Origin of the sequence: Oerskovia paurometabola (assembly GCF_016907365.1) — a bacterium.
Lineage (GTDB): Bacteria > Actinomycetota > Actinomycetes > Actinomycetales > Cellulomonadaceae > Oerskovia > Oerskovia paurometabola.
Genome location: NZ_JAFBBV010000001.1, coordinates 1 through 57,671, shown reverse-complemented (window position 1 = coordinate 57,671; position 57,671 = coordinate 1). Strand labels below are relative to the sequence as shown.

42 protein-coding genes and 8 rRNA genes (1 of these 50 running past the window's edge) are annotated in these 57,671 nt (G+C 69.2%); 30 read left to right on the top strand and 20 right to left on the bottom strand.

Annotated features, from left to right (window positions below; all coding sequences use genetic code 11):
* From JOD48_RS00250 to JOD48_RS00235, 4 genes are all read left to right on the top strand, one after another.
* Window positions 1-566, top strand: partial view of a glycoside hydrolase family 1 protein gene (locus JOD48_RS00250; RefSeq protein WP_191791137.1) — the 3' portion only. 610 nt of this gene lie to the left of the window's left edge; the window shows 566 of its 1,176 coding nt (coding positions 611-1,176); its start codon lies off the left edge, out of view; its stop codon occupies window positions 564-566.
* Between the two features lie 112 nt (window positions 567-678).
* Complete coding sequence (locus tag JOD48_RS00245; protein ID WP_204806615.1) at window positions 679-3,003, top strand: glycoside hydrolase family 3 N-terminal domain-containing protein; 2,325 nt, start codon at window positions 679-681, stop codon at window positions 3,001-3,003.
* A gap of 153 nt (window positions 3,004-3,156) precedes the next feature.
* Window positions 3,157-3,408 carry a helix-turn-helix domain-containing protein gene (locus JOD48_RS00240; RefSeq protein ID WP_191791135.1) on the top strand — a complete coding sequence of 84 codons (252 nt, stop codon included), beginning with the start codon at window positions 3,157-3,159 and terminating at the stop codon, window positions 3,406-3,408.
* Window positions 3,409-3,542: 134 nt separating this feature from the next.
* On the top strand, window positions 3,543-3,914 hold the full coding sequence (locus tag JOD48_RS00235) for a cupin domain-containing protein (protein ID WP_204806613.1): 372 nt from the start codon (window positions 3,543-3,545) through the stop codon (window positions 3,912-3,914).
* Window positions 3,915-3,932: 18 nt separating this feature from the next.
* Here JOD48_RS00235 and JOD48_RS00230 read toward each other — a convergent pair whose 3' ends face one another.
* From JOD48_RS00230 to JOD48_RS00215, 4 genes are all read right to left on the bottom strand, one after another.
* Complete coding sequence (locus tag JOD48_RS00230) at window positions 3,933-4,088, bottom strand: hypothetical protein (RefSeq protein ID WP_168210015.1); 156 nt, start codon at window positions 4,086-4,088, stop codon at window positions 3,933-3,935.
* Window positions 4,089-4,279: 191 nt separating this feature from the next.
* Window positions 4,280-5,449, bottom strand: a complete 1,170-nt coding sequence (locus JOD48_RS00225; RefSeq protein WP_204806610.1) for an NAD(P)/FAD-dependent oxidoreductase — start codon at window positions 5,447-5,449, stop codon at window positions 4,280-4,282.
* The gene (locus JOD48_RS00220) at window positions 5,446-5,994 is read right to left on the bottom strand and encodes an isoprenylcysteine carboxyl methyltransferase family protein (protein WP_191791132.1); all 549 of its coding nucleotides are present in this window, start codon (window positions 5,992-5,994) and stop codon (window positions 5,446-5,448) included. The genes JOD48_RS00225 and JOD48_RS00220 overlap by 4 nt, the downstream gene beginning before the upstream one ends.
* Window positions 5,994-7,136, bottom strand: coding sequence for a type III polyketide synthase (locus JOD48_RS00215; RefSeq protein WP_204806607.1), 1,143 nt, complete (start codon window positions 7,134-7,136; stop codon window positions 5,994-5,996). Before JOD48_RS00215 ends, JOD48_RS00220 begins: the two co-directional genes overlap by 1 nt.
* Window positions 7,137-7,185: 49 nt before the next feature.
* Here JOD48_RS00215 and JOD48_RS00210 point away from each other — a divergent pair, with 49 nt between their 5' ends.
* On the top strand, window positions 7,186-8,094 hold the full coding sequence (locus JOD48_RS00210; protein ID WP_204806605.1) for a UbiA family prenyltransferase: 909 nt from the start codon (window positions 7,186-7,188) through the stop codon (window positions 8,092-8,094).
* A gap of 29 nt (window positions 8,095-8,123) precedes the next feature.
* On the opposite strand, the gene JOD48_RS00205 is transcribed toward JOD48_RS00210, so the two are convergent.
* From JOD48_RS00205 to JOD48_RS00195, 3 genes are all read right to left on the bottom strand, one after another.
* Window positions 8,124-9,095: an FUSC family protein gene (locus tag JOD48_RS00205; protein ID WP_204806602.1), complete on the bottom strand. Its 972-nt coding sequence runs from the start codon at window positions 9,093-9,095 to the stop codon at window positions 8,124-8,126.
* A gap of 47 nt (window positions 9,096-9,142) precedes the next feature.
* Window positions 9,143-10,330 carry an RDD family protein gene (locus JOD48_RS00200; protein ID WP_204806600.1) on the bottom strand — a complete coding sequence of 396 codons (1,188 nt, stop codon included), beginning with the start codon at window positions 10,328-10,330 and terminating at the stop codon, window positions 9,143-9,145.
* Between the two features lie 73 nt (window positions 10,331-10,403).
* Complete coding sequence (locus JOD48_RS00195) at window positions 10,404-10,886, bottom strand: MarR family winged helix-turn-helix transcriptional regulator (protein WP_191791127.1); 483 nt, start codon at window positions 10,884-10,886, stop codon at window positions 10,404-10,406.
* A gap of 159 nt (window positions 10,887-11,045) precedes the next feature.
* Between JOD48_RS00195 and JOD48_RS00190 the strand changes: the two genes are divergently transcribed.
* A complete protein-coding gene (locus tag JOD48_RS00190; protein WP_204806598.1) occupies window positions 11,046-12,257 on the top strand; it encodes an MFS transporter in 1,212 nt (403 codons plus the stop codon).
* Window positions 12,258-12,283: 26 nt separating this feature from the next.
* Entirely contained in the window at window positions 12,284-13,123 is an 840-nt protein-coding gene (locus JOD48_RS00185) for an aldo/keto reductase (protein WP_204806596.1), read from the top strand.
* A gap of 95 nt (window positions 13,124-13,218) precedes the next feature.
* On the opposite strand, the gene JOD48_RS00180 is transcribed toward JOD48_RS00185, so the two are convergent.
* Window positions 13,219-13,614: a hypothetical protein gene (locus tag JOD48_RS00180; RefSeq protein ID WP_204806594.1), complete on the bottom strand. Its 396-nt coding sequence runs from the start codon at window positions 13,612-13,614 to the stop codon at window positions 13,219-13,221.
* Window positions 13,615-13,746: 132 nt separating this feature from the next.
* Window positions 13,747-15,087, bottom strand: coding sequence for an MFS transporter (locus JOD48_RS00175; RefSeq protein WP_204806592.1), 1,341 nt, complete (start codon window positions 15,085-15,087; stop codon window positions 13,747-13,749).
* A 66-nt stretch (window positions 15,088-15,153) separates the two neighbouring features.
* Between JOD48_RS00175 and JOD48_RS00170 the strand changes: the two genes are divergently transcribed.
* Window positions 15,154-15,543 carry a MerR family transcriptional regulator gene (locus JOD48_RS00170; RefSeq protein WP_191791122.1) on the top strand — a complete coding sequence of 130 codons (390 nt, stop codon included), beginning with the start codon at window positions 15,154-15,156 and terminating at the stop codon, window positions 15,541-15,543.
* Between the two features lie 55 nt (window positions 15,544-15,598).
* On the opposite strand, the gene JOD48_RS00165 is transcribed toward JOD48_RS00170, so the two are convergent.
* Window positions 15,599-16,936, bottom strand: coding sequence for an NAD(P)/FAD-dependent oxidoreductase (locus JOD48_RS00165; protein ID WP_204806590.1), 1,338 nt, complete (start codon window positions 16,934-16,936; stop codon window positions 15,599-15,601).
* A gap of 190 nt (window positions 16,937-17,126) precedes the next feature.
* Between JOD48_RS00165 and JOD48_RS00160 the strand changes: the two genes are divergently transcribed.
* Window positions 17,127-17,609, top strand: coding sequence for an Lrp/AsnC family transcriptional regulator (locus tag JOD48_RS00160; RefSeq protein ID WP_138827107.1), 483 nt, complete (start codon window positions 17,127-17,129; stop codon window positions 17,607-17,609).
* Here JOD48_RS00160 and JOD48_RS00155 read toward each other — a convergent pair.
* From JOD48_RS00155 to JOD48_RS00140, 4 genes are all read right to left on the bottom strand, one after another.
* A complete protein-coding gene (locus JOD48_RS00155) occupies window positions 17,594-18,205 on the bottom strand; it encodes a TetR/AcrR family transcriptional regulator (RefSeq protein ID WP_191791119.1) in 612 nt (203 codons plus the stop codon). The genes JOD48_RS00160 and JOD48_RS00155 overlap by 16 nt on opposite strands.
* A gap of 51 nt (window positions 18,206-18,256) precedes the next feature.
* Window positions 18,257-18,967 (bottom strand): ABC transporter ATP-binding protein, encoded by a 711-nt coding sequence (locus JOD48_RS00150; protein ID WP_204806588.1) that lies wholly within the window; start codon window positions 18,965-18,967, stop codon window positions 18,257-18,259.
* Window positions 18,964-20,103, bottom strand: coding sequence for an ABC transporter permease (locus JOD48_RS00145; RefSeq protein WP_204806585.1), 1,140 nt, complete (start codon window positions 20,101-20,103; stop codon window positions 18,964-18,966). Before JOD48_RS00145 ends, JOD48_RS00150 begins: the two co-directional genes overlap by 4 nt.
* 117 nt (window positions 20,104-20,220) lie before the next feature.
* Window positions 20,221-21,222 carry an NAD-dependent epimerase/dehydratase family protein gene (locus JOD48_RS00140; RefSeq protein WP_204806583.1) on the bottom strand — a complete coding sequence of 334 codons (1,002 nt, stop codon included), beginning with the start codon at window positions 21,220-21,222 and terminating at the stop codon, window positions 20,221-20,223.
* A gap of 158 nt (window positions 21,223-21,380) precedes the next feature.
* Here JOD48_RS00140 and JOD48_RS00135 point away from each other — a divergent pair, with 158 nt between their 5' ends.
* Window positions 21,381-22,568 carry an SLC13 family permease gene (locus JOD48_RS00135; protein ID WP_204806582.1) on the top strand — a complete coding sequence of 396 codons (1,188 nt, stop codon included), beginning with the start codon at window positions 21,381-21,383 and terminating at the stop codon, window positions 22,566-22,568.
* 15 nt (window positions 22,569-22,583) lie between these two features.
* Here the strand turns inward: JOD48_RS00135 and JOD48_RS00130 are convergent, their stop codons facing one another.
* Window positions 22,584-23,276: a hypothetical protein gene (locus tag JOD48_RS00130; RefSeq protein WP_204806580.1), complete on the bottom strand. Its 693-nt coding sequence runs from the start codon at window positions 23,274-23,276 to the stop codon at window positions 22,584-22,586.
* Window positions 23,277-23,403: 127 nt separating this feature from the next.
* On the opposite strand from JOD48_RS00130, the gene JOD48_RS00125 reads away from it, so the two are divergent.
* From JOD48_RS00125 to JOD48_RS00095, 7 genes are all read left to right on the top strand, one after another.
* Window positions 23,404-23,739 (top strand): YnfA family protein, encoded by a 336-nt coding sequence (locus tag JOD48_RS00125; RefSeq protein WP_191791113.1) that lies wholly within the window; start codon window positions 23,404-23,406, stop codon window positions 23,737-23,739.
* Between the two features lie 188 nt (window positions 23,740-23,927).
* Window positions 23,928-25,151, top strand: a complete 1,224-nt coding sequence (locus JOD48_RS00120) for an LLM class flavin-dependent oxidoreductase (protein ID WP_204806577.1) — start codon at window positions 23,928-23,930, stop codon at window positions 25,149-25,151.
* 169 nt (window positions 25,152-25,320) lie between these two features.
* On the top strand, window positions 25,321-25,944 hold the full coding sequence (locus JOD48_RS00115) for an FMN reductase (RefSeq protein ID WP_204806574.1): 624 nt from the start codon (window positions 25,321-25,323) through the stop codon (window positions 25,942-25,944).
* A 256-nt stretch (window positions 25,945-26,200) separates the two neighbouring features.
* A complete protein-coding gene (locus JOD48_RS00110; protein WP_204806572.1) occupies window positions 26,201-26,707 on the top strand; it encodes a DoxX family membrane protein in 507 nt (168 codons plus the stop codon).
* Window positions 26,708-26,848: 141 nt separating this feature from the next.
* Entirely contained in the window at window positions 26,849-28,183 is a 1,335-nt protein-coding gene (locus tag JOD48_RS00105) for an ion channel protein (RefSeq protein WP_191791109.1), read from the top strand.
* A gap of 165 nt (window positions 28,184-28,348) precedes the next feature.
* A complete protein-coding gene (gene thiD / locus JOD48_RS00100; protein WP_191791108.1) occupies window positions 28,349-29,149 on the top strand; it encodes a bifunctional hydroxymethylpyrimidine kinase/phosphomethylpyrimidine kinase in 801 nt (266 codons plus the stop codon).
* 95 nt (window positions 29,150-29,244) lie between these two features.
* Window positions 29,245-31,923 (top strand): phosphoenolpyruvate carboxylase, encoded by a 2,679-nt coding sequence (locus JOD48_RS00095; RefSeq protein WP_204806570.1) that lies wholly within the window; start codon window positions 29,245-29,247, stop codon window positions 31,921-31,923.
* Window positions 31,924-32,115: 192 nt separating this feature from the next.
* Here the strand turns inward: JOD48_RS00095 and JOD48_RS00090 are convergent, their stop codons facing one another.
* Window positions 32,116-32,898: a deoxyribonuclease IV gene (locus JOD48_RS00090; RefSeq protein ID WP_191791106.1), complete on the bottom strand. Its 783-nt coding sequence runs from the start codon at window positions 32,896-32,898 to the stop codon at window positions 32,116-32,118.
* Window positions 32,899-32,966: 68 nt separating this feature from the next.
* Between JOD48_RS00090 and JOD48_RS00085 the strand changes: the two genes are divergently transcribed.
* Both JOD48_RS00085 and JOD48_RS00080 read left to right on the top strand, forming a co-directional pair.
* Window positions 32,967-33,266 carry an MTH1187 family thiamine-binding protein gene (locus JOD48_RS00085; protein ID WP_191791105.1) on the top strand — a complete coding sequence of 100 codons (300 nt, stop codon included), beginning with the start codon at window positions 32,967-32,969 and terminating at the stop codon, window positions 33,264-33,266.
* Window positions 33,267-33,402: 136 nt separating this feature from the next.
* On the top strand, window positions 33,403-34,896 hold the full coding sequence (locus JOD48_RS00080; protein ID WP_191791104.1) for a restriction system modified-DNA reader domain-containing protein: 1,494 nt from the start codon (window positions 33,403-33,405) through the stop codon (window positions 34,894-34,896).
* Between the two features lie 76 nt (window positions 34,897-34,972).
* Here JOD48_RS00080 and JOD48_RS00075 read toward each other — a convergent pair whose 3' ends face one another.
* A complete protein-coding gene (locus JOD48_RS00075) occupies window positions 34,973-35,866 on the bottom strand; it encodes an ABC transporter permease (RefSeq protein WP_204806568.1) in 894 nt (297 codons plus the stop codon).
* Window positions 35,863-36,948, bottom strand: a complete 1,086-nt coding sequence (locus JOD48_RS00070; RefSeq protein WP_191791102.1) for an ATP-binding cassette domain-containing protein — start codon at window positions 36,946-36,948, stop codon at window positions 35,863-35,865. Before JOD48_RS00070 ends, JOD48_RS00075 begins: the two co-directional genes overlap by 4 nt.
* Before the next feature lie 84 nt (window positions 36,949-37,032).
* Between JOD48_RS00070 and JOD48_RS00065 the strand changes: the two genes are divergently transcribed.
* From JOD48_RS00065 to JOD48_RS00045, 5 genes are all read left to right on the top strand, one after another.
* Entirely contained in the window at window positions 37,033-38,100 is a 1,068-nt protein-coding gene (locus tag JOD48_RS00065; RefSeq protein WP_204806566.1) for a helix-turn-helix transcriptional regulator, read from the top strand.
* Between the two features lie 599 nt (window positions 38,101-38,699).
* Window positions 38,700-40,220, top strand: a 16S ribosomal RNA gene (locus tag JOD48_RS00060).
* 399 nt (window positions 40,221-40,619) lie between these two features.
* A 23S ribosomal RNA gene (locus JOD48_RS00055) occupies window positions 40,620-43,727 on the top strand.
* A gap of 91 nt (window positions 43,728-43,818) precedes the next feature.
* Window positions 43,819-43,935 (top strand): 5S ribosomal RNA (gene rrf, locus JOD48_RS00050).
* A 271-nt stretch (window positions 43,936-44,206) separates the two neighbouring features.
* Complete coding sequence (locus tag JOD48_RS00045) at window positions 44,207-45,025, top strand: TrmH family RNA methyltransferase (protein ID WP_204806564.1); 819 nt, start codon at window positions 44,207-44,209, stop codon at window positions 45,023-45,025.
* 642 nt (window positions 45,026-45,667) lie between these two features.
* Here JOD48_RS00045 and JOD48_RS00040 read toward each other — a convergent pair.
* Window positions 45,668-46,012 carry a putative quinol monooxygenase gene (locus JOD48_RS00040; RefSeq protein WP_204806562.1) on the bottom strand — a complete coding sequence of 115 codons (345 nt, stop codon included), beginning with the start codon at window positions 46,010-46,012 and terminating at the stop codon, window positions 45,668-45,670.
* A 612-nt stretch (window positions 46,013-46,624) separates the two neighbouring features.
* On the opposite strand from JOD48_RS00040, the gene JOD48_RS00035 reads away from it, so the two are divergent.
* The 4 genes from JOD48_RS00035 to JOD48_RS00020 all read left to right on the top strand — a co-directional run bounded on the left by JOD48_RS00035 (window position 46,625) and on the right by JOD48_RS00020 (window position 52,950).
* Window positions 46,625-48,145 (top strand): 16S ribosomal RNA (locus JOD48_RS00035).
* 399 nt (window positions 48,146-48,544) lie between these two features.
* Window positions 48,545-51,652, top strand: a 23S ribosomal RNA gene (locus JOD48_RS00030).
* 91 nt (window positions 51,653-51,743) lie between these two features.
* Window positions 51,744-51,860 (top strand): 5S ribosomal RNA (gene rrf, locus JOD48_RS00025).
* 271 nt (window positions 51,861-52,131) lie between these two features.
* Window positions 52,132-52,950 carry a TrmH family RNA methyltransferase gene (locus JOD48_RS00020; protein WP_204806564.1) on the top strand — a complete coding sequence of 273 codons (819 nt, stop codon included), beginning with the start codon at window positions 52,132-52,134 and terminating at the stop codon, window positions 52,948-52,950.
* Between the two features lie 642 nt (window positions 52,951-53,592).
* Here the strand turns inward: JOD48_RS00020 and JOD48_RS00015 are convergent.
* A complete protein-coding gene (locus tag JOD48_RS00015) occupies window positions 53,593-53,937 on the bottom strand; it encodes a putative quinol monooxygenase (RefSeq protein WP_204806562.1) in 345 nt (114 codons plus the stop codon).
* Window positions 53,938-54,549: 612 nt separating this feature from the next.
* Here JOD48_RS00015 and JOD48_RS00010 point away from each other — a divergent pair.
* Together JOD48_RS00010 and JOD48_RS00005 are read left to right on the top strand one after the other, a co-directional pair.
* Window positions 54,550-56,071: ribosomal RNA gene (locus JOD48_RS00010) — 16S ribosomal RNA — on the top strand.
* Between the two features lie 399 nt (window positions 56,072-56,470).
* A 23S ribosomal RNA gene (locus tag JOD48_RS00005) occupies window positions 56,471-57,671 on the top strand; the annotation flags it as partial.

Sequence of the window (57,671 nt, the reverse complement as noted above, 5' to 3'; positions counted from 1 at the left end):
ACGGCGTGAAGTCCGGCTGGACCGTCGCGACCCAGGCGTTCCAGGCCGAGCCCGGCTGCGAGGACGTCGCCCGCGAGTACGGCTACCAGCGCGACGACTGGTACCTCGAGGCAGCCAAGGGCGACGACTGGGTGGGCGTCCAGGCCTACACGCGCACCATCATCGGCCCCGACGGGCCGCGCCAGGTCCCCGAGGGTGTCGAGACCACGCTCACGGGCTGGGAGTTCTACCCCAAGGCCCTCGAGGAGGGCGTGCGTTCCGCGTGGGAGCTCACCGGCGGCGTGCCGGTGTTCGTGACCGAGAACGGCATGGCCACGGCAGACGACGCGCGCCGCATCGACTACACCGAGGGCGCGCTCGCGGGCCTGCACGCCGCGATCGCCGACGGCGTCCAGGTCGAGGGCTACCTGCACTGGAGCCTGCTCGACAACTACGAGTGGGCCTCCGGGTTCCGCCCCACGTTCGGGCTGATCGCGGTCGACCGCGAGACGTTCGTGCGCACGCCCAAGCCGTCCGCGTACTGGCTGGGCGAGGTCGCGAAGGCCAACGGGCTGACCGTCCGCTGACCACCCGACGTCCGACGCGCGCCACCCGCGCGTGAGCCGGCCGACCCCGCGCCCCCGACCCGCCCGCACCCCGGCGGGCGGGGGCGCGCCCGTCACCCCCACGAGGAGAACCATGAGCACCGGCACCACCCCCACCGCAGCGCAGCCCGCCTACCTCGACCCCTCGTTGCCCGCGGCCGAGCGCGTCGAGGACCTGCTGGGGCGGATGACCCTCGCGGAGAAGGTCGGCCAGATGCTCCAGCTCAACGCCATGGACGACCTCGACGAGATCGTCCGGGTGCGCCTGGCCGGCTCGATCCTGCACGCCTCCCCGGCGCGCGTGACCGAGGCGATCGAGCTCGCGCGCGGCACGCGCCTGGGCATCCCGCTCCTCGTGGCCGACGACGCGATCCACGGCCACGCGTTCTTCCCGGGCGCGACGGTGTTCCCGACCCAGCTCGGCATGGCCGCGACCTGGGACGCCGACCTGGTCGAGCAGGTCGGCCGCGTGACCGCGGTCGAGGCCTCGGCGACCGGGCTGCACTGGACGTTCTCCCCGGTGCTGTGCGCGACGCGCGACCTGCGCTGGGGGCGCGTGGGCGAGACGTTCGGAGAGGACCCGTTCCTCATCGGCGAGCTGGGGGCCGCGATCGTGCGCGGATACCAGGGTTCGGGCCTGTCGGACCCGACGGCGGTGCTCGCCACCGCGAAGCACTTCGCGGGGTACTCCGAGACCCAGGGCGGGCGCGACGCGAGCGAGGCCGACCTCAGCCCGCGCAAGCTGCGGTCCTGGTTCCTGCCGCCGTTCGAGCGTGTCGTCCGCGAGGGCTGCGCGACCGTGATGATCGGCTACCAGGCGATCGACGGCGTGCCCATCACCGCGAGCCGCTGGCTGCTCGACGGGGTGCTCAAGCAGGAGTGGGGCTTCACCGGGACGCTCGTGACGGACTGGGACAACGTGGGCCGCATGGTCTGGGAGCAGCACGTCAGCCCCGACCACGCGGCGGCCTCGGCCGTCGCGGTCGACGCGGGCAACGACGTCGTCATGGCGACCCCCGGGTTCCTCGAGGGCGCGCTCGAGGCCCTGGGCGACGGGCGGCTGCGCGAGGAGCAGATCGACGACGCGGTGCGTCGCATCCTCACGCTCAAGGTCGGGCTCGGCCTGTTCGAGGACCCCCGCGGACCCGACGACGCGCGGCTCGTGAGCGACGTCGGTTCGTCCGCGCACGCCGCCGTGAACCTGGAGGTCGCGCGGCGCTCGCTCGTGCTGCTCGAGAACGACGGGACCCTGCCGCTCGCGGGCGGCCTCGCCGTCGGGCCGGGTGCCGCTGCCCGCGCCCTGCCGACCGACCGCCCGTGGACGGTCGCGGTCGTCGGTCCGAACGCGGACGACCCGCACTCGCAGCTCGGCGACTGGGCCGGGGCCTCGGGCCAGGTGAGCTGGATCCGCGACGGGCACCCGCGCGAGCTCGTCGAGACCGTGCTCGACGGGATGCGCGCGGTCGTGCCGGCGGACTGGACCGTGACGCACGCGCGCGGAGCGGACGTCGAGGTGCTGGCCCCGGACCCGGACGGCGCGACGTTCCCCGACGGGCAGCCGCGCCCGCCGGTCCTGGTCTCCGCGCCCACGCGCCCCGAGCTGCTCGACCCGGCCGTGCGCGACGCCCGCGCGGCCGACGTCGTGGTCGCCGTGGTCGGCGACACCATCGCCCTCACGGGCGAGGGCTGCTCGACCGCGACGCTCGAGCTCCAGGGCGGTCAGGTCGAGCTCCTGGAACGCCTCGTCGAGACGGGCACGCCGGTCGTGGTCGTGCTCGTGGCGTCCAAGCCGCACGTCCTGCCCCCGGTCGTGCGCCGCGCCGCCGCGCTGGTCCATGCCGCGAACCCGGGCATGCGCGGCGGGCGGGCCGTGGCCGAGCTCCTGCTGGGCCTCGTCGAACCGACCGGGAGGCTCCCGCTGTCTTACGCGGCGCACGCGGGCCAGCAGCCCGTGTTCTACCACCAGGTGCGCGGCCAGCACGGCACGCGCTACGCCGACATGAGCCAGACCCCGCCCTACGTCTTCGGCGAGGGGCTCTCCTACACGACGGTCGGGTACGCGGACCTGGAGGTCGAGCCGGGCACGGGCGAGGACGGGACGTTCGGGCCCGACGACGTCGTGCGCGCGAGCGTGCGCGTCACCAACACGGGGGAGCGGCCCACGGTCGAGACCGTGCAGGTCTACGTCCACGACCGGGTCACGTCGGTCACGTGGGCCGACCGCGAGCTCAAGACGTTCCGTCGCGTGCCGCTCGCGCCGGGGGAGTCCGCGGTGGTGCGGGTCGAGGTGCCCGTCGCCGACTGCACGCTCGTCGACGCGGCCGGGAACCGGGTCGTCGAGCCCGGCGACTTCGAGCTGCTCGTGGGGCCGAGCTCGCGCCGGTCCGACCTGCTCGGGGCGGAGTTCCGGGTGGGCTGACCGCAGGGCCCTCCGCGGTGCCCGGCGACTCGGCCAGAGGCCACCCGGGAACTCGCGTCATGGATCCGTTTCCATCCGGTCTCATCTACAGGAGCCAAGAACAGACCGGATCACAAACGTGGGCGACGTGCGGCGGCCACTGACGGAGGAACCATGTCCATCACGGAGCGAACGTCCGCGGAGTCACCCCCACCCGACGAGGTGCAGGAGGAGGTCGTGCTCTCCCGCCGTGAGCTCGTGGTCCTCACGCACCTCACCGAGGACATGACCCTGGAGCAGCTCGCGGCGATCCTGTTCGTCACGCGGAACACGGTCAAGTCCCAGCTGCGCAGCATCTACCGCAAGGTCGGCGTCTCGAACCGGGCCGACATCCTGCGCTGGGCGCGGGACCGCGGCATCTCCTAGGCCGGACCCCGGGCCAGACGCCGGCGCGCCCTCGGGCGTGCGGACGCGCACCCGAGGTGCGCGCCGGACAGGTGGTGGGATGCTCGAGGGACGGGCCGGTCGACGACGACGGGCCACGAGGTTCCGAGGCGAGCATGGGACAGGAACAGCAGGAGCCGGACGACCCGACGGTCACGGATCCCGACCACTACCGCGTGGTCTTCGAGAACGAACGGGTCCGGGTGCTGGAGTACGAGGACCAGCCGGGCACGCGCACGCACCCGCACCATCATCCCGACAGCGTGATGTACACGCTGAGCGGCTTCGAACGGCGCATCTCGTCGGGCGACCGGGTCATGGAGGTCGTGCTGGGGCCGGGGGAGACGCGCTGGCTGCCGGACCAGGTGCACGTCGGGGAGAACACCGGGACGACGCCCACGCACGCGATCTTCGTCGAGCTCAAGGAGACGGCCGCGGGCCTGCGGTCGGGCGAACGAGAAGAGGGTGGGCTCGGGGCCACTTCCTGACCCGTCGCCGCGGCGGTGTCAGTGGAACTCGTGACCCGCGTCGTCGGTGCCGACAGCCTCCATCGTGACGTCCTCGCCCGGGGCGGAGGGCAGTGCGACGAAGCGCATCTCGACCAGGACCACGTCCTGGCACTGCGGGCACAGGCGCTGTTCTTTCCATCGGCGGTGCGGCATCGCGATCCTCGGTTCTTGCGGGTAGAGCACGGCCGTCGCAAACGCCCCTGACCGGCCGACGGCCGGTCAGGGGCGTTGTCTCGCTGGGGTGGCGACGCGGGCAGGGGCTCGCGTCGCCGTCGCTGATCGTAGCCCCTGGCGACGGTCCGCGGATACGGGTCCGAGAAGTTCTCACGGCGCCGTCCAGCGGGTCAGCGAGCGAGCCGTTCCACGACCCTCCCGTAGAGCCAGGGGGCGTGCGCCGCGAGCGGCACGATCGCCCGGCGCGCGGGCGAGGTCGCCCACGCGACGAGGCCGGAGGTCAGCACGCGGTAGTCGCGCGTGACGCGCGACCAGTCGCGCTCGTAGGCGTCCGCGTCGTCCAGGTGCCCGACGGCGGCGCTCGCCTGCGCGAGCCCGACCCGCAGCCCTTCGCCCGTCAGGGCGTCCACGTACCCCGACGCGTCCCCGACGAGGCGCACCCGGCCGGTGCTGCGCCGTCGGGAGCGTTGGCGCAGGGGCCCCGCGCCGCGCACCGGGCCCAGCGGTTCGGCGTCCCGCAGGTGCTCGCGCAGCTCGTCGAAGCCCGCGAGGGCGTCGTCGAAGTGCGTCCCGGTGGGCCCCAGCATCGCGATCCCGACGACGTCCGGCGCCACGGGCGTCACGTACGCCTCGACGTGGTCGCCCCAGTGGACCTCGACCAGGTCCGTCCACGCGGGCACGCGGAAGTGGCGGCGCAGGCCGAAGCGGCGCCGCGGGTCCGGGCCGGGGCGTACGGGCGGTGCGGTGCCGCCGAGCTCGGTGGGGATGCGTGCGGCGTGCGGCGCCACGTCCACGCCCGGGTCCGCCGCGACGTCGGTGCCCTCGGCGCCGTGGCGGCTGCGTGCCAGGAGCGACTCGTGCGCTGGCGCGTCGGCCCCGATCTCGAGCCCGGCGAGGTGCCGCACGGTCGAGTGCAGCCCGTCGCAGCCGAGCAGCCAGCGGGCGCTGATCCCCGCGGCCGACACCTCGGCGTCGGTCTGGTCGATCCGCTCGACCCGGCCGGTCACGGTCGCGGCCCCGAGCGCGGCCGCGCGCTCGGCGAGCGCGGCGTGCAGCGTGGTCCGCCGCACGCCCCGGCCCTGCCCCGCCGTGAAGAGGTGGTCGGCGTGCCGGTGCGCGTCGCGGTAGCTGATGCCGCGAAGCACGTGGCCGTCAGGATCGACGTCGAGGGCCTGGAGCGCCCGCAGCGCGCCCGGCATGAGGCCCTCGCCGCACGCCTTGTCCACAGGACCTGTGCGCGGTTCGACCACGACGACGTCGTACCCCGCGAGCCGCGCCTCGATCGCGGCGGCCAGCCCGACCGGCCCGCCGCCCACGACCAGGACGTCGGTGTCGGTCACGTGCGGGGGAGCGCGTCGAGCGCGCGCTCCTCGGCCGGGAGCCGGAACCGCAGCAGCAGCACGGCGTTGAGGACAGTGAAGACGAGCGCGGTCGTCCAGCACGAGTGGACGAGCGGCAGGGCGAACCCCTCGACGACCACGGCGACGTAGTTGGGGTGCCGGAACCAGCGCTGACCGGGGTGCTGCGCGATCCAGCGGTAGGGACCGCGGTCGACCCACGGCAGCCCGGGGACCACGATCACGCGCGTGTTCCACCGGGGCCCGAGCGAGCTGATGCACCACCAGCGCAGCGCTTGGCTCGCGACCACGAGCACGAACGCGGGCCACCCGACCCACGGGATGAACGGCCGGTCCGCGACGTTGACCTCCACGACGCACGCGACGAGCAGGCCCGTGTGCAGGGCGACCATCGCGGGGAAGTGGCCTCGCCCGGTCTCGATGCCGCCGCGCTCGAACGACCACCTCGCGTTGCGCGCCGAGACCACGAGCTCGGCGAGCCGTTCGAGCGCGGTCGCCCCGACCACGACGTAGAAGAAGACGAGCATCAACCCTCCAGCGGCGACGCGGGCAGGCGCAGCAGCACGAGCTCGGCGCTCACGCCCGGGCCGAACGCCATGAGGACCCCGTGCTGCGGGCCCGTGGCGCGCGGCGTCGGGGGGCGCCGCGCGGGCGGGGTCTGCCCGCGTCCCGCGAGCGTGGCGGCGAGCACGTGCAGCACCGACGACGAGGACAGGTTCCCGACGGCGGCGAGCGACTCCCGGCTGAGCCGCAGGTCGGCCTCGTCGAGGCTCAGGGAGTCGCGCACGACGTCGAGGATGCGCGGCCCGCCCGCGTGCACGACCCACGTCCCGACGTCCTCGGTCACGAGGTCGTGCTCGGCGAGCAGCGACTTCACGTCGCCCGCGAGGTGCGCCGCGATGACCTCGGGCAGGCCCGCGGACAGCACGATCCCGAACCCGCTGTCGCGGATCGTCCAGCCGAGATGGTCGGCGGTCTCGGGGTACAGGCGGCTGCGCGTGTCGACGACCTCGACGCCGCGGGGGGCGCCGTCGGGCAGCCCTGGCGCGAGGCCCGCCGGGTGCGCGTCGCCGACCATCACGACCGCGGCCGCGCCGTCGCCGAACAGGCCCGTCGAGACGAGGTTCGCCATGGAGTCGTCGCCGTGCTGGAGCGTCAACGAGCACAGCTCGACCGAGACCAGCAGGGCCACGTCCTGCGGGTGCCCGGCCAGGTAGTCGTGCACGCGCGCGATGCCCGCGGCTCCCGCGACGCAGCCCAGCCCGAACGACGGCAGCCGCTTGACGTCGGTCCGCAGACCCAGGCGCGTCACGAGCTGTGCGTCGATCGAGGGCGCCGCGATCCCGGTCACCGAGGTGAAGAGCAGGAAGTCGACCTCCTCCGGCGCGACCCCCGCGGCATCGAGCGCGGTGCGGCACGCCTTTTCGGCGAGGTCCGTGCCGACGCGGATGAAGTGGTCGTTCGCGACCCCGAACGACGTGAGCCCGGCGTACTCGTCGAGGGCCAGGGCCGTGTGGCGGGTCCGCACCCCGCTCGCCTCGTGCAGCCGCCGGAGGACGGCGCGCTTGGCGGGCGACGGGGTCAGCAGGGGCCCGATCGTGTCCGTGATCTCGCTCTGGGGATGTGCGACGCCCGGCAGTGCCGGTCCGACCGCGAGCAACCGCGACATTCCCGCATCGTGTCACGGCGACGCGCAGGCCGCGCGTTGCTAGCGTCGGATGGTCGAGGACCTCCACGACGGCGGGGACGGCAGAGACGGCGGTGCGGTGACGAGGACGACGAGGGAGACGGCCCTGGCGACGGCGTGGGGGCTCGCTCTCGCGAGCCATGCGGGCCCCACGGTCGTGGTCACGGTTCTCGCGGGCTTCTTCGCGGCAGGCGTGGGCTCGGGCCCCGGCCCGACGGCGCTCGTCACGGCCGCGGTCCTCACCGGTCAGCTCTCGGTCGGGTGGTCCAACGACTGGCTCGACGCCCGGCGCGACGTCGCGGTGCAGCGCACCGACAAGCCCGTCGTCGCGGGCCTCGTCACGACCCGGCAGGTGCACGCCGCCGCGCTGGTCGCCGCAGGGCTGTGCGTGGTGCTGTCGCTCGCGACCGGGATCGTCGCAGGGCTGGTGCACCTCGTGGCCGTCGCGAGCGCGTGGTCCTACAACGCGTGGCTCAAGTCGACCGTGTGGTCCTGGGCGCCCTACGCGGTGTCGTTCGGTCTGCTCCCGCTGTTCGTCGTGCTCGCGGGCCCCGGCCGCGCCGCCGCCCCCTGGGCCATGACCGCGACCGCGCTGCTCGGCGTCGGGGCCCACGTCGCCAACACCCTGCCCGACCTCGAGGACGACCGCGCCACCGGCATCCGCGGGCTGCCGCACCGGCTCGGCCGGACGCGGGCGAGCGTGCTGGCCCCGACCGTGCTCGTCGCGGCCGTCGCGGTCGTGGTGCTGGGCCCGCCCGGGCCGCCGAGCGTCGCGGCCTGGGTGGGTGGGGCCGTCGCGGTGGCCCTCGCGGTGTCCGCGGGCGTGGTGGCCGTGCGGCGGACCGCGAGCCGGCTGCCCTTCGCGCTCAGCATGGCCGTCGCGGCGGTGTGCGCGGTGCTGCTGGTGCTGGCGGGACCGGACGTCGCGCTGCCGGGGTGAGCGGCGTCGTCGGGCCTCTGGGCGGCCGGTCAGGCCGGGGCGCGCGTGCGCGACGCGAGGAGGCGGTGACCCACCGCGAGCACCGCGACCGCGACCACCGCCGCGGCGACGGTGAACAGGGCGCGTTCGAGGTCGGCCACGAGCACCACGTCCTCGCCGCCCGACGTCTGCAGGATCACCGCCGGGGTCAGGAAGAGCGTGAAGACCCAGTACGGCTGCTTGAGGTACGCCCACCCCGCGGCCCCCGTCAGGACGAGCGCCACGAGCGACAGCACGGCCGGGGACCCGCTCAAGAGGTGCGCCACGACCCCCGCGAGCACCGCGCCGGCGACCGTGCCGCCGACCCTGGCCGCGGTCCGTGAGAGCGTCGCCGCGAAGTACGGCTGGACGACCACGAACAGCGTGAGCAGCAGCCACCACGCGTTGGGCGAGTCGACCCAGCCCATCGCGACGTAGGTCGCGACGCCCGCCAGGACCGCGAGCGCCAGGCCGAAGTAGGTCGCGGTCCGCTCGGGCACGGGGTGGGGGCCGGGCAGACGCATGCCACGCGTGAGGACTCCACCGATCAGCGCCGTCCACAGGCCGCCGAACGCGACCCACCCGGCCATGGCCGCGAGGGCGCCGAGCGACGTCGAGGGGCTCACGGTGCCCGAGGGGAGCGCGACGAGCGGGCCGCCGATGAGCGCGAACGCCGTCTGGGGTCCCACGAAACTGCCGATCCCGTGCCAGCCCCTGACCGCGGAGAAGCCCACGCACGCGCCCAGGACCGTCATGTAGACGGCCCCTGCGAGCGGCCAGTCGCTCAGCGAGACGCCGACCGCCATGCACAGGGCCGTGAGCGGCCCCGCGACGAGCGCGGCGCCCCGCCCCACGAGCAGGCCCACGCCCGCCGGGAGCATGCCGAGGTAGACGAGCGTGCCGTCGTGCTTCCATGGCGAGAGCATGAGCGCGACCATGGGCGCGACGAGCAGCAGGACCAGACCGACCTTGCGGGGGCTCATGGATCACACGCTAGGTCGGCCCGGGGGATTCGGCTCGGCGGGACGGCTCAGTACGGGAGGTCGGCGCCGCAGCTCGGGGTCGCGACGCCGTCGACGCGCATCTGGGCGGCCCAGGTCCACCCGGGTCCGCCGTCTCCGAGGGCGTCCGCGGGGAGCTCGATCACGCCGGGGCTCGTGGGATCGGCGCCGAGGCCGGTGTAGCCCGTGTCGAGCGGGGTCGCGTACAGCTGCTGGGCTCCGTCCGGGCCCGTGAGGACGGCCTCGAGCGAGACTGCCGCGCCCGCCGGGAGGTCGCCGTACCAGGTGAGCGTGACCTCCGACCCTGGGCTGCCGGCCGTGTAGGGGTGCGTCACCCCCAGGCGGCTGATCGTGCCGGACGCCGTCGTGCTGCTGAACGACGCCTCGCCGAGCCGGGCCGGGTCGGGGCGGTCCTCGTGCTCCCACGTCGTGCAGGCCACCGACACCGACCCTCCGCCGCTGGTCGTGGTGGGGCCGTAGGCGTACAGCAGCCCGGCCACGCACAGGACGGTCGCCGCCCCGGTGACGACTCTCGACCCCCTGCGGTCCTGTCGGACGAACGGCGCGAACGACGTGTGGGGCTCGGGCGCGACCGACCTCACGACGACCGTCGACAGCAGGCCGTCCGCGAACGTGCGGTGCTGCTCGTCCCACAGCGGGCGCAGGTATCCGACGAAGCACAGCGCGTCGAGGAGGTGCGCGAGCCAGCGCAGGACGGTGGTGAGGAAGCCGACCGGGCGGCCGGAGTCCCGGTCGACGACGACGATCCCCACGGCTCGCTTGCCGGGCGTCGCTCCCGTGTACGCCTGGAGCAAGGTCATCGCGAGCACCGCGCCGATCATCCACGCGCTCTCGGACCAGGTCACGCCCTCGAACGGGCTGCCCGTGCTGCCGTTGTTGTCCAGACCGGGGAGCGCGCTCGGCGCGACCCCCGGGCCGACGACCACGAACATGAGCCCGGCCAGGATCGAGTTGTCGAGCAGGAACGCCCCGACGCGACGCAACCAGCTCGCGTACGGGCCGAAGAGCGGGGCGTCGTCGAGGTCGGTGAGGTCCGGGAGGGAGGGGGCACGGCCGGGAGGGAGGGCGGTCGCGGGGTGCGCGGCGGGCTCGGCGAAGCCGTAGGCGGGGGCGGCGGCCGAGGCCCCGACCGCTACCGGGACAGGCTCGTGATGGTCACCGTCGTGCGGTGCAGGCGTCGTCGCAGGGTCCCCCATGGGACGAGGGTCCCAGATTCGGTGCGGGTTGTCAGCCGGCCCCCTCGTGGGGGCGGCCGAAGCGCAGCGGCTCTCAGGCCGTCGCGCCCACGGGGGCCGCGCTCGCCGACGCCTCGGCGGGCAGCTCGTGCAGCGCCGCGACGAGGGGCGCGAGCTCCTCGACCTGGCAGGCCTCGGTCAGCGCCTGCTCGAGGGCCGCGTCGTGCGTGGGCCGGGCCTGGCGCAGGAGCTGTTCGCCCTGCGGGGTGAGCTCGGTGTAGATGCCGCGGCGGTCGTCCTGGCACAGGATGCGTGTGAGGAGGCCGCGGTCCTCGAGGCGGTTGACGAGGCGCGTCGTGGCGCTGCTGCTCAGGGCCGCGGCGCGCGCGAGCTGCTGCATGCGCATGTGCCAGCCGTCCTGGCGCGAGAGCGCGTCGAGCACGGTGTACTCGACGACCGAGAGGCCGTGGTCGGCCTGGAGCGCGCGTTCGAGCGCGGCGTCGAGGATACCGTGCAGCGCGGCGAGCGTGCGCCAGCCCTGCGAACGGATCTCGACTGCGTCGTCCCCGATGCCCATGCGTGCCTCCTGTGCTGTCGTGACGTCGCTCTCAACTATACCGCTTGTGTGAACTACCGGCGCGTGCAACTATTTAGGAGGCGCCTGCAACTACTGCACGCGCCGGTTGTTGCACACACGCTGTTGCGCGAGGTGCCAGACACAGACAAGGAGCAGCGCATGCCGCTGGGTCTTCTCGCCCTCGCCGCCGGGGGCTTCGGGATCGGGCTCACCGAGTTCGTCATCATGGGTCTCCTGCCGGAGATCGCCACCGAGCTCGGCGTGACCGAGGCCGTCGCCGGCTACCTCATCTCGGGCTACGCGCTCGCGGTCGCGGTCGGCGCGATCGGTCTCACGGCCGCCGTGATCCGCCTCGACCGCAAGACGGTCCTCGGCAGCCTCATGATCCTGTTCATCGCCGGGAACCTGCTCTCCGCCCTCGCCCCCACCTACGAGCTGCTGCTCGCCGGCCGCATCCTCGCGGCGCTGTGCCACGGCGCGTTCTTCGGTATCGGCGCGGTCGTCGCCGCGGACATGGTCGCCCCGGCCAAGCGGGCGGGCGCCATCGCGACGATGTTCGCGGGCCTCACGACCGCCAACGTCCTGGGCGTACCGTTCGGAACGTTCCTGGGCCAGCAGTACGGCTGGCGCTCGACGTTCTGGGCCATCACGGCCATCGGCGTGGTCGCGCTCGTCGGGATCGTGCTGCTCGTGCCGGCCACGCGCCGGGCGTCCCTCACCTCGCTCACCCCGTCCCTGCGGACCGAGCTCGCGGCCTTCCGCACCCCGCAGGTCTGGTGGTCCATCCTCGTGACCGTGCTCGGGTTCGGCGGCATGTTCGGCGCGTTCACCTACATCGCGTTCACGGTCACCGAGGTCGGCGGGTTCGCGACCACGAGCGTGCCGTGGCTGCTGGTCCTGTTCGGCGTGGGGCTGTTCGTCGGCAACTACCTGGGCGGCAAGGCCGCGGACCGCTTCCTGACCGCGAGCCTGCTCGCGATCCTCGGCGCGCTGACCGTGGTCCTCGCGGTCTTCGCGCTCACCGCGACGAGCCAGGTCATGACCCTGGTCTCGCTGTTCCTCATGGGGGCGTTCGGGTTCGCGACCGTGCCCGGCCTCCAGATGCGCATCATGGGCCACGCCCAGGCCGCCCCGACCATGGCGTCGGGCGCCAACATCGCTGCGTTCAACGTGGGCAACGCGCTGGGCGCGTGGATCGGCGGCCTGACCATCGCGGCCGGGCTCGGCTTCACCTCGCCCCTGTGGGCGGGCGCCGCGCTGACGCTGCTCGCGGTCGTGGCGCTCGGCGTCGCGACGCTCCAGGAGCGGCGCGCGGTGCCTGCCGTGCCGCCCGTGCCGCCTGTGCCGCCCGTCCCCGTCGCGGCGCACTGACTCACCTACCACCCTCAGGAGGAACCATGACCAGCACCACCACCGTCCCCGCGGTCGCTCTGCGCGGCGGGACGAGCATCCCGCAGCTCGGCTTCGGCGTCTTCCAGGTGCCCGACGGCGAGGCCGCCCACGTCGTCTCGCTCGCCCTCGACGCCGGGTACCGCAGCATCGACACGGCTGCCGCCTACGGCAACGAGAAGGGGGTCGGCGCGGGCATCGCGGCTGCGGGCCTGCCGCGCGACGAGGTGTTCGTGACGAGCAAGCTGTGGATCGACGCGATGGCGCGCGAGGCCGTGCGTCCCGCGTTCGAGCAGAGCCTCGAGCGGCTCGGGCTCGACCGCCTCGACCTGTACCTGATCCACTGGCCCGTGCCCGGGGCGGGCCGCTTCGTCGAGGCGTGGGAGGAGCTCGTCGCGCTGCGCGACGCGGGACTCGTCCGGGAGATCGGCGTCTCGAACTTCACGGCCGAGCACCTCGACGCGGTCGTCGCGGCCACGGGTGTGACGCCGGCCGTGAACCAGGTCGAGCTGCACCCGGCGTTCGCCCAGCGTGCCCTGCGCGAGCACCACCGCGAGCTCGGGATCGTGACCGAGGCGTGGAGCCCGCTGGGCCAGGGGACCGTGCTGGGCGACCCGGTCCTGGGTGCGATCGCCGGCGCGCACGACGTGACGCCCGCGCAGGTCGTGCTCCGCTGGCACCTGCAGGCCGGGACCGTCGCGATCCCCAAGTCGGTGACCCCCGAGCGCATCGCGTCGAACCTCGACGTGCTGGGCTTCGAGCTGTCGGCCGAGCAGGTCGCGGCGATCGACGGGCTCGACCGGGCCGACGGCCGGATCGGGCCGGACCCGGACGCGTTCAACGGCTGAGCTGCGGCACCCGCCGCCGAGAAGTGAGCAGATGCCCCTGATCTCCCCGGATCAGGGGCATCTGCTCACTTCTCGGCGTGCTCGAGCTCACCGGGTCAGGCGCAGGCGTTGATCGGTGCGGTCGCGCCCTCGCGTACCTCGAAGACCACCTCGTTCCTCTCGTCGTCGGTGAACGTGGCACGGTCTCCCTCGACGAGCAGCCAGCCCTTGTGGAACGGGCTGTCCCAGTCGCGGGGAGGGTCGCCGCCGCCGGTGTCGAGCGGACCGTCGACACGCTGGTACCAGAGGCCCTCGTAGGTGAGCTCGTCGATGCCGCAGTGGGTGTGGAGGCTGTACGGGATGCCTCGCTGCGGGGGCGTCTCCGGGGACGAAGCGACCGGGGTCGGGCTCTCGACGGGAGTCGTCGGCCCTGAGCAACCGGTTGCCAGCAGGGGTGCGAGGGCGAGCCCGAGGAGGGTGGCGGGCAGCGCGTGCCGGGTCGGTCGGTGCATCGGTCCCCCTCAGTGTGTCTGACGCTCTCACCCTGACTGTGTCGTGACGCCCCCGGTGCTTGCACCGCGAGATCGGGCCCGTTGTCGTGCGACCGGGTGATCCGGCGACGACGAGCCCGATCTCGAGCGGGGTCAACCGCGGGCCGACTCGCGTGTCACGCCCCGCCGTGCGCCTCGCACCCCCGGGAACGCATGCTGCCGCGCCCCGAGCACGATCCCCACGACGGGTACCGCGAGCGCGACCGTCGCCCACGGCAGCGCGCCGGACCCGCCCGCACCCAGCACGACGCCGCCCACGATCCCGCCGAGCGCGAGCGCCCCGTTCCACGAGGTGACGAACGCGGACTGCGCGACGTCGGCCGCAGGACCCGCTGCTCGCGCGAGCGCCGTCTGGAACAGGGTCCCGCTGCCGCCGAACGCGAAGCCCAGCGCGGCGACCGCGGCGTAGACCGCGACGGGGGAGCCTGCCGCGACCGCGAGCGTCAGGCCCGCGACCCCCAGGAGTGTCGCGGCGAGGACCGTCATGACGCGCAGGTGCGTGTCGATCAGGGCACCGATCACGACGAGGCTCGCGAACGACGTCGCGCCGAGCACCGCGAGCAGCACACCGGTCTGCGCACCGAGCCCGACGTCCTCGAGGAACACCGCGACGTACGTCGAGAACACGTTGTAGGCGAGGACCGTCATGCCCGTCACGAGCACGATCGGCGCGACGCCGGGCAGCCGCAGCGCCCGCCCGATCGGCACCTGCGTCCCGCGCGGCTCGCCCGGGAAGTCCCGCACGCCCCAGCGCACCCATGCCGCCAGCCCGAGGCTGAGGATCGTCATGGCGCCGAACGCCCAGCGCCACCCGACGGTCGCGCCCAGCGCGGTCCCGGCCGGGACGCCGAGGGCCAGCGCGAGCGGTGCGCCGCCCATCGCGATCGCGAGGGCTCGCCCGGCCTGCTCCGGCGCGGCGAGGCGCCGTGCGTACCCCGCGAGGAGCGCCCAGGTCAGCCCGGCGACGAGCCCGGCCGCGAAGCGCGCGCCGAGCGTGAGGGCGTAGCTCGACGACACGGCGGTCACGGTGTTGGCCACCGCGAACCCCGCGATCGTCGTGAGCAGGAGGCGGCGCCGGGGCCAGCGGGCCGTGGCGCGGCTGAGGGGGATCGCGGCCACGATCGCGCCGATCGCGAAGACCGTGACGGTCTGCCCGGCGGCGCTCGCGGAGACCCCGAGGTCGGCGCTGAGCGCGGGCAGCACGCCCGCGGGCAGCACCTCGGTGAGGAGCGTGACGAACCCGGTCGCGGCCAGGGCGAGCAGTGGCAGCAGGGGAAAGCGCGGGCCCGACGGCGGAGCGTCCGTGGGTGCGCCCGTCCGGTCGGGGTGCGTGGTCGCCTGGTGGGGCGCCGGGGGCGGTACGGGTGCGGCGGGTGCCGCGAGCGTCGGGGGAGCGTCGGTCGACGACTCGGTCGGAGCGGTGCAGGTGGTCATAGGGTTAGCATGAATGTCTGACATGGATGTGAAGGTCAAGCCCGACCCGCGAGAGAGGCGTAGCGCATGCGCATCGGCGAGCTGTCCCGCCGCACCGGCACGGCCACCCGGCTGCTCCGGTACTACGAGGAGCAGGGCCTCCTGACCCCGCAGCGCGAGGAGAACGGCTACCGCGAGTACGGCGAGCACCTCGTCGACCGGGTGCTCCAGATCCGGGGCCTGCTCGAGGTCGGCTTCCCGACCCGGATCATCGCCGAGCTGCTGCCGTGCCTCAACCAGCCCCGCGAGATCCACCTGCACAACGCCTACCCGGACAAGATCGCGCTGCTCGAGACCGAGCTGGGGCGGATGACCGAGCGCATCGACACCCTCACGAGGAACCGGGACGCGATCGCCGACTACCTCGAGCGCATCCGCGCGGACGCGGCACCGGCGGCCGCTCTCGCCGAGAAGTGAGCAGATGCCCCTGATCCGAGCGATTCAGGGGCATCTGCTCACTTCTCGGCGGCTATCACCGCAGCGGGTCGAACGGCCTGATCTCCGGCGGCGCGGTCCCGGTCATGATCTGCTCGGCGAGCAGCCTGCCCGTCGCGGGGCCGAGGACGATGCCCCACATCCCGTGCCCTCCCGCGACGTACACGCCGGGCGCCCGCGTGGCCCCGACGAGCGGCAGCCCGTCGGGGGTCACGGGCCGGGAGCCGACCCACTCGTCGTGCCGGTCGTCGAGGTCGACGCCCTGGAACAGGTCGCGCACGGACGCGAGGATCGCGTCGATGCGGCGCGGCTGGAACGGCTCGTCGGGGCCGCGGAACTCCATGGTCCCCGCGATGCGGAACCGCCCCTGGTAGGGAGTGCACGCGACGCGGCGCGCCGGCAGGTAGATCGGCTGCTCGACGGGCACGTCGGTCTTGACGGTGAACGAGTAGCCGCGCCCGGCCTGGACGAGCGTCCGCACCCCGAGCGGCTTCGCGAGCCCGGGCAGCCACGCGCCGGTCGCGAGGACCGCGACGTCGGCGACCACGGGCTCCTGCCCGTCGACGAGCACCTGCACGCCGCGCCCCTCCTGGGCGCGCAGGCCCGTGACGGTCGCGCCGGTCAGGATGCGTCCGCCGCGCGCGCGGACCGCGTCGCCCAGCGCGCCGACGAACGGTCCGGGCTCGATGAACCGCTGGCCCTCCAGCGCGTAGACGGCGCGCACGCGGTCGGTGAGCTGTGCAGGCCGCCCGACGGCGTCGCGCACCTCGGGCGCTCGACCGTCGCCCGGGTGCGACGCGCCGGAGGGGCGAGCGGCGCCGTCGGGCCGGTCGATGCGGCGCAGCGGGACCACCTGCCCCGCGGCTTCGACCTGGGCGATCTCGTGGAGGAACGGCGCGGCCTGCCTCTCGTCCTCGAAGCCGATGACGAACGGTCCGGGGGTCGAGCGGGCCGCGACGCCGTGCGCGGCGAGCTCGTCGAACGCGTCGAGCGCGAGCCGGTCGATCGGGGTGAGCGCGGCCATCGCGCGGTCCCACGCGCGCTGGGTCGCGTGGGTCGCGAACCGGGCGAGGAAGGACCACAGGCGCGGGTCGAGCCGGGCCGGGACGTGCAGGGGCGCGGCCGGGTCGAGCAGCGCCTTGGGGGCGTAGGTCCACAGCGTCGGGTCGGCCAGGGGCATGGCCATGCCGGGCGTGAGCCAGCCGGCGTTGCCCCACGAGGAACCTGCGGCGACCCCCTCGCGGTCGAGGACCGTGACCTCGACGCCGCGGCGCTGCAGGTGCCAGGCGGTCGCGAGACCCACCATGCCTGCGCCGACGACGACCGCGGTGCGGGGGGCGGGGGAACCAGGGGTGGTGCGTGACGGGGTGGTCATCGGGGGCTCCTTTGCCCTGAGACGTTGTCGACCCGGCCTCGAGGATGCTGAGGCCGGGTCGTGGGAGACGGGTTGCGCCTCACCCCCATGGTGGAGGGATCTTCGGTAGGGTTCAAGCAGGCTGACATGTTCTTCGTGAGAAGGGTGCCTGGCCGAACGATCTTCTCCAGGATGACGAGAGTGGGGGACCATGCCGAACGATCTTCGGGCCGGGTCGACGCAGGTCCAGGCGGCCGTGCTCGACGAGACCGACCGCCGCATCCTCGCCGTCCTCGACGCCGACGCGCGGGCCACCAACAAGGCCGTCGCGGACGCCGTCGGGATCGCGCCGTCGACGTGCCACACGCGCATCCGCTCGCTCCAGGAGCGCGGTGTCATCCAGGGCTTCCGCACCGAGATCGACCCGGCGGCCATGGGCCGGAGCCTCCAGGCGCTCATCGCGGTGCGCCTGCACTCGCACGCCCGGTCGGGCCTCACGGCGTTCCGCGACTACCTCGCAGGGCTGCCCAACGTCGAGGGCATCTACTTCGTGACGGGCGACCGGGACTTCATGGTGCACGTCGCGGTGCGCGACTCGACCGTGCTGCGGGACCTCGTCGCGAGCACGCTCAGCGTCCGCCCCGAGGTCGCGGGCACGAGCACGACACTGATCTTCGACTACCTGCGGCCGTGAACGTCGCCGTGCCGTCCCTCGACCAGGCGGTCCAGGAACGGGGAGACGAGCTCCTCGACGCTGCCCCAGACGTCGTCGAGGGGGGCGCCGGACTCGATCATGCGTGAGGCGGAGTTCACGATCGCGTTGATCAGCTCCGCCGAACGCTCGACGTCGCGGCTCCCGAGCGCTCGCAACGCATCACCGAGGGGTCGCACGAGCTCGTCGTGCATGGCCCGGGAGCCGTCCATCACGGCGCTCGGCGGCCCGACGGTCGCCAAGGCCGTCGCGAGGGCGTGCTCGCCCTGGGCGACGAGCTCGAGGTTCGCGCGGAGGTAGGCGACCACTCGGGCACGATCGTCAGGAGCCGCGTCCATGGCCCGCGCGACCGTGGCGGACCACCGTGGGAAGACGTCCTCGACCATGGCGAGCAGCAGGTCGTCCGCAGAGCGGAAGTACTGGTAGACGCTCGGTCGGGCGAGGCCCGCACGCTCGGCGAGCGCTGCGAACGTGGGCGGGCGCCCCGTCTCGGCCAGGATCGACCGTGCGGCATCGAGGAGCACTCGCATCTGCGCCGCGCGGTGCTCGGCGACGGTCGGGGCGCTGATGCGGGGCACGGTTCTCCTCAGGACGGTCTCCCTGCCCCGCCCGGGGCAGGGAGACGTGGATCAAGCGCTCAGTCTCCCATCCTCCATCTGCACGACACGGTCGCAGTGCTCGAGCACGTCGTGGTCGTGGGTCACCATGACCGTCGCGACGCCGTGCTCGTGCGTCTCCGCCGCGAGCAGCCGGACGACCTCGTGGCTGCGCGCGCGGTCGAGGGCCGCCGTGGGCTCGTCGACGAGGAGCAGCGCGGGAGCGGTGACGAGAGCTCGGGCGATACCGACGCGCTGGCGCTCGCCGCCCGAGAGCTCGTGCGGTCGCCGGTCGGCCTTGTGGCCCATGCCGACCTGCTCGAGCAGCGTCAGGGGGTCCCGGCCCCTGCCCTTCGCACCGACGACGTGCAGCGCGAACCGCAGCTGGTCGAGGGCCGTCAGCGCGGGCAGGAGGTTGCCGGACTGGAACACGAAGCCGATCCGCTCGCGCCGCAGCGCGGCCTGGTGTGCCCCGGTGAGCGACGAGACGTCGGCGCCGTCGATGCGGACCGTGCCCGACGAGGGGCGGGTCAGCGCCCCGGCGACCGCCAGGAGGCTGGACTTCCCTGCTCCGGACGGACCCACGACCGCGAGCAGCTCGCCCGGCGCGACCGTGAGGTGCACGTGGTCGAGCGCGGTCACTGTCGAGTCGCCGTCGCCGAGGGTCAGGAAGACGTCGTCGAGCTCGAGCCCGGCGCGGGTGGGCGTCGGGGTGGTCGCGAGCTGGGGGGCTGGGCGGGTCATCGTTGTCCTCCGAGAGCGGTGAGGGGGTCGACGCGGGCGATGCGGCCCACCGACGCGGCGGCGCCCGCGAGGCCGAGCCCGACGAGCAGGACCGCAGCGAGCGCGAGCGGTCCGGCTTCGAGGGCGAACGGCATGGGGGTCGACGTGAGCAGCGCGCCGAAGCCGATCCCGGCGCCCATGCCGACCGCGGTGGACACCACGAGGAGCACCGCCGCCTGGCCGAGGGCGTCGCGCACGAGGTACGACGTCGAGGCACCCATGGCACGTGCGACCGCGATCTCGTGCTTGCGCTGGATGGTCCAGACCGTGAAGAACGCACCGACGACGAGCGCCGAGATCGCGTAGAGGAAGACCTGGATGAGGTTGAGAGTGAGCGTCTCGGCCGCATAGCCCGGCGACCCGTCGAAGGACTCGGTGAGGGACACGGCCGTGGTGCCGGCGGCCGCGTCACCGGCCGCGAGGTCGAGGTCGGCTCCGTCGACGGCGGCGAGCGCGACAGCGGTCGCCTCGTCGTACGCCTCGGGCCGCACCTCGGACCCGTCGGCCGCGCCCGCGTGGATCTCTTGCCACGTCGTGAGCGGCACGTAGGCGACGTCGACGTGCCCGAACGTGTGCTGACCGTCGAGCACGCCGACGATCGTGAGCTCGGTGCCCAGCCGTTCGACCGTCACGGTGTCCCCGACGCCGAGACCGAGCTCGGTCACCGTCTCGCTGACGACGATCCCGTGCGGGTCCCCGAGGATCTCGCCGCCGGACAGGTCGGTCGCGGACGGAGCGACGAACGACCCCGGCTCGACGCCGAAGAGTGCCAGGTCGACGGCCTCGCCGCCGGGGCCCTCGGCGTTGACGAGCTGGTTGCCGAACAGCGCTGCGTCGGCGACGTCGTCGCGGGCGGCCCAGCGTTCGGCCTGCTCGCGGTCGACCGTGCTGCGGGAGAACGCCGAGTCGACGGACGTGTCCGCGCCGAACGCGAAGGCCGTCACGGGCAGCTTCTTGAGGCCTGACACACCGTCGTTGACGAGTCCCGAGGACAGGCCCGACAGGAGGACGACGAGCACGGACACGAGCGCGACGACCCCTCCCATCAGGGCGAATCGTGAGCGCGCGAACGACAGCTCGCGCCACGCGAGAAACATGGTGCTCCTTCCCGGCGGGCACGAGTTGCCGACGCCGTGTCGGCAAGGATACCAACACGGCGACGGGAACCTGCTTCGCCGGAGTCCCCCGGGATCCGAAGGCTCGCGTGAGCGCTGTCAGCCCGCGAGCGCCCGCGCCTCCTTGTCCGGGTCGAGCCCCACCCGGGGGCGGTCGGCGCGCTGGGGAGCGGCGCCGTCGGGCAGGGTTCCCAGCCAGGCCCAGGTGTCCGCGACCGTCTCCTCGACGGGGCGGTTGCGCAGGCCCGCCTCGATCGCGCGCGACACGTCGCCGCGGTGCAGGGTGTCGTGCAGGTCGCCCGGGGGGAGCCAGACGGGCAGCTCGGTCCAGGGCTCGATGCCCGCGGCCGCGATCACGTCGGGCGCGGTCCAGCGCAGCTCGGCGTCCGAGCCGGTCGCGGTCACGCACGCGTCGAGCAGCTCGCCCATGGTCGCGTGGCCGCTGGGGCTCACGACGTTGAACGGCCCGCTCAGGCCCTGCTCGGTCGCGTCGAGCACGAACGCCGCGAGGTCGCGCGCGTCGACGTACTGCAGGGGCAGTGCGCTGGGCCCGGGGGCGAGCACGGGGCCGCCGCGCGCGATCCGCTGCAACCACCACGGCAGGCGTCCGACGTTCTCCCGCGGCCCCAGGATCAGCCCCGCCCGCGCGAGGATCGCTCGGTGCCCGAACGACTCCTCGACCGCCAGCTCGCCGCCGCGCTTGGCGCGCGCGTAGTCGACGTCTGCGCCGTCGTCGGGCGAGGCCTCCACGAGGGGAGCGTCCTCGCCCGCGCCGGCCTCGGTCGGGTAGGTGTACACCGACCGGCTCGACACGTACACGTACCGGCCCACCCGGTCGTCGAGCAGGCGGGTGACGTCGCGCACGGCACTCGGGGCCCCGGACCACGTGTCGACCGCGACGTCCCACTCGCCCTCCGCGAGGGCGTCCAGGCCCCCGACGACCGTGCGGTCGCCGTGGCGGACCCGCACCCCGTGCGGGGCCTCGCGCGTGCCCCGGTGGAACGTGGTGACGTCCCAGCCGCGGGCCAGGGCGTCGTCGACGACCGCCCGCCCCACGAACTCCGTCCCGCCCAGCACCAGCAACCGCGTCCCGTCCGTCATACCCACGACTGTGCCCGCTGCGGGCGCGGTGCGAAAGCGCACGACGCCCAGGGCAGACGCCTCGGCGCGTGCGATAGTGACCCGGCCGCTCGTCGCGCAGCGGGCGCTCGCGGTCGCGGGCGGGACGAGGAGGCTGTGAGCCGGGGAGGGAGCACGCCGTGGCAGGTCGACGGGTGCGGGTGCCGCTGTGGGCGGTGGCCGTCGTGGTGGCGGCGTCCGTGGTCGCGGTCGGATGGCTCCCGCTCGACGCCGCGGGAGAGCTCGCGGCACGCGTCGGGCCGATCCTGCTGTTCCTCGTCGCGATCACCGTGGTCGCGGAGATGTGCGCGGCCGCAGGCCTGTTCGACGCCGCGGCCTCCTGGGCGCTGCGTCTCGCCCGGGGCAGCCGCCTGCGCCTGTGGGGGCTCGTGGTGCTCCTCGCGAGCACGTGCACGGTCGTCCTGTCGCTCGACACCACGGCCGTCCTGGTCACGCCCGTGGTCCTGACGATCGCGCGGCGCACCGGGTCCCGGCCGCTGCCGTTCGCGCTCACCGTGCTCGGGCTCGCGAACACGGCCTCGCTGCTGCTGCCCGTCTCCAACCTGACGAACCTGCTCGCCGCCCACCGGCTCGCAGGGCTCCAGCCGGGTGTCCCGTACGCCGCGACCATGTGGTTTCCGGCGCTCGCGGTGGTCGCGGTGACGGTCGCCTACCTGTTCGTGGCGCACCGCCGCGACCTGCTCGGGACGTTCGACGCGCTCCCGCTGGCCGCCGAGCGTGACCGCGTGCTCCTGCCGCTCGCCGCGCTCGTGACGGTCGCGCTCGGGGCGTGCTTCGCCGTCGGGCTGCCCGTGGCCGCCGTCGCGGTGGCCGGCGCCGCCGTGCTGCTGGGCGTGACGCTCGTGCGGCGCCGCGACCTCGTGGCGCCCGTGGGCGAGCTCGTGCCCTGGCGGACCGTCCTGGTCCTCGCCTCGCTCTTCGTCGCCGTCGAGGCGTGGCAGGTGCACGGCCTCGGCGACCTGCTCGCCCGGTTCGCGGGCACCGGGACCGGGACGGGAGACCTGCTCCAGGTCGCGGGGGCGGGCGCCGTCGCGGCCAACGTCGTCAACAACCTGCCCGCCTACCTCGCGCTCGAGCCCGCCGCCGCGGGCGACCCCGCACGGCTCGCGGCGCTGCTCGTCGGCGTGAACGCGGGCCCGCTGGTCACGCCGTGGGCGTCGGTCGCGACCGTGCTGTGGTGGGTCCAGTGCTCACGGCACTGGATGGGGTTCCGCGAGGTCGGCTGGTGGCCGCTCGTCCGGCAGGGGCTCGTGCTCGCGCCGCTCGCCGTGGTCGCCGGGGCGCTCGCGGTCGCGGCGGTCGTGTAGCCGGGACGGAACCCCTCAGCCCCGCACACCGATCCACAGCCTCCCGTGCGGCACCAGGTCCACGCTCCGGTGCTCCACGAACCCGATGCGCTCCATCCCCTCGACCCGGGCCGGGTCGACGACGGCGGTGAGCAGCGGGCCGTCCACGGGGGCGCCGTCGGGAGTGCGGTCGGTACGCGCGGGCGCGTCCACGAGCAGGCGCAGGGTGGCGGTGCGGGCCGGGCCCTGGACGTCGGGCGCGACGGCCGCGGCGACGAGGATGAGGCGCGGGCGGACGGCGTCGAGCGCGTCGGCGATCACGGACTGGGCGACGTCGAGGGCCTGACGGGTCGCGACGCGGACCGGCTCGTCGTCGGCGGGCTCGTCGAGCGGGTCGACGCCCACCTCGCGCACCAGGACCCCGCGCAGCTCGTCCTCGAAGGCGGGGACCTCGGGCGGGAGCCACACGGTCGTGGCCCGCAGCCCGTCGGCGTCCTCGGCGACCCAGATCTCGCCCTGCTCCATGATCCCGTGGCTCAGCACGAGGCGGGTCGCGGACGAGAGCTGCTCGGGGTCGACCGGGGCGTCGGGGGTGCCGTCGCCGTCGAGGTCGACCACGGGGTGGTCCGCGGTGAGCAGCCGGGCGACACCGGGCACGTCGACGAAGCGCGCGCGGCGGACGGCCACCTGCGGCGTGGCGCCGAGGTGCTCGGTGTCTGGGGTGGGCATCGGGACTCCGATCCGTCGGGGGCTGCGACCTCCCGCCAGTCTTGCCCGTCCGCCTGGGAGGGGGCTGTGCGCGAGAGGATGGGTGCGCCCTGCCCGCACGCCCGTCGTCGTCGCCCGAGGAGACCCCGTGACCGTCCTGCGCTCGATCCTGCTCTTCGGGGCCGCGGCCCTCTTCGAGATCGGTGGTGCGTGGCTGGTCTGGCAGGGGGTCCGCGAGCACAAGGGGTGGGTCTGGATCGGGGCGGGGGTCGTGGCGCTCGGGCTGTACGGCTTCTTCGCGACGCTCCAGCCCGACGCGAGCTTCGGGCGGATCCTGGCGGCGTACGGGGGAGTGTTCGTCGCGGGCTCGCTCGTGTGGGGCATGGCCGTCGACGGCTTCCGGCCGGACCGGTGGGACGTGCTCGGGGCGCTGCTGTGCCTCGTGGGCGTCGCGGTGATCATGTACGCGCCGCGTCCGGCGTAGGAGGCCTTCTCCAGGGTGCCCGACGGCGGAGCGCACCTTCTCCGCGAGGGTGCGCTCCGCCGTCGGGCGGGCGGGATTCCCGCGTGACCCACGCCACCTCCGGGTCCGGGGAATAACCCCGGGACCCTCCCGGTTCTCCTCCAAGTACATGCAAATGCATCAACTTGTAGGACGAGGGAGCAACCCCCATGCAGTTCGGCATCTTCACCGTCGGCGACGTCACCACCGACCCCGTCACCGGTCGCACGCCCAACGACACCGAGCGCGTGCGGTCCATGCTCACCATCGCGAAGCACGCGGACGAGGCAGGCCTCGACGTCTTCGCCACGGGTGAGCACCACAACCCCCCGTTCGTCCCGTCGTCCCCGACGACGATGCTCGGCTACCTCGCCGGGCAGACGAAGAACATCATCCTGTCGACCTCCACGACGCTCATCACCACGAACGACCCGGTGAAGATCGCCGAGGACTACGCGATGCTCCAGGTCATCTCGGACGGTCGCATGGACCTCATGATGGGCCGCGGCAACACCGGCCCCGTCTACCCGTGGTTCGGCAAGGACATCCGCGAGGGCGTCAACCTCGCGATCGAGAACTACGCGCTGCTGCGCCGCCTCTGGGAGGAGGAGGTCGTGGACTGGCAGGGCAAGTACCGCACGCCGCTCCAGGGCTTCACGGCCACGCCGCGCCCGCTCGACGGCGTCGCGCCCTTCGTCTGGCACGGCTCGATCCGCACCCCGGAGATCGCCGAGCAGGCCGCCTACTACGGTGACGGCTTCTTCCACAACAACATCTTCTGGCCCATGAGCCACACCAAGCAGATGGTCCAGTACTACCGCCAGCGCTTCGAGCACTACGGCCACGGCAAGGCCGACCAGGCGATCGTCGGGCTCGGTGGCCAGGTCTTCATGCGCAAGAACTCCCAGGACGCCGTGCGCGAGTTCCGGCCCTACTTCGACAACGCGCCCGTCTACGGGCACGGCCCGTCGCTCGAGGACTTCAGCGCGCAGACCCCCCTGACCGTGGGCAGCCCGCAGGAGGTCATCGACCGCTACGGCGCCATGCGCGAGCACGTCGGCGACTACCAGCGCCAGCTGTTCCTCATGGACCACGCGGGCCTGCCGCTCAAGACGGTCCTCGAGCAGATCGACCTGCTGGCCGGCGAGGTCGTCCCCGTGCTCCGCAAGGAGATGGAGGCCAAGCGTCCCGCCCACGTCCCGAGCGACCCGCCGAGCCACGCCCAGCGCGTCGCGAAGGCCCGCGCCGAGGGCAAGATCGCGGAGCAGGTCGTCGCGGCCGCCGACCACTGGACGGGCCGGACCGCCGAGGACGACATCCAGGCGGCCGAGGCTGCCGAGAGGGCCACGGGCACCGGCGGCGGCGCCCGCCAGGGCTCCGCGTTCGGTCTCTGACCCGACCGTCCGCCCGGGAGCGGTCCCGGGCGGGCCGGGCCGCCCTTGTGGCCAGGGGCGGCCCGGCCCCCAGCACCACCGGCCCCCAGCACCACCGGGCCACGCACCGCCCGCCGCACGCACCGTGCGGCACACTCGAAGAACCCTCACGAACCAGGAGCACCACCTCATGACCGCTCGCCAGATCGTCGCGATCTCCGCCGGCCTCGGCCAGCCGTCCTCGACCCGCCTCCTCGCCGACCGCCTCTCCGCCGCCACGGTGGCCGAGCTCGGCGACCTGGGCGTCGCCGCCGAGGTCACGACCGTCGAGCTGCGCGACGTCGCCCACGCCATCACCGACGCGATGCTCACGGGCTTCGCGAGCGGTGACCTCGCCGAGGTGATCGAGAAGGTCACGGGCGCGGACGCGCTCGTGCTGGTCACCCCGCTGTTCACGACCACCTACTCGGGCCTGTTCAAGTCCTTCGTCGACATCCTCGACAAGGACTCGCTCCAGGGCATGCCCGTGCTGCTGGGCGCCACGGGTGGCACGTCGCGCCACTCGCTGGCCGTCGAGTACTCGATGCGCCCCCTGTTCACCTACCTGCACGCCGACGTCGCGACGACCTCGGTCTTCGCGGCCACGGACGACTGGGCGGCCGAGGGGGACGGCACGCACGACGCGGGCCCTCTCCCGGCCCGCATCCGCCGCGCGGCCAAGGAGCTCGCGACCACGCTCGCGGCCCGCGACCCGCGTACCGCGACGGGCATGTTCGACGGCGTGCCGTCGTTCGCGCAGATGTTCGGCAAGTAGGGGGTCCCGCGCGAAGACCCACCGGCGCGCCGGGTGGTGGACCCGGACGAGGGACCGGGGTGCGCGCCGGGGACCCGCAGCGGTGCGGGAGACGAAGGCCCCGACGGTTCGCCGTCGGGGCCTTCGGCTGCCCGGGGGCTGAAGGGTGGGTGAAACGCGGGGTGACCCGCATCACCCGTCGCCCGGGAGGTCTCCTTCTCGGTGTGCGCCCGACGACGCGGCGCCGACAACCCACCACCTCCCGAAAGGCACGTCCATGTCCACCCTCTCCGTCAACGGTCCGGCGATCTCCCGCCGAGGCTCCGTCTCGACCCACGTGAGCGACGCCGTCGACGCCCTCGCACGCTTCCTGACCCGCTGGTCCGTCCCTGCCCTGCGGGTCGCCCTCGGCCTGGTCTTCCTCGGCTTCGGGGTCCTGAAGTTCTTCCCCGGCGCGAGCCCGGCCGAGGTCGTCGCCGAGCGCACGATCGACACCCTGACCCTGGGGCTCGTCCACGGCACGGTCGCCGTGGTCGCGACCGCGGTCGTCGAGTGCTTCATCGGGGCCGCGCTCGTCACGGGCTACTGGCTGCGCGCGGGGCTCGTGGTCATGGCCGGCGCGTTCGTCGGGATCCTCGCCCCGACCGTGCTGTTCTTCGACGAGCTGTTCGGCTCGGGCATGACGCTGCTCGGGCAGTACGTCCTCAAGGACGTGGTGCTGGTCGCCGCGGCGACCGTCGTCGGGGCGTACGCGCTGGGGGCGCGGCTTCGTCGCACGGCCTGACGGCTCGACGCGAGATGCGGCCAGGTGGGGTCACGGTCCGTCCGTGACCCCACCTGGCCGCATCTCGACGACGGGGCCCGCGGCCCGGTGCGCCCCGTCCCCCGGGGCGCGCGCGGAGCACCCGCGTGCCACGCTGGGCGCATGCCTGCGAGGGACGACGACGTGACCTCCCACCCGGCGCCGCCCGCCGCGCTCCCGCCGGACGCCCCTGCGCTGCGCAACCTGCTGCGGCTGAGCGTCCCGGCGGTGCTCGTCGGCGTGATCTCGGCGCTCGTGCTGTACGCGCTCGACTGGTTGTCCGCCGAGGCCGAGGACGTCCTGTGGACGGTCCTGCCGGGCGCGCTCGGTGTGGACCCGGACTCGCGCTGGTGGATCTTCGGGATGCTGACCGGTGCGGGCCTGCTCGTGGGGCTCGTCGTGTGGCTCGTCCCGGGACACGGCGGCCGCGACTCCGCGACGACCGAGCTCATCGCGCCCCCGCTGCCGTTGCGCGTGCTGCCGAGCCTCGCGGTCGTCACGGTGCTGGGGCTCGCCGGGGGAGTGAGCCTGGGGCCCGAGAACCCGATCATCGCGATCAACACCGCGCTGCTCGTCGCCCTGGTCGCGCGACTGTGGCCCAAGGTGCCGACGGACCTCGTCGTGATGCTCGCGGCGGCCGCGACGATCGGTGCGCTGTTCGGGACCCCGGTCGCGGCCGCGCTCGTGTTCACGGGGGTCGTCGCGGGCTTCCCCCGGGGTGGCCCGCTGTTCGACCGGCTGTTCCTGCCGCTCGTCTCGGCCGGCGCGGGGGCCATGACCATGGACGCGTTCGGGCGTCCGTTCGCGTCGATGGACCTGCCCGACCTCGGGGTGCCGGACATCGGCGACGTCGGCATCTCGCTCGCGGTCGCGACGGTCGCGGCGGGCGCCGCGCTGCTGGGCGTGCTCGCGTTCCCGTACGTGCACCGGTTCTTCCACGGCATGCGCAACCCGGTCCTGTACGTGACGCTCGGCGGCGTGGTCCTGGGCGTCCTGGGCGCGATCGGTGGCCCGCTCACGCTGTTCAAGGGCTCCCAGCAGTCGTTCGAGCTCGTCCAGCAGCGCGCGGACTTCTCGACGTGGAACCTGGTGCTCATCTTCGCGGTCAAGCTCGTGGCGCTCGTGATCGCGGCCGCAGCGGGGTTCCGGGGCGGGCGGATCTTCCCCGCGGTGTTCATCGGGGTCGCGGCCGGGGTGGCCGTGAACGCGGCGTTCCCGGGAGCGCCGCTCGGGCTCTCGGTCGCGAGCGGCGTCCTGGGCGTGGTCCTGGCCGTCGGGCGGGACGGGTGGATCGCGCTGTTCGTCGCGGTCGCGGTCGTCGGGGACGTCGGGGTGCTGCCCGTGCTGTGCCTCGCGATCCTGCCCGCGTGGCTGCTGGTGCGCAGCGCTCCCGAGATGCTCGCGGCCCCCGAGGTCACGGACGAGCCCGTGCCTCGCGCCGGCACGGGCGGCGACTGACGGTCCTCGGGGCGTACGAGGCGGGGCTGGTACGGCAACCGGGGCGGTGACGGCACCCCGGCGGCGGCCCCGCCTCGTGGGTCCCTGCGCCCCGACGCGGCGTAGGCTTTCCCGGGGGCTCGGCCCGGGCCCACCACACCTTTCTCGAAGGACACAGGCAGCACCATGGTCAACCTCGCGTACGTCATCGCCGGATCGGAAGCCACCGGGGGAGCCGGCATCCAGGCCGACCTCAAGACGTTCCAGGAGCTGGGCGTCTACGGCGTCGGGACCCTGACGTGCATCGTGTCGTTCGACCCGAAGAACGACTGGGGCCACCGGTTCGTCCCGGTCGAGCCGCAGGTCATCGCGGACCAGTTCGAGGCCGCGACCAGCACGTACGACCTCGACGTGGTGAAGATCGGCATGCTCGGCACGCCCGCGACGATCGACGTGGTGGCCGAGTCGCTCGCGAGCCAGCGCTGGCACCACGTGGTCCTCGACCCGGTCCTCATCTGCAAGGGCCAGGAGCCGGGCGCGGCCCTCGACACCGACACCGCGCTGCGCGAGAAGATCCTGCCGTTCGCCACGGTCATCACGCCGAACGTGTTCGAGGCCAAGGTCCTGTCCGGCATGGAGAAGATCGAGTCGGTCGACGACCTGGTCGAGGCCGCCGAGCGCATCCACGCGCTGGGCCCGGACTTCGTGGTCGTCAAGGGCGGCGTCGAGCTGCCCGGACCGGACGCGGTCGACGTCCTGTTCGACGGCCAGGAGATCACGGTCTTCTCCGTCCCCAAGGTGGGCGAGGAGCGCGTGAGCGGCGCGGGCTGCACGTTCGCCGCGGCGATCACGGCCGAGCTCGCCAAGGGCAACGACGTCGAGCGCGCCGTGGGCGTGGCGAAGCAGATCGTCACCGAGGCGATCGAGGCGCGCGTGAGCTCGCACGCGCCGTTCGACACGGTGTGGCAGGGCGCGTACACCGACTGACCCCGCACGTGGCGGGGTCTTGCACCCCGTCACGAGCGACCACCAGGCAGACGCCGTCGACGTGCCGACCCGCGGAGCGCCTAGGCTACGGACCCGTGACCGACAACCTTTCCCCCGCATCCACCGACGGCAACGGCCGCACGGGCGCCCGGCACGAGGTCCCGGCGCCGCTGCGCGACGACGTCCGGCTCCTCGGCCGTCTGCTCGGCACGGTCCTGACGGAGTCGGGGGATCCCGCCCTGCTCGACGACGTCGAGCGCCTGCGCGAGCTCTCGATCCGCGCGTACGGCGAGCACGCGGACGCAGCGCTCGAGGAGGCCGAGCGGCTCGTCGAGAGCTTCAGCCACGAGCGCGCCGAGCAGGTGGCCCGCGCGTTCACCGTGTACTTCCACCTCGCGAACCTGGCCGAGGAGCACCACCGCGTGCGTGTCCTGCACGACCGCGAGGCCGAGCTCGCGCCGTCGGTCGTCGACGACACGCTGCCCGAGGCCTTCACGCAGCTCGCGGACGAGGTGGGGCACGAGGAGGCGCTCGCGCGCCTCCAGCGGCTCGAGTTCCGCCCTGTCCTCACGGCCCACCCGACCGAGGCGCGCCGCCGGGCGATCTCCGCGTCGATCCGGCGCCTGTCGGGCCTGCTGACCGAGCGCGACGCCCTGCCGGTCGGCGGCGCGTCGCTCGCCGAGAACGAGCGCAAGCTCCTCGCCGAGATCGACGGCATGTGGCGTACGTCCCCGATCCGCGCGGCGAAGCCCTCACCGCTCGACGAGGTCCGCACCGCGATGAGCGTGTTCGACGCGACCCTCTTCACGGTCTTCCCGACCGTCTACCGCCGCCTCGACGACTGGCTGCTGGCCGACAAGGCGGGCCACGACCGCCCCCTCGCCGCACCGTTCGTGCGCCTCGGCACCTGGATCGGCGGTGACCGCGACGGCAACCCGAACGTCACCGCGGAGACCACGCGCCAGGCCGCGGCCATCGCGGCCGACCACGCCCTCCAGGCCCTCGAGCGCGCCGCCCAGCGCATCGGTCGCACCCTCACGCTCGACGAGGAGGGCACGCCCGCGTCCGACGGCCTGCGCTCGCTGTGGCAGAAGCAGCGACAGCTCTCCGAGGCCATCACGGCCGAGGCCGCCGCCGAGTCCCCGGCCGAGCCGCACCGCGCGGTCATGCTCGTCGTGGCGCGCCGCATCGCGGCGACCCGTCTGCGCGACGCGGACCTCGCGTACGCGGTGCCCGAGCAGCTCGAGGCCGACCTCAAGGTCGTCCAGGACTCGCTCATCGCCGCGGGCGCGCCACGCGCCGCCTACGGAGACCTGCAGCAGCTCGTGTGGCAGGTGCAGACCTTCGGGTTCCACCTGGCCGAGCTCGAGGTCCGTCAGCACTCGCAGGTCCACGAGGCCGCGCTCGCCGAGATCGCGGAGCACGGCGTGCACGGCCAGCTGTCCGACCGCACGCGCGAGGTCCTCGACACCTACCGCGCGATCGGCTCGATCCAGCAGCGCTACGGCATCCGTGCTGCGCGCCGCTACATCGTCTCGTTCACGCAGAAGCCCGAGCACCTGGCCGCGGTCTACCAGCTCGCCGAGCTCGCGTTCGAGGGCGCCGAGGACGCACCCGTGATCGACGCGATCCCGCTGTTCGAGACCTTCGCGGACCTCGAGGCGAGCGTCGAGATCCTCGAGGCGGCGCTCGAGCTGCCCCAGGTCCAGCGCCGCCTCGCGGAGAACGGTCGCAAGGTCGAGGTCATGCTCGGCTACTCGGACTCGTCCAAGGACGTGGGCCCGGTCTCGGCGACCCTCGCCCTACACTCGGCGCAGAGCCGCATCGCTCAGTGGGCCCAGCGCCACGAGATCAACCTGACGCTGTTCCACGGCCGGGGCGGCGCCCTGGGGCGCGGCGGCGGTCCTGCGAACCGCGCCGTGCTGGCCCAGCCCCCGGGCTCGGTCGACGGGCGGTTCAAGCTCACCGAGCAGGGCGAGGTCATCACCGCCCGCTACGGCGACGCGACCATCGCCGCCCGGCACATCGAGCAGGTGGCAGCCGCGACGCTGCTCGCCTCCGCGCCGTCGGTCGAGCGCCGCAACGCCGAGGCCACCGCGCGCTTCGCGGACGTGGCAGCAGCCCTGGACTCGTCCTCGCGCGAGCACTTCCACGCGCTGGTCCGCAGCGAGGGCTTCCCGCAGTGGTTCTCCGAGGTCACGCCGCTCGAGGAGGTCGGCCTGCTGCCGATCGGCTCGCGCCCGGCCCGCCGCGGCCTGTCGGTCGAGTCGCTCGAGGACCTGCGCGCCATCCCGTGGGTGTTCTCCTGGTCGCAGGCCCGTATCAACCTCGCCGGCTGGTACGGCCTGGGCACCTCGCTCCAGGAGTTCGGCGACCTGGAGCGGCTGCGCGAGGCGCACCGCGACTGGCCGCTGTTCGCGACGCTCATCGACAACGTCGAGATGTCGCTCGCCAAGGCCGACGAGCGGATCGCGGAGCGCTACCTCGCGCTGGGCGACCGTGACGACCTCGCGGCGAAGATCCTCGACGAGCTGCGCCTGACGCGCGAGTGGGTCCTCAAGATCTCCGGGAACGAGTGGCCGCTGGCCGGTCGCCGGGTCCTGGGGCGCGCGGTCCAGCTCCGCAGCCCGTACGTCGACGCGCTCTCGCTGCTCCAGCTCCGCGCGCTGCGCGGCCTGCGCTCGGGCGCCGAGGGGCAGTACAAGGACGGCCTGCAGCACCTGCTGCTGCTCACGGTCAACGGCGTCGCGGCGGGCCTGCAGAACACGGGCTGACCTTCTCGGTGCCGAACATGCGGTTGGCGTCCGTCTCCACCCCGAAACTGACGCCAACCGCATGCTCGACCGACGGCAACCGCATGTTCGGCGAGGGGCCGTCCGGTTCGGCCGGTCGGACGTCGGCCAACCCGACGATCGCGACGCCCGGCCGCACCCGGCCACCCGGGGCGAGCGGCGCCGTCGGGCCGCTCAGCCCAGGCGCGAGCGCAACCAGGCGATGTCCGGGCCCATGTCGCCGTGCGTCTCGCAGATCACGGGCGCCCCGGCCGAGGCGACGACCGCGACCAGCTCGTCGGGCGGGATGAGCCCGTCGCCGAAGTGCGCGTGGCGGTCCGCGCCCGAGTCGAACGTGTCCCGGCTGTCGTTCGCGTGCACCAGGTCGATGCGGCCCGTCACGGCGCGGACCTGGTCGGCGGCGGTGCTCAGGTCGATCCCGCCCGCCCACGCGTGGCACGTGTCGAGCGTGAAGCCGACCTGGTCGCCACCCTCCGCCGCCCCGATCGCGTCCCACAGCCGCCCGATGCTCTCGATCGTGCGGGCCATCGACCTGGCGCCGCCCGCGGTGTTCTCGATCAGGACGGGCACCTTGGCGTCGAGCGCGTCGATCGCCTTGCGCCAGTTGTCGTAGCCGACCGCGACGTCGTCGTTCGCGGTCACGTGGCCGCCGTGGACGATCACGCCCTTGGCGCCGATCTCGGCCGCACCGTCGACGATCTTCTGGAGCGACTTGCGGCTCGGGATGCGGATGCGGTTGTTGGTGCTCGCGACGTTGATGACGTACGGCGCGTGCACGTAGAGGTCGAGGTCCGCGGCCGCGGCGTCCGCGCGCAGTGCCTCGGCGCCGCCGGGGTAGGTGAACTCGGCGCCCTTCCAGCCCTGCGGGTCGCCGAGGAAGACCTGGACCTGGTCGGCGCCGATCGCTCGTGCCTGGTTGACGGCATCGGCCTGGTCGACGTGTGCTCCGATTCGCATGAGCCCCACGCTACGTGCAGCGGGGGACGCCCGGCACGGCGGAACCCGAGACGCGGCATGATGGGCTCATGGCCATCTTCGCTTTCTCCGTCGCCCCGCTCGGTGCCGGCGAGTCCGTCACGGACGCCGTCGCCGAGGCCGTCCGTATCGTCCGCGCCTCGGGCCTGCCGAACCGGACCACGTCGATGTTCACCGAGATCGAGGGCGAGTGGGACGAGGTCATGGACGTCGTCAAGCGCGCGACCGAGGCCGCGGGGGCCGGCGGGCATCGCGTCTCGTTGGTGCTCAAGGCGGACATCCGCCCAGGTCGGACGGGGGAGCTGACCGGCAAGGTCGAGCGTGTCGAGGAGCGTCTGGCCAAGGACTGACACCCACCGGGACGCCCTCGTCCCAGTGGGTGAAACGCACTCGTTCGAGTCGCTCGCACGGGCGTCGTAGGCTATGCGGCAACGCCGCCGTCCCGGGCAGCGTTCGAGGTCGCTTCCCGAGCCGCAGGAGACCAAGATGCCCCTCTTCGAGGTGGACGCCGAGCGTCCAGTTCTCGTCCGCCCGTCGCAGCCGGCGGGTGGGGGCTTCGGCACGGTCGCGCAGCGCGTGGTCGACGGCCACCTGGACGGCCTGCTCGGTGAGCAGATCTTCCCCGTCAGGCAGGGTGCGTCGATCGACGAGCCGCACCTGCTCGCACTCGACGCCGCGGGCCTTCCCGTCGTGATCGAGGTCGTCTCGGAGCTGACCGAGGAGACCCTGACGCGGGCCATGAACCATGCCGGCCGCGCCGGGCAGCTCACGCGGGCCGAGCTCGCGGGCCGCTACGCCGGGGGCGCGGCGCGGTTCCAGCAGGACGTCACGACGTTCTACGACAACGTGCCGCTCACGCGCTCGCAGGCGACGTCGCGGGCCACCGGGGCCCGCCTGATCGTCATCTGCTCGAGCGCGGAGGACGGCATCGTCGACGCGCTGGACTTCCTGCGCCAGCCCGGGTCGTCGGTGTCGGTCCTCAAGCTCGGCGTGATGCACGGGGCGGACGGGCGCAGGTTCGTCGACGTCTCGCCGCTCGTGCCCGAGCGCACCGCACGTCCGTCGGCCCCGGCCGCCCCCCGCCGCGCGGCCGTCGAGCCGACGCGCTCGGCGCAGCGCACCGCGGACTTCGCCGAAGGCGTCGCGGTGGGCCGTGCGCTCACGGGCAAGCTGCCGATCGTCACGCAGCGCTCGCGCTCCGACCGTCGCCGGGGCTCCGAGCTCGAGCCCACCGCGACCGTCTACGGCAGCGCCGCGGGCTCGGCGGACGTGACCGGCACGCTCGAACCGGTCCACGAGCCCCTGCTCGGCGCGGACCGCGGTCGGCCCGACGAGCTCTCCGTGCCGCCCGTCCCGCAGGCGCCGCCGGTCCCGCCCGTGCCGTTGCTCGCGTCGCCGCCCGCGGACGAGGCGTCCGAGTTCGGCCGCTACTCGTCGACGCAGGCTGCGGAGGACGCGCTGTCGTCGCGCACGCCGAGCCGTGCCTCGATCCTGACGCGCGAGTCCATCCGGACCCGGGAGTCCATCCGTACGCGCGAGTCGGTGCTGACGCGCGAGTCGTACGAGGCAGAGGCGCCCGCGTACGACCCGTTGTCGTATCAGCCGCCCGTGAACGTCCCGGTGGTCGACGCCCTCAGCTCGATCGACCCGTTGGGTCAGGACCTCGTGCCGGCCCCGCCGGCCCCGCCCGCTTCCGTGCTGGACGACGACCCGGACGACGACCCGGACCTGCACGCCCTCGCCCGGGCGTTCGGCACGCCCGTGTCGCTCGTGTGGTCGCGCCCGCGTCGTGGGCAGCGCTTCGAGGCGGTCCTGTACCCGGACGGTTTCATCGAGCTGACCGACGGCGCCCGTTTCCGTCACCCGGACGCCGCGGCGATCGCGGCCTCGGGCACGGCGACGGCCGACGGGTGGAGCGTGTGGCGCCTGGGCGACGGCGGGCCGACGCTCACGGACGCGTTCCGCGAGCAGTACGCCTGAGGTCCCTGCCGCAGGAGCGGCGGACGCAGGGGTGGCACGCCGAGGGCGTGCCACCCCTGCGTCGTCCTCGGGGGCCTCAGTCCGTGCTGCGCACCATGGTCCTGATCCCCACGGCCAGCCCGACGGCGGCGGTCACCAGCGCGGCGACCCATCCCCAGGCGGCGGCCGACGAGGTCAGGTCGCCCGCGAAGAGTGCGCGCTCGGCGTCGACCAGGTAGGTCAGGGGGTTGAGGTGGGCTGCGGCCCGCATCCACGACGGGCCGGTCTCGAGGGGCAGCAGCATCCCGGACAGGATCATGAGCGGGAAGAGCAGCGTCTGCTGCACGAGCCAGAACATCCACTCCTGCTTGCGGACCGCGAGGGCCAGCGCGTAGCTGAGCGACCCGACCCCGACGCCGAAGATCGCGAGCATCGCCAGCCCGAGGACCGCGCCGACGGGAAAGAGCTCGAACCCGAACGGCAGCATCACGAGCACGACCACGACCGACTGCGCCGCGATCGGGACCATCTCCTTGAGTGCGCGTCCCAGGAGCAGCGACGGTCGGGACAGCGGCGAGACGAGCATGCGCTCGTGCGCGCCGGTGTTGAGCTCCTGCTGGAGGTTGGCGCCCGTGGTCGACGTGCCGAACAGCGTCGTCATCACGAGGATCGACGGCACGAACCACTGCCAGACGCTGCCGCCCAGCGTCCCGGTCGCGCCGCCGTCCTGCCCGCTGAGCGTCCCGACGAGCAGGGGGCCGAACAGCGCGAGGAAGACGAGCGGCTGCACCAGGCCGAACACGACCGAGAACGGGTCGTGGAGCAGGGGGCGCAGCTCGCGGACCAGGACGATCCAGGTGTCGCGGCCCAGGTTCGCGAGCCGGCCGCGGGGGCGGGCTCCAGGGCGTCCCGACGCAGAGCCGGAGCCGGGCTGCGGGCGCGTGGGAGCGGGACCGCCGCCGGTCGTGGTCGTGGTGTCGACGGTGCTCATGCTGCGTCCTTCCCGGAGAGCGCGACGCTCTCGGTGGTCTGTGCCGTGGGTGAGGCGCTGGCCTCGTCTGCTCCGCCCGAGGTGCTGGCCTTGTCTGCTCCGCCCGACTCGCGCAGGCTGCGGCCGGTCAGCGCGAGGAACACGTCGTCGAGCGTGGGGCGGTGGACCTGGGCCGTGGCGACGACGACGCCCGCGTGGTCGGCCGCGCGCAGCAGGGCCGGGAGGAGCGCGGGCCCGTCCGCGGCGCGGGCCGAGACCTGGGTGACGCCCGTGCCGTCGGTCGTCCCGACCTCTCGGACCCCGTCCGCGCGCGAGACGAGCTGCGCGAGGCGAGCGCCGTCGTCGGGCGTGGTCTCGAGGACCACGCGGTCCCCGGCGAGGTTCGTCTTGAGCGCCTCCGCGGTGTCGTCGGCGATGACCTCGCCGTGGTCGACGACGACGACGCGCTCGGCCATGGTGTCGGCCTCGTCGAGGTAGTGCGTGGTCAGGACGATCGTCATGGGGTCGCCCGTGGCGGCGAGCGCGTCGGCCCGCATGCGCAGGACGTGCTCCCACAGGTTCGCGCGGTTGTGCGGGTCGAGCCCGGTCGAGGGCTCGTCGAGGAACAGCAGCGACGGCGAGTGGACGAGGCCCATCGCGACGTCGAGGCGGCGACGCTGCCCGCCCGAGAGGTCCGCGACCTTGCGCGTGCGCAGCGCGGTCAGGTCGAGCGCCTCGAACAGCTCGTCGGCCCGACGGCGCGCGGCCCGGCGGTCGAGGCCGTACACGACGCCCTGCGTCACGAGCTCGTCGACGGCCCGCTGGTTGTGGCCCGCAGCGTTGCCCTGCCCGACGTACCCGATGTGGTGACGGACCTGCGCGGGGTGCGCGACGACGTCGTACCCCGCGACGGTCGCGCTGCCCGAGGTGGGCGCGATGAGCGTCGTGAGCATGCGCAGGGTCGTGGTCTTCCCGGCCCCGTTGGGGCCCAGGACGGCGACGAGCTCGCCCGGCTCGATGTCGAGCGAGATGCCGCGCACGGCGTGCACGGTCTCGTGGCGGCTCACGACGAAGTCCTTCGTGAGGGAGCGGGTGTGGATCACGGTGTCCTCCAGGAGTGGGTGATGACTCCACCCTGTCGGAGGTAGCGGTCAGGTTCTGTCCGCTACTCGTGCGACGCTGGGAGCATGCTCGAGACCTCGGCCCGGCTCCTCGCCCTGCTCTCCCTGCTCCAGGCCCGCCGCGACTGGCCGGGGGAGGCGCTCGCCGAGCGCCTGCGCGTCAGCCCGCGCACGGTGCGGCGCGACGTCGACCGCCTGCGCGAGCTCGGCTACCCCGTGCGTGCGACCAAGGGGCCCGACGGCGGGTACCGCCTCGACGCGGGCTCCGACCTCCCGCCCCTGCTGTTCGACGACGAGCAGGCCGTCGCGGTCGCGGTCGCCCTCCAGACGTCCCAGGTGGGTGGGCTCGAGGAGCCGGCGCAGCGAGCGCTCGCGACGATCCGCCAGGTCATGCCCGCGCGGCTGCGCGGGCGGATCGACGCGCTCGAGGTGACCGTGGTGCGGTCGTCCGGGCAGGCCGCGCGGCCCGACGTCGACCCGGCCGTGCTGGTCGCGGTGGGCAGCGCCGTGCGGGCGCGCGAGGTGCTGCGCTTCGACTACGACGGCGGGTCCGCGCCGCTGCTCGGCTCGGGCGACGCGGCCTTCCGGCCCCCGCGCCGCGCCGAGCCGCACCACCTCGTGACGTGGGGCGGGCGCTGGTACCTCGTCGCGTGGGACCTCGAGCGCCAGGACTGGCGCACGTTCCGCGTCGACCGGATGACCCCGCGGACGCCCACGGGGCCGAGGTTCGCGCCGCGCGACCTGCCGGCGGTGCCGACGGACCGTGGACACCCTGGCGGAGTGCGGGGAGGGGGCGCAGGGCGGCGTGCCACCCGCGGGCAGGGCCCCGTGCCCGACGTCGCCGCGTACGTCGCGCACCAGTTCTCCCGTCCGCGATGGCCCGCCGAGGGCGAGGTCGTCCTGCACGCCCGGGCGGACGACCTCGCACCGTGGGTGGGGGACCAGGGGCTGATCGAGGCCCTCGGACCGGACCGGTCGCGGCTCGTCGCGGGGTCGTGGTCGTGGCGCGGCCTGGCCGCGTGGGTCGGGATGTTCGACGTCCCGTTCGAGGTCGTCGGGCCGGCCGAGCTGCGCACCGCGGTCCGCGAGATGGGGGAGCGGTACCGGGGGGCCGTCGGCGACGCCGGTCGGTGACCTGATCGGTGCTCTGGGGGGTGCTCTGTTCGGCGATGCGCGGCGGCCGTGCGCGCCGATGCGCGGCGCCGATCCTCTCGGTGACCGGGGTCACGCGCGGCCGGGTTGACCGGAGCGTTCACCTCCCCGTAATGTTCTCGAAGTCAGCCCGGCAGGGAGAGACAGACACCACTGCGAAGCTCCTCGGAGCCGCCGCGAAGTGGCTGTTGCCCCGGACTGAAATCCGACATCTTGATCTGGACGCCTCGCGCCTCCAGAACCTGACGTCGGGGATCGACCTCCGAGTTTGACCCGGTTCGCCGGGTTTGAAACGAAGAAGCCGGTCTGGTAGGTTAGAGAAGTTGCCCCGAGTGAAGGCCCCTGGTGGGTTGGAGTCGGTGCGTGTCGGTTGCTTGAGAACTCAACAGTGTGCTTGATAGTTAATGCCAATTGTCCTGCATGGGCGTGTGGCGCGCATCGTTTGGTGTGTGTTGTGTGTTCGTGTTGAGACTTCTATTTGGTATGAATTGAAAACGTCATGTTTTCGGTTTGTAGCCATGATTATGGACCTTCGGGTCCGCTTCGTATGGTTGTTAATCCTTCGGGGTTGATAGCAAACATTTACGGAGAGTTTGATCCTGGCTCAGGACGAACGCTGGCGGCGTGCTTAACACATGCAAGTCGAACGGTGATGCCCAGCTTGCTGGGCGGATCAGTGGCGAACGGGTGAGTAACACGTGAGTAACCTGCCCCAGACTCCGGGATAAGCCTTGGAAACGAGGTCTAATACTGGATACGAGACGCCCCTGCATGGGGAGTGTCTGGAAAGATTTATCGGTCTGGGATGGACTCGCGGCCTATCAGCTTGTTGGTGGGGTAATGGCCTACCAAGGCGACGACGGGTAGCCGGCCTGAGAGGGCGACCGGCCACACTGGGACTGAGACACGGCCCAGACTCCTACGGGAGGCAGCAGTGGGGAATATTGCACAATGGGCGAAAGCCTGATGCAGCGACGCCGCGTGAGGGATGAAGGCCTTCGGGTTGTAAACCTCTTTCAGCAGGGAAGAAGCGCAAGTGACGGTACCTGCAGAAGAAGCGCCGGCTAACTACGTGCCAGCAGCCGCGGTAATACGTAGGGCGCAAGCGTTGTCCGGAATTATTGGGCGTAAAGAGCTCGTAGGCGGTTTGTCGCGTCTGGTGTGAAAACTCAAGGCTCAACCTTGAGCTTGCATCGGGTACGGGCAGACTAGAGTGCGGTAGGGGTGACTGGAATTCCTGGTGTAGCGGTGGAATGCGCAGATATCAGGAGGAACACCGATGGCGAAGGCAGGTCACTGGGCCGCAACTGACGCTGAGGAGCGAAAGCATGGGGAGCGAACAGGATTAGATACCCTGGTAGTCCATGCCGTAAACGTTGGGCACTAGGTGTGGGGCTCATTCCACGAGTTCCGTGCCGCAGCAAACGCATTAAGTGCCCCGCCTGGGGAGTACGGCCGCAAGGCTAAAACTCAAAGGAATTGACGGGGGCCCGCACAAGCGGCGGAGCATGCGGATTAATTCGATGCAACGCGAAGAACCTTACCAAGGCTTGACATACACCGGAAACTTCCAGAGATGGTTGCCCCGCAAGGTCGGTGTACAGGTGGTGCATGGTTGTCGTCAGCTCGTGTCGTGAGATGTTGGGTTAAGTCCCGCAACGAGCGCAACCCTCGTCTTATGTTGCCAGCACGTCATGGTGGGGACTCATAAGAGACTGCCGGGGTCAACTCGGAGGAAGGTGGGGATGACGTCAAATCATCATGCCCCTTATGTCTTGGGCTTCACGCATGCTACAATGGCCGGTACAAAGGGCTGCGATACCGCGAGGTGGAGCGAATCCCAAAAAGCCGGTCTCAGTTCGGATTGGGGTCTGCAACTCGACCCCATGAAGTCGGAGTCGCTAGTAATCGCAGATCAGCAACGCTGCGGTGAATACGTTCCCGGGCCTTGTACACACCGCCCGTCAAGTCACGAAAGTCGGTAACACCCGAAGCCGGTGGCCCAACCCTTGTGGAGGGAGCTGTCGAAGGTGGGACTGGCGATTGGGACTAAGTCGTAACAAGGTAGCCGTACCGGAAGGTGCGGCTGGATCACCTCCTTTCTAAGGAGCATCACTCACAGTCGGCGCCCTTGTGGTGCTGGTTGTGCAGAGGCCATGGCACTCGCCGAACGCGTGGGTGGATGGTTGCTCAAGGGTGGAACATTAACGAAGAGCTCGGCCATGACGGTTCGTGTCAGTACCTGCCCATCTTGTGTGGGTGGTGGAACATCACGGGTACGGGGGAAGGGTTTGCCAAGCACACTGTTGGGTCCTGAGGGAACCGCCCGCATGGGTGGGGTCGCTCTGAACGGGCCATCGCGTCTCCTGGGTGAACCGCCAACCGGTTGTGTTGGTAGGCCGTGGGAGCGGGTGGGATCGTCCGTAGCTTGAGAACTGCACAGTGGACGCGAGCATCTTTGTAAGATCAAAGATTTATCTTTGTTCTCTGCAATTTTTTGTTGTCAAGTTTTTAAGGGCACAGGGTGGATGCCTTGGCACTAGGAGCCGATGAAGGACGTTGTAGCCTGCGATAAGCCTCGGGGAGTTGGCAAACGAACCGTGATCCGAGGATCTCCGAATGGGGAAACCCCGCTGGAGTCATGTCCAGTGACCCGCACCTGAATATATAGGGTGTGTGGAGGGAACGTCGGGAAGTGAAACATCTCAGTACCGACAGGAAGAGATATTCCGTGAGTAGTGGCGAGCGAAAGCGGAACAGGCCAAACCGTTCATGTGTGATAGCTACCAGGCGTTGCATGGGCGGGGTTGTGGGACCTTTCAGACCGGGCTGGTACCCGGTCAGGGAGTCAGAAAGCCGCGTTATAGTCGAAGGGCATTGAAAGGCCCGGCACAGAGGGTGCGACCCCCGTAGACGAAATGACGCGGCCTCCCGAAGGGGATCCCAAGTAGCACGGGGCCCGAGAAATCCCGTGTGAATCCGGCAAGACCACTTGCTAAGCCTAAATACTACCTAGTGACCGATAGCGGACCAGTACCGTGAGGGAAAGGTGAAAAGTACCCCGGGAGGGGAGTGAAATAGTACCTGAAACCGTGTGCCTACAATCCGTTGGAGCCTCCCTAGCAGGGGTGACAGCGTGCCTTTTGAAGAATGAGCCTGCGAGTTAGTGCTCAGTGGCAAGGTTAACCCGTGTGGGGAAGCCGTAGCGAAAGCGAGTCTGAATAGGGCGAATGAGTCGCTGGGTCTAGACCCGAAGCGAAGTGATCTAGCCATGGGCAGGTTGAAGCGTGGGTAAGACTACGTGGAGGACCGAACCCACCAGGGTTGAAAACCTGGGGGATGACCTGTGGTTAGGGGTGAAAGGCCAATCAAACTTCGTGATAGCTGGTTCTCCCCGAAATGCATTTAGGTGCAGCCTCGCGTGTTTCTTGCCGGAGGTAGAGCTACTGGATGGCCGATGGGCCCTACAAGGTTACTGACGTCAGCCAAACTCCGAATGCCGGTAAGTGAGAGCGCGGGAGTGAGACTGCGGGGGATAAGCTCCGTAGTCGAGAGGGAAACAGCCCAGACCACCAGCTAAGGCCCCTAAGCGTGTGCTAAGTGGGAAAGGATGTGGAGTTGCACAGACAACCAGGAGGTTGGCTTAGAAGCAGCCACCCTTGAAAGAGTGCGTAATAGCTCACTGGTCAAGTGATTCCGCGCCGACAATGTAGCGGGGCTCAAGTACACCGCCGAAGCTGTGGCATTCACACAAACGCTAGGCCTTCGTGGTCCAGGCGTGTGGATGGGTAGGGGAGCGTCGTGTGGGCAGTGAAGTCGCGGGGTAACCCAGCGGTGGAGCCTACACGAGTGAGAATGCAGGCATGAGTAGCGAAAGACGGGTGAGAAACCCGTCCGCCGAATGACCAAGGGTTCCAGGGCCAGGCTAATCCGCCCTGGGTAAGTCGGGACCTAAGGCGAGGCCGACAGGCGTAGTCGATGGACAAGGAGTTGATATTCTCCTACCGGCGAAGAACCGCCCATACCGAACCCGGTGATGCTAAGCGCCCTTAACCAGCATCGTCTCCTTCGGGAGACACCGCTGGAGCGGCGCGCGACCCGAACCGGTACTAGGTAAGCGTATTAACAGGGGTGACGCAGGAAGGTAGCCCAGCACGGCGATGGTTGACCGTGTCCAAGGTTGTAGGGCGAACAGTAGGCAAATCCGCTGTTCACATAGCCTGAGAACTGATAGATAGCGCGTATGCGCGAATTGGGTGATCCTATGCTGCCAAGAAAAGCCTCGGCGCGAGGTTCTAGCCGCCCGTACCCTAAACCGACTCAGGTGGTCAGGTAGAGAATACTAAGGCGATCGAGAGAATCGTGGTTAAGGAACTCGGCAAAATGCCCCCGTAACTTCGGGAGAAGGGGGGCCCGATGCGTGACGGAACTAGCTTCCCGAGCGTTGACGGCCGCAGAGACCAGGGAGAAGCGACTGTTTACTAAAAACACAGGTCCGTGCGAAGTCGCAAGACGATGTATACGGACTGACGCCTGCCCGGTGCTGGAAGGTTAAGAGGACGGGTCAGCTCTTCGGAGCGAAGCTCAGAATTTAAGCCCCAGTAAACGGCGGTGGTAACTATAACCATCCTAAGGTAGCGAAATTCCTTGTCGGGTAAGTTCCGACCTGCACGAATGGCGTAACGACTTCTCCGCTGTCTCAACCGCGAACTCGGCGAAATTGCACTACGAGTAAAGATGCTCGTTACGCGCAGCAGGACGGAAAGACCCCGGGACCTTTACTATAGCTTGGTATTGGTGTTCGGTGCGGCTTGTGTAGGATAGGTGGGAGACTGTGAAGCATGCACGCCAGTGTGTGTGGAGTCAACGTTGAAATACCACTCTGGTCGCTCTGGATATCTAACCTCGGTCCGTAATCCGGATCAGGGACAGTGCCTGGTGGGTAGTTTAACTGGGGCGGTTGCCTCCTAAAATGTAACGGAGGCGCTCAAAGGTTCCCTCAGCCTGGTTGGCAATCAGGTGTCGAGTGCAAGTGCACAAGGGAGCTTGACTGTGAGACTGACAGGTCGAGCAGGGACGAAAGTCGGAACTAGTGATCCGGCGGTGGCTTGTGGAAGCGCCGTCGCTCAACGGATAAAAGGTACCCCGGGGATAACAGGCTGATCTTGCCCAAGAGTCCATATCGACGGCATGGTTTGGCACCTCGATGTCGGCTCGTCGCATCCTGGGGCTGGAGTAGGTCCCAAGGGTTGGGCTGTTCGCCCATTAAAGCGGTACGCGAGCTGGGTTTAGAACGTCGTGAGACAGTTCGGTCCCTATCCGCTGCGCGCGCAGGAAACTTGAGAAGGGCTGTCCCTAGTACGAGAGGACCGGGACGGACGAACCTCTGGTGTGCCAGTTGTTCCGCCAGGAGCACGGCTGGTTAGCTACGTTCGGAAGGGATAACCGCTGAAAGCATCTAAGCGGGAAGCCTGCTTCAAGATGAGGTTTCCATCCCCGCAAGGGGGAGAGGCTCCCAGCTAGACCACTGGGTAGATAGGCCGGATGTGTAAGGCAGGACTAAAGACTGCTGAAGCTGACCGGTACTAATAAGCCGACAACTTGATAACACACAAACTTATTGCTACGCGTCCACTGTGCGGTTCCCGAGATACGGGCACACCCCCACGTAACCGGGGGCCCCGAACATCTCCATAGAGTTACGGCGGTCATAGCGAGAGGGAAACGCCCGGTCCCATTCCGAACCCGGAAGCTAAGCCTCTCAGCGCCGATGGTACTGCCCTGGAGACGGGGTGGGAGAGTAGGTCGCCGCCGGACAACCATTCACCAAAGGCCCACCCCTCACGGGGTGGGCCTTTGGCATACCCGGATCGCATCGCGCGCACTCGACGCCCCGGCCCTCGCCGCTGGTAACTCAGCCCCGGACACCATCAGGTGTCTCGGGGCTCTTGTGTTGCGTGTGTCGACCTCGGTCGCGGCGCGACCAAGTTCCGCCGGCCGCAGGCCAGGACCTCGAGCCGCGTGCCGAGCCGGTAGCCTTCGAGTCAGGCGGCCGGACCCAGATGCTGCCAGGTCTCCGGAGGAACACGTGGTCACCCGCATCAGCGCACGCAATGCTCGATTCCAGGTGCTGCAGACGCTCCTGTCCAACCGCTCCAAGCGTCACCGCGCCGGAGAGTTCATCGTGCAGGGCGTCCGGCCGGTCAACCTGGCGATCGAGCACGGGTGGGACGTCCGTGCCCTGCTGTACGACGCCGACCGGTCGCTCTCGCCCTGGGCTCGCGACCTGCTCGCGTCGCAGCCGAACGCCGAGAAGGTGGCGATGTCGTCGGACCTGCTGGCCGAGCTCAGCGAGAAGACCGAGGGGGCGGCCGAGGTACTGGCGGTCGTCGGCATGGCTCCCGACGACCTCACGCGGATTCCGGCGCGTGCGGACTTCCTCGGTCTGGTCTTCGACCGCCCGACGCAGCCGGGCAACATCGGGTCGATCATCCGCTCAGCGGACGCCCTCGGCGCACACGGTGTGATCACCACCGGGCACGCCGCAGACGCGTACGACCCGAAGTCCGTCCGCGCCTCGACAGGTTCCTTCTTCGCCGTGCCGACCGTGCGCGCCGCGTCTCCCCACGACGTCGTGGAGTGGGTCGAGCATCAGCGTTCGGCCGGCGTGCCGATCGTCGTCGCGGCAACGGACGAGGACGGCGACGCCGAGATCTCGGCGTTCGACCTGACGCAGCCCGTGCTGCTCCTCGTCGGCAACGAGACCGCGGGGCTGTCGCGCGCATGGCGCGACGCAGCGGACGTCACGCTCAGCATCCCGATGGCCGGCGCGGCCAGCTCCCTCAACGCAGCCAACGCAGCCTCGATCGTGCTCTACGAGGCACGCCGCCAGCGGTCGACGAGATAGCAGTCGCCAGCCGCACGCGGGCCATGCCGGTCTCGGGAGGGGCGGCGTCGAAGATGCCGCTTGCACAACGGTGCAGGGGTGAGCGCCGCATCGCGCCAGATCCCGTTCCTCGACGTCGACGGGCCGCTGCTCCCGTTCGGCAGCCGGAGTTGCCGCGTGTTCCGGGTCCTGAGTCCTGGACGGCGGCGTCGAACCCCCACCTGGCGAGCGTGGCTCGCGCTCTCGGCCCGCTGCTGACCGGCCTGGGGTGCGAGCTGATGAGGGCGACCGTGGATGCGCGGCGCCAACGAGGTGATCGCGCCGTTGCTCGGCCTCCCGCACCTACGGGTGTCCGACCTTCCTGCCGACGACGGCGACCACGGGGTGGACGACCTGCAGTGGAGGACGAAGGTACTGGTGCGCATCGCGGACGGACGCCCGTTCGTCTGGGTCGATGACGTACCCGGCCGGGGACCGCAGGTGGATCGAGGGCGCGCACCCTGCCAGGGTGTTGTTGCACCAGGTCGACCCGTCGGTGGGGATGATCGTCGCGGATGTCGACACGGTCGCGACCTGGCTGCGGGACGTGCGGCGGTCGTCCGTTGACGAGGGGCGAGCGTCGGAGACCAGGGGCCCCGCGTTGCCTGCCTGAGCGAGCGCGTCCTAGAGAACGCGTCGGTAGAGCTCTGCGGGCGCGGCCCTCTCGAGCTGCTCGAGCTCCGCGACGAGCCGCACGAAGTGCTCCGTCCGGGTGTGGGCGTCGAGATGGTCCTGCGACTCCCACTCCTCGACGAGCAGGAACCGGGTGGAGTCCCCCACGCGCTGGAGGAGCTCGTACGACAGGCAGCCGGCCTCCTGCCTGGTCGCGGCGACCAGCTCGCGATAGGCCTCGAGCGCACGAGCCTGGTGCCGTTCGTCGACCGTGCAGGGAACGAGCACGCGCACGGTCACGCCGTCACCCGGGCGGTCGGCGAGGGACGGGCGAACGGTATCGCTGGAGAGGTTCATGCCCCGACGGTACCTGGGCGGCCGGGGAGGTTCGCCGGCTGTGCCGGGCCGCAGAATCGGCCCTGGTGACCTGACGACGCGCGGTGACCGGGGTCACGGGGCACCGGTTTGACCGTTGGGCCCCGACCACCGTAATGTTCTCTGAGTCAGCCCGGCAGGGAGGAACAGACACCACTGCGAAGCTCTTCGGAGCCGCCGCGAAGTGGCTGGATCCCCCGGGTGAACCACACTTCCTGAAGACTCCTGGGGATTCTTGTTTCCTTGAGGAGTAGGGAAGGTGGTCGGCTTGTGCGGCTCGCTTCACGAGAAATCGCGAGGTAGGAAAGCCCCGGAAAGTCTGATAAGATTAACAAGTTGCCCCGAGTGAAGGCCCCTGGTGGGTTGGAGTCGGTGCGTGTCGGTTGCTTGAGAACTCAACAGTGTGCTTGATAGTTAATGCCAATTGTCCTGCATGGGCGTGTGGCGCGCATCGTTTGGTGTGTGTTGTGTGTTCGTGTTGAGACTTCTATTTGGTATGAATTGAAAACGTCATGTTTTCGGTTTGTAGCCATGATTATGGACCTTCGGGTCCGCTTCGTATGGTTGTTAATCCTTCGGGGTTGATAGCAAACATTTACGGAGAGTTTGATCCTGGCTCAGGACGAACGCTGGCGGCGTGCTTAACACATGCAAGTCGAACGGTGATGCCCAGCTTGCTGGGCGGATCAGTGGCGAACGGGTGAGTAACACGTGAGTAACCTGCCCCAGACTCCGGGATAAGCCTTGGAAACGAGGTCTAATACTGGATACGAGACGCCCCTGCATGGGGAGTGTCTGGAAAGATTTATCGGTCTGGGATGGACTCGCGGCCTATCAGCTTGTTGGTGGGGTAATGGCCTACCAAGGCGACGACGGGTAGCCGGCCTGAGAGGGCGACCGGCCACACTGGGACTGAGACACGGCCCAGACTCCTACGGGAGGCAGCAGTGGGGAATATTGCACAATGGGCGAAAGCCTGATGCAGCGACGCCGCGTGAGGGATGAAGGCCTTCGGGTTGTAAACCTCTTTCAGCAGGGAAGAAGCGCAAGTGACGGTACCTGCAGAAGAAGCGCCGGCTAACTACGTGCCAGCAGCCGCGGTAATACGTAGGGCGCAAGCGTTGTCCGGAATTATTGGGCGTAAAGAGCTCGTAGGCGGTTTGTCGCGTCTGGTGTGAAAACTCAAGGCTCAACCTTGAGCTTGCATCGGGTACGGGCAGACTAGAGTGCGGTAGGGGTGACTGGAATTCCTGGTGTAGCGGTGGAATGCGCAGATATCAGGAGGAACACCGATGGCGAAGGCAGGTCACTGGGCCGCAACTGACGCTGAGGAGCGAAAGCATGGGGAGCGAACAGGATTAGATACCCTGGTAGTCCATGCCGTAAACGTTGGGCACTAGGTGTGGGGCTCATTCCACGAGTTCCGTGCCGCAGCAAACGCATTAAGTGCCCCGCCTGGGGAGTACGGCCGCAAGGCTAAAACTCAAAGGAATTGACGGGGGCCCGCACAAGCGGCGGAGCATGCGGATTAATTCGATGCAACGCGAAGAACCTTACCAAGGCTTGACATACACCGGAAACTTCCAGAGATGGTTGCCCCGCAAGGTCGGTGTACAGGTGGTGCATGGTTGTCGTCAGCTCGTGTCGTGAGATGTTGGGTTAAGTCCCGCAACGAGCGCAACCCTCGTCTTATGTTGCCAGCACGTCATGGTGGGGACTCATAAGAGACTGCCGGGGTCAACTCGGAGGAAGGTGGGGATGACGTCAAATCATCATGCCCCTTATGTCTTGGGCTTCACGCATGCTACAATGGCCGGTACAAAGGGCTGCGATACCGCGAGGTGGAGCGAATCCCAAAAAGCCGGTCTCAGTTCGGATTGGGGTCTGCAACTCGACCCCATGAAGTCGGAGTCGCTAGTAATCGCAGATCAGCAACGCTGCGGTGAATACGTTCCCGGGCCTTGTACACACCGCCCGTCAAGTCACGAAAGTCGGTAACACCCGAAGCCGGTGGCCCAACCCTTGTGGAGGGAGCTGTCGAAGGTGGGACTGGCGATTGGGACTAAGTCGTAACAAGGTAGCCGTACCGGAAGGTGCGGCTGGATCACCTCCTTTCTAAGGAGCATCACTCACAGTCGGCGCCCTTGTGGTGCTGGTTGTGCAGAGGCCATGGCACTCGCCGAACGCGTGGGTGGATGGTTGCTCAAGGGTGGAACATTAACGAAGAGCTCGGCCATGACGGTTCGTGTCAGTACCTGCCCATCTTGTGTGGGTGGTGGAACATCACGGGTACGGGGGAAGGGTTTGCCAAGCACACTGTTGGGTCCTGAGGGAACCGCCCGCATGGGTGGGGTCGCTCTGAACGGGCCATCGCGTCTCCTGGGTGAACCGCCAACCGGTTGTGTTGGTAGGCCGTGGGAGCGGGTGGGATCGTCCGTAGCTTGAGAACTGCACAGTGGACGCGAGCATCTTTGTAAGATCAAAGATTTATCTTTGTTCTCTGCAATTTTTTGTTGTCAAGTTTTTAAGGGCACAGGGTGGATGCCTTGGCACTAGGAGCCGATGAAGGACGTTGTAGCCTGCGATAAGCCTCGGGGAGTTGGCAAACGAACCGTGATCCGAGGATCTCCGAATGGGGAAACCCCGCTGGAGTCATGTCCAGTGACCCGCACCTGAATATATAGGGTGTGTGGAGGGAACGTCGGGAAGTGAAACATCTCAGTACCGACAGGAAGAGATATTCCGTGAGTAGTGGCGAGCGAAAGCGGAACAGGCCAAACCGTTCATGTGTGATAGCTACCAGGCGTTGCATGGGCGGGGTTGTGGGACCTTTCAGACCGGGCTGGTACCCGGTCAGGGAGTCAGAAAGCCGCGTTATAGTCGAAGGGCATTGAAAGGCCCGGCACAGAGGGTGCGACCCCCGTAGACGAAATGACGCGGCCTCCCGAAGGGGATCCCAAGTAGCACGGGGCCCGAGAAATCCCGTGTGAATCCGGCAAGACCACTTGCTAAGCCTAAATACTACCTAGTGACCGATAGCGGACCAGTACCGTGAGGGAAAGGTGAAAAGTACCCCGGGAGGGGAGTGAAATAGTACCTGAAACCGTGTGCCTACAATCCGTTGGAGCCTCCCTAGCAGGGGTGACAGCGTGCCTTTTGAAGAATGAGCCTGCGAGTTAGTGCTCAGTGGCAAGGTTAACCCGTGTGGGGAAGCCGTAGCGAAAGCGAGTCTGAATAGGGCGAATGAGTCGCTGGGCCTAGACCCGAAGCGAAGTGATCTAGCCATGGGCAGGTTGAAGCGTGGGTAAGACTACGTGGAGGACCGAACCCACCAGGGTTGAAAACCTGGGGGATGACCTGTGGTTAGGGGTGAAAGGCCAATCAAACTTCGTGATAGCTGGTTCTCCCCGAAATGCATTTAGGTGCAGCCTCGCGTGTTTCTTGCCGGAGGTAGAGCTACTGGATGGCCGATGGGCCCTACAAGGTTACTGACGTCAGCCAAACTCCGAATGCCGGTAAGTGAGAGCGCGGGAGTGAGACTGCGGGGGATAAGCTCCGTAGTCGAGAGGGAAACAGCCCAGACCACCAGCTAAGGCCCCTAAGCGTGTGCTAAGTGGGAAAGGATGTGGAGTTGCACAGACAACCAGGAGGTTGGCTTAGAAGCAGCCACCCTTGAAAGAGTGCGTAATAGCTCACTGGTCAAGTGATTCCGCGCCGACAATGTAGCGGGGCTCAAGTACACCGCCGAAGCTGTGGCATTCACACAAACGCTAGGCCTTCGTGGTCCAGGCGTGTGGATGGGTAGGGGAGCGTCGTGTGGGCAGTGAAGTCGCGGGGTAACCCAGCGGTGGAGCCTACACGAGTGAGAATGCAGGCATGAGTAGCGAAAGACGGGTGAGAAACCCGTCCGCCGAATGACCAAGGGTTCCAGGGCCAGGCTAATCCGCCCTGGGTAAGTCGGGACCTAAGGCGAGGCCGACAGGCGTAGTCGATGGACAAGGAGTTGATATTCTCCTACCGGCGAAGAACCGCCCATACCGAACCCGGTGATGCTAAGCGCCCTTAACCAGCATCGTCTCCTTCGGGAGACACCGCTGGAGCGGCGCGCGACCCGAACCGGTACTAGGTAAGCGTATTAACAGGGGTGACGCAGGAAGGTAGCCCAGCACGGCGATGGTTGACCGTGTCCAAGGTTGTAGGGCGAACAGTAGGCAAATCCGCTGTTCACATAGCCTGAGAACTGATAGATAGCGCGTATGCGCGAATTGGGTGATCCTATGCTGCCAAGAAAAGCCTCGGCGCGAGGTTCTAGCCGCCCGTACCCTAAACCGACTCAGGTGGTCAGGTAGAGAATACTAAGGCGATCGAGAGAATCGTGGTTAAGGAACTCGGCAAAATGCCCCCGTAACTTCGGGAGAAGGGGGGCCCGATGCGTGACGGAACTAGCTTCCCGAGCGTTGACGGCCGCAGAGACCAGGGAGAAGCGACTGTTTACTAAAAACACAGGTCCGTGCGAAGTCGCAAGACGATGTATACGGACTGACGCCTGCCCGGTGCTGGAAGGTTAAGAGGACGGGTCAGCTCTTCGGAGCGAAGCTCAGAATTTAAGCCCCAGTAAACGGCGGTGGTAACTATAACCATCCTAAGGTAGCGAAATTCCTTGTCGGGTAAGTTCCGACCTGCACGAATGGCGTAACGACTTCTCCGCTGTCTCAACCGCGAACTCGGCGAAATTGCACTACGAGTAAAGATGCTCGTTACGCGCAGCAGGACGGAAAGACCCCGGGACCTTTACTATAGCTTGGTATTGGTGTTCGGTGCGGCTTGTGTAGGATAGGTGGGAGACTGTGAAGCATGCACGCCAGTGTGTGTGGAGTCAACGTTGAAATACCACTCTGGTCGCTCTGGATATCTAACCTCGGTCCGTAATCCGGATCAGGGACAGTGCCTGGTGGGTAGTTTAACTGGGGCGGTTGCCTCCTAAAATGTAACGGAGGCGCTCAAAGGTTCCCTCAGCCTGGTTGGCAATCAGGTGTCGAGTGCAAGTGCACAAGGGAGCTTGACTGTGAGACTGACAGGTCGAGCAGGGACGAAAGTCGGAACTAGTGATCCGGCGGTGGCTTGTGGAAGCGCCGTCGCTCAACGGATAAAAGGTACCCCGGGGATAACAGGCTGATCTTGCCCAAGAGTCCATATCGACGGCATGGTTTGGCACCTCGATGTCGGCTCGTCGCATCCTGGGGCTGGAGTAGGTCCCAAGGGTTGGGCTGTTCGCCCATTAAAGCGGTACGCGAGCTGGGTTTAGAACGTCGTGAGACAGTTCGGTCCCTATCCGCTGCGCGCGCAGGAAACTTGAGAAGGGCTGTCCCTAGTACGAGAGGACCGGGACGGACGAACCTCTGGTGTGCCAGTTGTTCCGCCAGGAGCACGGCTGGTTAGCTACGTTCGGAAGGGATAACCGCTGAAAGCATCTAAGCGGGAAGCCTGCTTCAAGATGAGGTTTCCATCCCCGCAAGGGGGAGAGGCTCCCAGCTAGACCACTGGGTAGATAGGCCGGATGTGTAAGGCAGGACTAAAGACTGCTGAAGCTGACCGGTACTAATAAGCCGACAACTTGATAACACACAAACTTATTGCTACGCGTCCACTGTGCGGTTCCCGAGATACGGGCACACCCCCACGTAACCGGGGGCCCCGAACATCTCCATAGAGTTACGGCGGTCATAGCGAGAGGGAAACGCCCGGTCCCATTCCGAACCCGGAAGCTAAGCCTCTCAGCGCCGATGGTACTGCCCTGGAGACGGGGTGGGAGAGTAGGTCGCCGCCGGACAACCATTCACCAAAGGCCCACCCCTCACGGGGTGGGCCTTTGGCATACCCGGATCGCATCGCGCGCACTCGACGCCCCGGCCCTCGCCGCTGGTAACTCAGCCCCGGACACCATCAGGTGTCTCGGGGCTCTTGTGTTGCGTGTGTCGACCTCGGTCGCGGCGCGACCAAGTTCCGCCGGCCGCAGGCCAGGACCTCGAGCCGCGTGCCGAGCCGGTAGCCTTCGAGTCAGGCGGCCGGACCCAGATGCTGCCAGGTCTCCGGAGGAACACGTGGTCACCCGCATCAGCGCACGCAATGCTCGATTCCAGGTGCTGCAGACGCTCCTGTCCAACCGCTCCAAGCGTCACCGCGCCGGAGAGTTCATCGTGCAGGGCGTCCGGCCGGTCAACCTGGCGATCGAGCACGGGTGGGACGTCCGTGCCCTGCTGTACGACGCCGACCGGTCGCTCTCGCCCTGGGCTCGCGACCTGCTCGCGTCGCAGCCGAACGCCGAGAAGGTGGCGATGTCGTCGGACCTGCTGGCCGAGCTCAGCGAGAAGACCGAGGGGGCGGCCGAGGTACTGGCGGTCGTCGGCATGGCTCCCGACGACCTCACGCGGATTCCGGCGCGTGCGGACTTCCTCGGTCTGGTCTTCGACCGCCCGACGCAGCCGGGCAACATCGGGTCGATCATCCGCTCAGCGGACGCCCTCGGCGCACACGGTGTGATCACCACCGGGCACGCCGCAGACGCGTACGACCCGAAGTCCGTCCGCGCCTCGACAGGTTCCTTCTTCGCCGTGCCGACCGTGCGCGCCGCGTCTCCCCACGACGTCGTGGAGTGGGTCGAGCATCAGCGTTCGGCCGGCGTGCCGATCGTCGTCGCGGCAACGGACGAGGACGGCGACGCCGAGATCTCGGCGTTCGACCTGACGCAGCCCGTGCTGCTCCTCGTCGGCAACGAGACCGCGGGGCTGTCGCGCGCATGGCGCGACGCAGCGGACGTCACGCTCAGCATCCCGATGGCCGGCGCGGCCAGCTCCCTCAACGCAGCCAACGCAGCCTCGATCGTGCTCTACGAGGCACGCCGCCAGCGGTCGACGAGATAGCAGTCGCCAGCCGCACGCGGGCCATGCCGGTCTCGGGAGGGGCGGCGTCGAAGATGCCGCTTGCACAACGGTGCAGGGGTGAGCGCCGCATCGCGCCAGATCCCGTTCCTCGACGTCGACGGGCCGCTGCTCCCGTTCGGCAGCCGGAGTTGCCGCGTGTTCCGGGTCCTGAGTCCTGGACGGCGGCGTCGAACCCCCACCTGGCGAGCGTGGCTCGCGCTCTCGGCCCGCTGCTGACCGGCCTGGGGTGCGAGCTGATGAGGGCGACCGTGGATGCGCGGCGCCAACGAGGTGATCGCGCCGTTGCTCGGCCTCCCGCACCTACGGGTGTCCGACCTTCCTGCCGACGACGGCGACCACGGGGTGGACGACCTGCAGTGGAGGACGAAGGTACTGGTGCGCATCGCGGACGGACGCCCGTTCGTCTGGGTCGATGACGTACCCGGCCGGGGACCGCAGGTGGATCGAGGGCGCGCACCCTGCCAGGGTGTTGTTGCACCAGGTCGACCCGTCGGTGGGGATGATCGTCGCGGATGTCGACACGGTCGCGACCTGGCTGCGGGACGTGCGGCGGTCGTCCGTTGACGAGGGGCGAGCGTCGGAGACCAGGGGCCCCGCGTTGCCTGCCTGAGCGAGCGCGTCCTAGAGAACGCGTCGGTAGAGCTCTGCGGGCGCGGCCCTCTCGAGCTGCTCGAGCTCCGCGACGAGCCGCACGAAGTGCTCCGTCCGGGTGTGGGCGTCGAGATGGTCCTGCGACTCCCACTCCTCGACGAGCAGGAACCGGGTGGAGTCCCCCACGCGCTGGAGGAGCTCGTACGACAGGCAGCCGGCCTCCTGCCTGGTCGCGGCGACCAGCTCGCGATAGGCCTCGAGCGCACGAGCCTGGTGCCGTTCGTCGACCGTGCAGGGAACGAGCACGCGCACGGTCACGCCGTCACCCGGGCGGTCGGCGAGGGACGGGCGAACGGTATCGCTGGAGAGGTTCATGCCCCGACGGTACCTGGGCGGCCGGGGAGGTTCGCCGGCTGTGCCGGGCCGCAGAATCGGCCCTGGTGACCTGACGACGCGCGGTGACCGGGGTCACGGGGCACCGGTTTGACCGTTGGGCCCCGACCACCGTAATGTTCTCTGAGTCAGCCCGGCAGGGAGGAACAGACACCACTGCGAAGCTCTTCGGAGCCGCCGCGAAGTGGCTGGATCCCCCGGGTGAACCACACTTCCTGAAGACTCCTGGGGATTCTTGTTTCCTTGAGGAGTAGGGAAGGTGGTCGGCTTGTGCGGCTCGCTTCACGAGAAATCGCGAGGTAGGAAAGCCCCGGAAAGTCTGATAAGATTAACAAGTTGCCCCGAGTGAAGGCCCCTGGTGGGTTGGAGTCGGTGCGTGTCGGTTGCTTGAGAACTCAACAGTGTGCTTGATAGTTAATGCCAATTGTCCTGCATGGGCGTGTGGCGCGCATCGTTTGGTGTGTGTTGTGTGTTCGTGTTGAGACTTCTATTTGGTATGAATTGAAAACGTCATGTTTTCGGTTTGTAGCCATGATTATGGACCTTCGGGTCCGCTTCGTATGGTTGTTAATCCTTCGGGGTTGATAGCAAACATTTACGGAGAGTTTGATCCTGGCTCAGGACGAACGCTGGCGGCGTGCTTAACACATGCAAGTCGAACGGTGATGCCCAGCTTGCTGGGCGGATCAGTGGCGAACGGGTGAGTAACACGTGAGTAACCTGCCCCAGACTCCGGGATAAGCCTTGGAAACGAGGTCTAATACTGGATACGAGACGCCCCTGCATGGGGAGTGTCTGGAAAGATTTATCGGTCTGGGATGGACTCGCGGCCTATCAGCTTGTTGGTGGGGTAATGGCCTACCAAGGCGACGACGGGTAGCCGGCCTGAGAGGGCGACCGGCCACACTGGGACTGAGACACGGCCCAGACTCCCTACGGGAGGCAGCAGTGGGGAATATTGCACAATGGGCGAAAGCCTGATGCAGCGACGCCGCGTGAGGGATGAAGGCCTTCGGGTTGTAAACCTCTTTCAGCAGGGAAGAAGCGCAAGTGACGGTACCTGCAGAAGAAGCGCCGGCTAACTACGTGCCAGCAGCCGCGGTAATACGTAGGGCGCAAGCGTTGTCCGGAATTATTGGGCGTAAAGAGCTCGTAGGCGGTTTGTCGCGTCTGGTGTGAAAACTCAAGGCTCAACCTTGAGCTTGCATCGGGTACGGGCAGACTAGAGTGCGGTAGGGGTGACTGGAATTCCTGGTGTAGCGGTGGAATGCGCAGATATCAGGAGGAACACCGATGGCGAAGGCAGGTCACTGGGCCGCAACTGACGCTGAGGAGCGAAAGCATGGGGAGCGAACAGGATTAGATACCCTGGTAGTCCATGCCGTAAACGTTGGGCACTAGGTGTGGGGCTCATTCCACGAGTTCCGTGCCGCAGCAAACGCATTAAGTGCCCCGCCTGGGGAGTACGGCCGCAAGGCTAAAACTCAAAGGAATTGACGGGGGCCCGCACAAGCGGCGGAGCATGCGGATTAATTCGATGCAACGCGAAGAACCTTACCAAGGCTTGACATACACCGGAAACTTCCAGAGATGGTTGCCCCGCAAGGTCGGTGTACAGGTGGTGCATGGTTGTCGTCAGCTCGTGTCGTGAGATGTTGGGTTAAGTCCCGCAACGAGCGCAACCCTCGTCTTATGTTGCCAGCACGTCATGGTGGGGACTCATAAGAGACTGCCGGGGTCAACTCGGAGGAAGGTGGGGATGACGTCAAATCATCATGCCCCTTATGTCTTGGGCTTCACGCATGCTACAATGGCCGGTACAAAGGGCTGCGATACCGCGAGGTGGAGCGAATCCCAAAAAGCCGGTCTCAGTTCGGATTGGGGTCTGCAACTCGACCCCATGAAGTCGGAGTCGCTAGTAATCGCAGATCAGCAACGCTGCGGTGAATACGTTCCCGGGCCTTGTACACACCGCCCGTCAAGTCACGAAAGTCGGTAACACCCGAAGCCGGTGGCCCAACCCTTGTGGAGGGAGCTGTCGAAGGTGGGACTGGCGATTGGGACTAAGTCGTAACAAGGTAGCCGTACCGGAAGGTGCGGCTGGATCACCTCCTTTCTAAGGAGCATCACTCACAGTCGGCGCCCTTGTGGTGCTGGTTGTGCAGAGGCCATGGCACTCGCCGAACGCGTGGGTGGATGGTTGCTCAAGGGTGGAACATTAACGAAGAGCTCGGCCATGACGGTTCGTGTCAGTACCTGCCCATCTTGTGTGGGTGGTGGAACATCACGGGTACGGGGGAAGGGTTTGCCAAGCACACTGTTGGGTCCTGAGGGAACCGCCCGCATGGGTGGGGTCGCTCTGAACGGGCCATCGCGTCTCCTGGGTGAACCGCCAACCGGTTGTGTTGGTAGGCCGTGGGAGCGGGTGGGATCGTCCGTAGCTTGAGAACTGCACAGTGGACGCGAGCATCTTTGTAAGATCAAAGATTTATCTTTGTTCTCTGCAATTTTTTGTTGTCAAGTTTTTAAGGGCACAGGGTGGATGCCTTGGCACTAGGAGCCGATGAAGGACGTTGTAGCCTGCGATAAGCCTCGGGGAGTTGGCAAACGAACCGTGATCCGAGGATCTCCGAATGGGGAAACCCCGCTGGAGTCATGTCCAGTGACCCGCACCTGAATATATAGGGTGTGTGGAGGGAACGTCGGGAAGTGAAACATCTCAGTACCGACAGGAAGAGATATTCCGTGAGTAGTGGCGAGCGAAAGCGGAACAGGCCAAACCGTTCATGTGTGATAGCTACCAGGCGTTGCATGGGCGGGGTTGTGGGACCTTTCAGACCGGGCTGGTACCCGGTCAGGGAGTCAGAAAGCCGCGTTATAGTCGAAGGGCATTGAAAGGCCCGGCACAGAGGGTGCGACCCCCGTAGACGAAATGACGCGGCCTCCCGAAGGGGATCCCAAGTAGCACGGGGCCCGAGAAATCCCGTGTGAATCCGGCAAGACCACTTGCTAAGCCTAAATACTACCTAGTGACCGATAGCGGACCAGTACCGTGAGGGAAAGGTGAAAAGTACCCCGGGAGGGGAGTGAAATAGTACCTGAAACCGTGTGCCTACAATCCGTTGGAGCCTCCCTAGCAGGGGTGACAGCGTGCCTTTTGAAGAATGAGCCTGCGAGTTAGTGCTCAGTGGCAAGGTTAACCCGTGTGGGGAAGCCGTAGCGAAAGCGAGTCTGAATAGGGCGAATGAGTCGCTGGGCCTAGACCCGAAGCGAAGTGATCTAGCCATGGGCAGGTTGAAGCGTGGGTAAGACTACGTGGAGGACCGAACCCACCAGGGTTGAAAACCTGGGGGATGACCTGTGGTTAGGGGTGAAAGGCCAATCAAACTTCGTGATAGCTGGTTCTCCCCGAAATGCATTTAGGTGCAGCCTCGCGTGTTTCTTGCCGGAGGTAGAGCTACTGGATGGCCGATGGGCCCTACAAGGTTACTGACGTCAGCCAAACTCCGAATGCCGGTAAGTGAGAGCGCGGGAGTGAGACTGCGGGGGATAAGCTCCGTAGTCGAGAGGGAAACAGCCCAGACCACCAGCTAAGGCCCTAAGCGTGTGCTAAGTGGGAAAGGATGTGGAGTTGCACAGACAACCAGGAGGTTGGCTTAGAAGCAGCCACCCTTGAAAGAGTGCGTAATAGCTCACTGGTCAAGTGATTCCGCGCC

Coding starts and splice junctions, on each gene's coding strand:
- JOD48_RS00200 (WP_204806600.1), bottom strand. CDS start 10,330: ATGGGGGACCCTGCGACGACGCCTGCACCGCACGACGGTGACCATCAC.
- thiD (WP_191791108.1), top strand. CDS start 28,349: ATGGTCAACCTCGCGTACGTCATCGCCGGATCGGAAGCCACCGGGGGA.
- JOD48_RS00115 (WP_204806574.1), top strand. CDS start 25,321: ATGACCGCTCGCCAGATCGTCGCGATCTCCGCCGGCCTCGGCCAGCCG.
- JOD48_RS00105 (WP_191791109.1), top strand. CDS start 26,849: ATGCCTGCGAGGGACGACGACGTGACCTCCCACCCGGCGCCGCCCGCC.
- JOD48_RS00220 (WP_191791132.1), bottom strand. CDS start 5,994: ATGCTCGTCTTCTTCTACGTCGTGGTCGGGGCGACCGCGCTCGAACGG.
- JOD48_RS00090 (WP_191791106.1), bottom strand. CDS start 32,898: ATGCGAATCGGAGCACACGTCGACCAGGCCGATGCCGTCAACCAGGCA.
- JOD48_RS00230 (WP_168210015.1), bottom strand. CDS start 4,088: ATGCCGCACCGCCGATGGAAAGAACAGCGCCTGTGCCCGCAGTGCCAG.
- JOD48_RS00120 (WP_204806577.1), top strand. CDS start 23,928: ATGCAGTTCGGCATCTTCACCGTCGGCGACGTCACCACCGACCCCGTC.
- JOD48_RS00110 (WP_204806572.1), top strand. CDS start 26,201: ATGTCCACCCTCTCCGTCAACGGTCCGGCGATCTCCCGCCGAGGCTCC.
- JOD48_RS00195 (WP_191791127.1), bottom strand. CDS start 10,886: ATGGGCATCGGGGACGACGCAGTCGAGATCCGTTCGCAGGGCTGGCGC.
- JOD48_RS00040 (WP_204806562.1), bottom strand. CDS start 46,012: ATGAACCTCTCCAGCGATACCGTTCGCCCGTCCCTCGCCGACCGCCCG.
- JOD48_RS00205 (WP_204806602.1), bottom strand. CDS start 9,095: ATGAGCCCCCGCAAGGTCGGTCTGGTCCTGCTGCTCGTCGCGCCCATG.
- JOD48_RS00215 (WP_204806607.1), bottom strand. CDS start 7,136: ATGTCGCGGTTGCTCGCGGTCGGACCGGCACTGCCGGGCGTCGCACAT.
- JOD48_RS00085 (WP_191791105.1), top strand. CDS start 32,967: ATGGCCATCTTCGCTTTCTCCGTCGCCCCGCTCGGTGCCGGCGAGTCC.
- JOD48_RS00015 (WP_204806562.1), bottom strand. CDS start 53,937: ATGAACCTCTCCAGCGATACCGTTCGCCCGTCCCTCGCCGACCGCCCG.
- JOD48_RS00150 (WP_204806588.1), bottom strand. CDS start 18,967: ATGACCCGCCCAGCCCCCCAGCTCGCGACCACCCCGACGCCCACCCGC.
- JOD48_RS00140 (WP_204806583.1), bottom strand. CDS start 21,222: ATGACGGACGGGACGCGGTTGCTGGTGCTGGGCGGGACGGAGTTCGTG.
- JOD48_RS00175 (WP_204806592.1), bottom strand. CDS start 15,087: ATGACCACCTGCACCGCTCCGACCGAGTCGTCGACCGACGCTCCCCCG.
- JOD48_RS00065 (WP_204806566.1), top strand. CDS start 37,033: ATGCTCGAGACCTCGGCCCGGCTCCTCGCCCTGCTCTCCCTGCTCCAG.
- JOD48_RS00080 (WP_191791104.1), top strand. CDS start 33,403: ATGCCCCTCTTCGAGGTGGACGCCGAGCGTCCAGTTCTCGTCCGCCCG.
- JOD48_RS00170 (WP_191791122.1), top strand. CDS start 15,154: ATGCGCATCGGCGAGCTGTCCCGCCGCACCGGCACGGCCACCCGGCTG.
- JOD48_RS00180 (WP_204806594.1), bottom strand. CDS start 13,614: ATGCACCGACCGACCCGGCACGCGCTGCCCGCCACCCTCCTCGGGCTC.
- JOD48_RS00075 (WP_204806568.1), bottom strand. CDS start 35,866: ATGAGCACCGTCGACACCACGACCACGACCGGCGGCGGTCCCGCTCCC.
- JOD48_RS00245 (WP_204806615.1), top strand. CDS start 679: ATGAGCACCGGCACCACCCCCACCGCAGCGCAGCCCGCCTACCTCGAC.
- JOD48_RS00160 (WP_138827107.1), top strand. CDS start 17,127: ATGCCGAACGATCTTCGGGCCGGGTCGACGCAGGTCCAGGCGGCCGTG.
- JOD48_RS00185 (WP_204806596.1), top strand. CDS start 12,284: ATGACCAGCACCACCACCGTCCCCGCGGTCGCTCTGCGCGGCGGGACG.
- JOD48_RS00190 (WP_204806598.1), top strand. CDS start 11,046: ATGCCGCTGGGTCTTCTCGCCCTCGCCGCCGGGGGCTTCGGGATCGGG.
- JOD48_RS00165 (WP_204806590.1), bottom strand. CDS start 16,936: ATGACCACCCCGTCACGCACCACCCCTGGTTCCCCCGCCCCCCGCACC.
- JOD48_RS00240 (WP_191791135.1), top strand. CDS start 3,157: ATGTCCATCACGGAGCGAACGTCCGCGGAGTCACCCCCACCCGACGAG.
- JOD48_RS00145 (WP_204806585.1), bottom strand. CDS start 20,103: ATGTTTCTCGCGTGGCGCGAGCTGTCGTTCGCGCGCTCACGATTCGCC.
- JOD48_RS00235 (WP_204806613.1), top strand. CDS start 3,543: ATGGGACAGGAACAGCAGGAGCCGGACGACCCGACGGTCACGGATCCC.
- JOD48_RS00130 (WP_204806580.1), bottom strand. CDS start 23,276: ATGCCCACCCCAGACACCGAGCACCTCGGCGCCACGCCGCAGGTGGCC.
- JOD48_RS00210 (WP_204806605.1), top strand. CDS start 7,186: ATGGTCGAGGACCTCCACGACGGCGGGGACGGCAGAGACGGCGGTGCG.